Genomic DNA, 57,671 nt, shown 5'->3' on the forward strand with positions numbered 1-57,671 from the left:
ATTATGGCGGTTGTGGCGAAGTGGTTAACGCATCGGATTGTGGTTCCGACATTCGTGGGTTCGATTCCCATCAGTCGCCCCATTATATATAATTTTCTCCATTGGGCTATAGCCAAGCGGTAAGGCAACGGACTTTGACTCCGTCATGCGTTGGTTCGAATCCAGCTAGCCCAGTTATGGCAGCATAGCCAAGTGGTAAGGCAGAGGTCTGCAAAACCTTTATCCCCGGTTCAAATCCGGGTGCTGCCTCCAATTTTATATTCGCGGGTGTAGTTTAATGGTAAAACCTCAGCCTTCCAAGCTGATGTCGTGAGTTCGATTCTCATCACCCGCTCCAAATAAGGGCCTATAGCTCAGCTGGTTAGAGCGCACGCCTGATAAGCGTGAGGTCGATGGTTCGAGTCCATTTAGGCCCACCAGAATTTTTTGAGATAACAAAATAACTTTCCAATGTTCCGCAGTAGCTCAGTGGTAGAGCAATCGGCTGTTAACCGATCGGTCGTAGGTTCGAGTCCTACCTGCGGAGCCATTTTTATGTCTATGGGGAAGTACTCAAGAGGCTGAAGAGGCGCCCCTGCTAAGGGTGTAGGTCGGGTAACCGGCGCGAGGGTTCAAATCCCTCCTTCTCCGCCATATTGGCCCCTTGGTCAAGCGGTTAAGACACCGCCCTTTCACGGCGGTAACACGGGTTCGAATCCCGTAGGGGTCATAAAAACATTGAACATTTGTTCAATGTTTTTTTTATTTTCTTTTTATAGGATTCTCTAGCTACTCTATTACCTTTTCTATCAAATGTCATCAAACTTCTTTTAACACTTCCAATATTCGACAAATATATGAAAACCCTTTCAATTTTTATCATAAAAACTACCTCATCACACAAAGAAATCCTTTTGAATATATTATTCAAATCTCAATAATTTCACAATTCAAAATACATATTTTATTCATTTTCTCCAAATAATTAGCATATATCTCTATATCTGCATCATAAAATTTATTATCTATTAAAAAATAATTTCTATCATTTTTTGCAGTTTGCTGCGTTAAAGGGATGAATGCTGTCGAAATCATTTACCTATTAGATAATTTTGTCGAAATGGATAGTTAATTGTCAGAAAAATTAAAAAGGGATTTGAAAGAGTGGCGAGAATTATACAGTTAAAGCAATGCACAAAACTAATGAATAGGTAGGGAGTAGAATGATTTTGGATTTGATTCATCCAACTGAATACCAGCTGCATTTGTTTCATGAGGGGAATTTCTTTGAATGCCATCGTCTGTTTGGTGCTCATGTTCTTACAATTGATGAAAAGAAATGCACAAGATTTTGTGTGTGGGCACCCAACGCAAAACAAGTATCTCTAGTTAGTAATATAAACAATTGGAATGGAAGTGGTTATGAATTTAAAAAGATGAATGATGAAGGCGTATGGATGTTCATTGTTGAACAGGATTTAACTGGCTGCCTTTATAAATATGAAATTCATACATCTACTGGAGAAGTTTTATTGAAATCTGATCCATATGCCTTTTTCTCTGAAGAACGGCCAAAAACAGCTTCCATATGTTACTCCTTAGATGGTTACCAATGGAACGATCATAAATGGCTTCAGAAAAAAGAGAAAAACAAAGTGTATTCAAGTCCTACTGTTATTTATGAGATGCATGTTGGATCATGGAAAAAGAAAGAGGACGGTAGCTTTTTAACGTATCGTGAATTAGCAGATGAGGTTATTCCTTATGTACTTGAACATGGATTTACTCATATTGAGCTATTGCCACTAGTGGAACATCCTCTAGATATTTCTTGGGGCTACCAAGGAACAGGATATTTTTCGGTTACTAGTCGTTACGGAACACCTCACGATCTAATGTATTTTATTGACCAATGTCATCAAAATCATATTGGTGTAATTATGGATTGGGTTCCAGGTCATTTCTGTAAAGACGCCCATGGGTTACATCGATTTGATGGATCTTGGGTGTATGAATATGAAACAGAAGTTGATCGTGAAAATTTTACTTGGGGGACTGCTAATTTTGACTTAAGTAAAACAGAGGTACAGAGTTTCTTAATTTCTAATGCATTGTTTTGGATGGAATACTTTCATGTGGACGGATTTCGCGTAGATGCGGTTTCCAATATCATTTATTGGCCTAATTCAGATGGTCAACGAGTAAATGAGTTTGGTATTGCATTTTTAAAGAAGTTAAATCAAATTGTATATCAATATGATTCACAGCTTTTGATGATTGCTGAAGACTCTACTGATTGGCCACAGGTAACTTCCCCAACTCACTACGGTGGATTAGGTTTTAACTACAAATGGAATATGGGCTGGATGAACGACATGCTTTCCTATATGGAAAAAAGTTCAAATGAACGCTCACAATTTCACGATAAAGTCAGCTTCTCCCTTCTGTATGCATTTTCGGAGAATTATGTCCTTCCATTTTCGCATGACGAAGTCGTTCATGGAAAGAAATCGTTACTTGATAAAATGCCAGGAGATTATTGGCAGAAATTTGCACAATTAAGGCTTTTATTAGCATATATGTTTGGACACCCTGGAAAAAAACTTCTATTCATGGGATTTGAGCTAGGTCAGTTCTCTGAATGGAAAGATGAAGAAGAACTGGATTGGCATTTATTAGATTATGAGATGCATGGGAAAATGAATCAATTTGTAAAAGAATTGATCAAGGTGTATAAGCGCAATAAACCTTTATATGAACTTGATCATTTACATGAAGGATTTGAATGGATTGATGTAAATAACCGTGATCAATCGATTTTCTCTTTTGTTAGAAAAGGGGAAGAAGGAGAACCATTGGTCATCGTGTGTAATTTTACAGAAAAGACGTATGAAGATTATAAAGTAGGTGTTCCAAAAGAAGGAACGTATCGGGAAATATTAAATACAGATGCGGATGTCTTTGGAGGATCCGGTGTTATAAATAAAAAGCCATTAGAAACGATTGATGAAAATTTTCATGGAAGAGAGCATCACATCATGATGAGGATACCTCCATTTGGGGTTTCTATATTGCGTCCCGTTAAACATCGAAAGGAGAGAAAAGGAAATGGCAAAGAAGAAGTGCGTAGCTATGCTGTTAGCAGGAGGGCAAGGAAGTAGGTTACATTCCTTGACTTCAAATTTAGCAAAACCAGCTGTACCGTTTGGAGGGAAGTACCGAATCATTGACTTTACCTTGAGCAATTGTACGAACTCAGGAATTGATACGGTTGGTGTTCTTACTCAGTATCAACCACTAGTGTTAAACTCGTATATTGGAATTGGAAGTGCATGGGACTTGGATCGAAAAAATGGTGGTGTGACTGTTCTTCCACCTTATAGTGAGTCCAAGGAGATGAGATGGTATACAGGTACTGCTTGTGCCATCTATCAAAATTTAAACTATTTAGTTCAATATGATCCGGAATACGTACTTATTCTGTCTGGAGACCATATTTACAAAATGAACTATGAGTTAATGCTAGATTTCCATATTACTAGAGATGCTGATGCTACAATCTCAGTCATTGAAGTGCCTTGGAATGAAGCGAGTCGATTTGGGATTTTAAATACTGATAGCGATATGAAGGTTGTCGAATTTGATGAAAAACCTGCGAATCCGAAAAACAATCTAGCCTCTATGGGGATTTACATTTTTAAATGGTCTGTCCTAAAAGAATATTTGGAAAAGGATGCTGATCTTCCAGATTCAAGTCATGATTTCGGAAAGGATATTCTACCAACTTTACTATCAGACCAGAAGAAACTATTTGCGTATCCGTTTAGTGGTTATTGGAAGGATGTTGGAACTGTACGTAGTCTCTGGGAAGCAAATATGGATCTCCTAGATGAGAAGTGTGGATTAGATTTATTTGATTACACTTGGAGAATTTATTCAGTTAACCCAAATCAACCACCACAGTTTATTTCAAATGACGCACTCGTCATTGATTCGCTCATCAACGAGGGTTGTGTGATTGAAGGCGAGGTTGAGAAGTCGGTCCTTTTTCAAGGAGTAAAGGTTGAAAAAGGAGCTCTTATTAAAGAATCAGTTATCATGCCTGATGCAGTGATTGGAAAAAATGTGTTTATTGAAAAGGCAATTGTCCCGTCAGAAATGGTTATACCAGATGGAACAATTATTCGTGCTTTGCCAGATGCGGATGATGATATTGTGTTAGTAACAGAGGATATGCTTCAAACCCTTTAAAATACAGAGAACAAATAAATGAGGAGATGAGGGGTAAGGATGGATAGAAAGCTGCTTGGAGTAATTGATGCAACAACTTATCAAAAAGGATTAGAAGATCTAATCCAACATCGTTCATTAGCTGCAGTACCATTTGGAGGACGTTATCGATTAATAGATTTTATTCTTTCAAACATGGTCAATTCTGGAATAAAGAGTGTGGCAATTTTTCCGAAGAACCAATACCGTTCCTTAATGGATCATTTGGGGTCTGGGAAGGATTGGGACTTAAATCGTAAGCGTGATGGGTTATTCTTTTTTCCTGCCCCTGCAGAAGAAAAAGAAATAAATTCATTTAATCATTTTGCTGCAAATAAAGATTTCTTTGATCGTAGTAACCAACAGTACGCCCTCATCTCAAATTGCTTTACTGTCTGTAGTATGAATTTTGAACCTATCCTTGATTGGCATATCAAGAGCGGCTGCGATATTACAGAGGTAAGAAAAGACGGACGGTCTCTTCATATGTTTTTAATAAAAAAATCTCTTTTAGTAGAACTTTTCGAGACAAGAGAGGAAACAGGATACACTTGTATGAGAGATGTTGTGACAGATATTAACAGTCCATATCGTCAATGTCATTATGAATTTAAAGGATACGCAGTTATGATCGACTCGATTACTACGTATTTTAATGAAAGTATGAAGCTATTAAATCCATCCATTTGGAAGGAACTATTTTTAAAGAATCAACCAGTATATACAAAAGTAAAGGATGAGCCACCTACTAGGTATTTTACAGGAGCTACGGTGAAAAATTCAGTAATTGCCAATGGGTGCTTAATTGAAGGAACGGTTGAAAATAGCATTATTTCTCGTGCTGTAAAAATTGGCAAGGGATCTGTTGTAAAAAACAGCATTATCATGCAAAAATGTCAAATTGGTGAAAATTGCGTATTAGACTCTGTTGTTTTAGATAAAGATGTTAAGGTAAATAATGGAACGATGATGTATGGAACAAAGGAATTACCATATGTGGTTCGTAAAGGAACAGTACAAGGGGCGTTGATGAATTCGTGAAAGTGTTATTCGCAGTTTCGGAATGTGTACCTTTCGTTAAATCCGGAGGGTTAGCAGATGTAGCAGGATCTCTACCAAAAGAGTTGAAAAGACTTGGTACAGATGTAAGAGTAATGATGCCGAAGTACGGTACCATTCCTCAAGCAATACGTGAAAAGATGACAAAAAAACATGAGTTTATTGTGAATGTTGGTTGGAGAAATCAATTTTGTGGTATTGAAGAGTATATACATGATGGAATTACTTATTATTTTATAGATAATGAATACTATTTTAAGAGAGAATCTCTGTACGGTTATTTTGACGATGGTGAACGGTTTGCTTTTTTTAACCGAGCCGTACTTGAAGCGATTCGGATGTTAGATTACTATCCAGATGTGATTCATTGCCATGATTGGCATACAGGAATGATTCCTTTCTTGCTAAAAACGGAGTATCAAAAGAAAAACGGCTATGGTTTTATGCGAACGGTATTTACCATTCATAATCTTGGATTCCAAGGTATAATGCCCAAGGAAGCTTTAAAGGATTTATTTGATTTAGATGATTCATATTTTAATACCGATCAGCTTGAGTTTTATGGAAATATAAATTTTATGAAAGCAGCACTTATTGCGTCTGATCGAATTACTACCGTTAGTCCAACATATATGGACGAAATACAAACGGAGTACTATGGAGAAAAGCTGGATGGATTGTTAAGAAGTCGTATAAGTGATCTAGAAGGAATCCTAAATGGAATTGATGATGAATTTTATAATCCAGAGAAGGATTCGTTCCTTGTAAAAACGTACGATGCAAATCATCGTAATCATAAGCTAGTAAATAAAAAGGCCATTCAAGAACGATTTGGCTTGCCAGAGGCTTCACAAATTCCATTAATGGTTATGGTCACACGTTTAACAAAACAAAAAGGGTTAGATCTTGTTAAACATGTGTTTCATGAAATTATGGCGGAGCCGATTCAATTCCTCATTCTTGGAACGGGGGATGACGAGTTTGAAAATTTCTTTCGAGACATGGAGCGGGAGTATCCAGATCGATTTAAAGCATATATTGGTTTTGATGAAGGTCTAGCTCATCAAATTTATGCAGGTGCTGACCTTTTCCTCATGCCTTCAAAATTTGAACCATGTGGGTTAGGTCAAATGATTGCGATGAGTTATGGCACAATCCCTATCGTTCGAGAGACTGGGGGTCTAAATGACACGGTAACGGCATATGATGAATTCTCAGGAGAAGGGAATGGCTTCTCCTTCAAGAATTTTAATGCGCATGATATGTTGTATACCATTAAACGTGCCATCCATTTTTACGAAAATGATAGGGTTTGGAATAATCTTGTTAAGCATACAATGAGCATTGATAACAGCTGGGCACAGTCTGCGTTTAAGTACAATCAATTATATGCTCAACTTATATCCAGGAGTGAAACTCATGTTTTCTAATAAAGAAAAGTTCACGGAAACGTTTTTACAACGTCTCGAAATGACTTGTGGAAAAAGCTTTCAAGAAAGTACGAAGAGAGATCACTATCATACTTTAGGAATCATGATCCGTGAATATGTAAGCTCAAACTGGATCAAGACAAATGAAAGTTATCGAGCTGAGAAAGAAAAACAAATTTATTACTTATCGATTGAATTTCTACTTGGAAAGCTTTTAAGGCATAATCTCCTTAACCTAGGAATTGATCATGTAGTGGAAGAGGGACTTAAGGAGCTAGGAATTGATCTTAGTGACTTAGAGGAAATGGAAGCAGATGCAGCGCTTGGTAATGGCGGCTTAGGACGTCTTGCAGCCTGCTTCATGGATTCTCTTGCTACTTTAGATCTTCCAGGTCATGGATGTGGTATTCGCTATAAGCATGGCTTATTTGAGCAGAAAATTGTAGATGGATATCAAGTAGAATTACCTGAGCAATGGCTTCGTCATGGCCATGTATGGGAAGTAAGGAAAGCTGATTTAGCTGTAGATGTTCCTTTTTGGGGAAGAGTCGAAGCAATAAATAATAATGGAAAGCTAGAATTTCGTCATCTTGAAGCGGAAACGGTGATGGCCGTACCGTATGACCTTCCAGTGGTAGGTTATCAGACGGACACTGTTAACACGTTGCGCCTATGGAGTGCCGAAACGACGCCGTATCCAATGAACCGAGATATTATGAAATATAAGCGCGATACGGAGCTTATCTCAGAGTTTTTATATCCCGATGATACCCATGATGAAGGAAAGATTTTACGTTTAAAGCAGCAGTATTTCCTTGTCTCTGCAAGTATTCGTTCGATTGTGAGATCTTATCGCAAACAACATGCTAGTTTAATAGAATTCCATAAATATGTGGGTCTTCATATAAATGATACGCATCCCGTGTTAGCCATCCCCGAATTAATGAGGGTACTTATTGATGAGGAAGGGATGAGCTGGGAGGAAGCTTGGCATATTACTACGAACACCATTTCATATACGAATCATACAACCTTAGCAGAAGCTTTAGAAAAATGGCCGGTTCGTATTTTTCAACCGTTGCTCCCAAGAATCTTTATGATTGTAAATGAAATAAACGAGAGATTTTGCCAAGACCTGTGGAAGCAGTATCCAGGAGATTGGCGGAAAATCGAGGATATGGCAATCATTGCTCATGATCAAGTAAAGATGGCTCATTTGGCGATTGTCGGTTCATACAGTGTGAATGGAGTGGCAGCCATTCATACGGAAATTTTAAAACAAAGAGAAATGAACCAATTTTATCAAGTATTTCCTGAAAAGTTTAATAATAAAACAAATGGGATTACCCATAGACGTTGGCTGATTAAATCCAATCCGAAACTGACGAATTTGATCAATGAGGGGATTGGTACGAAGTGGATAAATCACCCAGAGCATTTAAAAGAGCTTCAGTTTTTCCAGCAAGATTCTGCATTTTTAGAGCAGTTGTATGAGATCAAGCAGAATAATAAGAAATCACTTGCAGAAAAAATTAAAGCAAAGACAGGTATTGTCGTTGATCCACAATCTATATTTGATGTTCAAGTAAAGAGATTGCATGCTTATAAACGACAACTCTTAAATGTTCTTCATATTATGTATTTGTATAATCGCTTAAAAGAGGATTCAAGCTTTCTTATGTATCCAAGAACATTTTTGTTTGGAGCGAAAGCATCACCAGGTTATTACTATGCAAAGAAGATTATTAAACTCATTAATACCATTGCAGAAAAAATAAATAATGATAAAACGGTTTCTGACCGATTGAAAGTAGTGTTTCTTGAAAACTACCGTGTGTCATTAGCTGAAGAAATCTTTCCTGCAGCAGATGTGAGTGAACAAATTTCGACGGCTAGTAAAGAAGCCTCGGGAACAGGTAATATGAAGTTCATGATGAATGGTGCGATTACCTTAGGTACGCTTGATGGAGCTAACATTGAAATCAAGGAACATGTTGGCGATGAAAATATATTTATTTTTGGATTAACAGCGGAAGAAGTAATGAATTATTACCAGTATGGTGGCTATACGTCAGTCGACTATTATCACCATGATAAACGTATTCGCCAGGTTGTTGATCAGTTAACGAACGGATATTTTGGTGATCTTGATAATGAGTTTGAGCCCATCCATGATTCGTTATTAATGGAAAATGACCAGTATTTTGTTTTGCGTGATTTCTCATCTTATGTGGAAGCCCAAAGAGAAGTAGGGAAGGCCTATACTGATCAAAATAAATGGTTAAAGATGAGTTTAGCAAATATAGCGAATTCAGGTTTTTTCTCAAGTGACCGAACCATACAGCAGTATGCGGATGACATTTGGAGTATTTCTCCTGTAAAAGGAAAAGTAAGGTAAATAATAAAGAGGAGACCATTTAAATAACAGACTCCGTTAACTGTCGCTAATATTAATAATGTAATACAAAATGACCTCCAAATTGTATGGTAATTTGGAGGTCTATTTTTTTGATATAAAGGGTTTTCGATAATTATTTGGGATAACTGAATGTTGATTTCACTGTGTATGAAAAATAAACGGAAAAATTCCGGCTAAATGGGGAAATACCCATATTTCCTTGAACATAAGGGGAGTTTTTCCGTTTATATTATCCAAATCGTTGGACTTTGTCTTATTTAGAGTAGTTAACCGGAATATCTCCGCTTATATCCGCTTCTGAAGCTTCCCCATATAGATTAGCAGGAAATTCTCCGCCTATGAATTCTCATGCCTACACGAAATCGATACGGAGAAGGCGGATATGGTTTGCAAACATCTATATGATAAAAATTCGTAATTCGTAATCCGAAGAATTAGCAATTAAAAGAAAAAAATAGCAAGGGTATAAACCCTTGCTATTTCTAATGTTTTTTAAATTTCTAGCCTTACAATTTAAATGGAAATGGATCTTCTTTTGTCGTCTAACTGTTTAAGAAATGTCCTAAAAATAGTCCAATTGATAACAAAAATCCAAATATCGTATTTGTTTGTGCTGTCGCTATCATGGCTGGCACCATTTGAACGGGTTTTGTTTTTCCGATGAATCCTTTAATCGCTTTTATTGCCTTTGGTGAGCTTAGCAGCACAATCGCTAACCAAGCAGAAGTATAGTCCAAACCAATAAGAGTAAACACCCATGCATAAGAGACAATGAACATTCCTGCTAAAAGAATGATCGCTCTCTTTTGACCTAGTAGGATCGCTAATGTTCTTCTTCCATTTTCTTTGTCACCATCATGGTCACGTATATTATTGGCAAGTAGAATGGCACCTACTGTTATGACAATAGGTACAGATATTAATACACTAATCATAGTAATAAAACCTGTTTGAATATAAAAGGCAATCAGTATTATGAGCATTCCCATAAAGAACCCTGCAAAAATTTCTCCAAAAGGTGTGTACGCAATCGGAATAGGTCCTCCCGTGTATAAATAACCAACTGTCATTGAAACAAGACCAATGGCAGCTAGCCACCAGCTAGAATTCATACAAATATATACTCCTAGCAGCATGGAAATACCATAAAGGCTAAGGGCTATTTTCATGACAGTCGCTGGTTGAATTCCTTCACGAACAATGGCGCCACCTATACCGACAGAGTGCTCGTTATCAAGACCACGTTTGAAATCATAATACTCATTAAACATATTTGTTGCTGCCTGTATAAGTAAGCAAGCGATAAGCATGGCGGTAAATAAACCAAGATCAATAGATGTTAATGGTAAGGCTAATGCGGTTCCTAATAATACTGGTACAAAGGCAGCTGTTAACGTATGTGGTCGTGTAAGTTGCCACCAGACTCTCCAATTTTTCCCCTTAAAAGTAGGCGAAGGACCCGTTTGCATTTGTGGTTGCATCGTACCTCTCCCCATTTCTATATTTATTTGTCAAAACTATATAAGTTTAAAATAATTCATATCCAAATTCAAGTGTAGGAAAAACGAAGGAGTGTGTCAATTAAATTTTCCTCCCTAATGCAGGAGACCATTGCCAAATTTTCTACGATAATTTTTTATGCAGGAAAGACATTTAAGGGCATAATATCTCAAAATAGATAGGAATAGCTTATAATAAGGAAAGATATAGGTTTTTCAAGGTTCCATTTGTTGACATGGTCTTGGATTGAGGTGTATCTTAAAATAAGTTTATAACGTTATTTAACAGGAGTTGTACGAATTTGGTTACCATTCAGAATACGGAGCTTAAAGAAGGGATCATTGAAGCAATCGAGAGAGCACGGAAGCTTTCAATGCCCGTATTAGTTAGCGAAGTCCAAAGGATTCATCCGGTTCAGCCTCTGTCCGTGTTTGCAGCTGGAAGAGACCAATTTGTTGGCGAACGCTTTTTTTGGAAAGATCCCTCTGATGAAGTAGTTATGATTGGCATTGGAATATGTAAAGAAATACAATCGGATCAGGCTTCTGGCCGCTTTTTTCATGTGGAGAAGCAATGGCAAGAACTTATGAATAATAGCATCATGCTAATGGAAGAGAAACAAACAGCTACAGGACCAATAATGTTCGGAGGATTTTCCTTTGATCCATTAAAAGAGAAAACGGATCGTTGGGCACAGTTTCCACATTCTCTTTTCCACATACCCAAATACCTAGTAAGTGTAATAAAAGGAGAATACTTTTTAACCACTAACCTTCTTTGTTCGGCGGAAGATGATGATACATTGTATGAGGTAGCTGAACAAGAAAGAAAAGCGTTATTCAGTGGAATTGAAAAGGAATCACTGCCACTTTTATCCAACCTATCACATGTACATGAAGTCCATTCTGAAAATTGGAAGAAACGTGTGAGCGAGGTAGTAGAATTATTAAAGACAGGGACCATGAAAAAGGTCGTGCTTGCTAGAGAGCTCAGACTTCAGTTTGAGGAGCAAATCCCAGTAGAGCCCGTGATTATGAATCTTTTAGAGGAACAGAGAGACAGTTTTGTTTTTGCCTTTGAATCTAAAGGTGACTGTTTTATTGGAGCATCACCAGAAAGATTAGTAAAGAAGGTAAAAAACACTGTGTACTCGACCTGTTTGGCCGGTTCAATAGCCAGAGGGAAGACTTTAAAAGAAGACGAGCTGCTAGGGAATGAGCTTCTATATGATGAAAAAAATTTAAATGAACATCAATTTGTTGTTGATATGATCAAAGAAGCAATGGAAAAGGTATGCCATGAAGTACAAATTCCGTCTCACCCACAGTTGTTGAAAAATAAGCATATCCAGCACTTATACACACCAGTGGTTGGAATTGCTGATGAGGAAAGTTCGTTACTTCAGCTTGTGAACCTGCTTCATCCAACACCTGCTTTAGGTGGGTTGCCAAGAAAAGAAGCAGTAGAGAGCATCCGGACAATGGAAGACTTAGATAGAGGAATGTATGCCGCACCGATCGGTTGGATTGATTTTGAAGGCAATGGGGAATTTGCGGTTGCGATACGTTCAGGCTTGTTACAAGGAAACGAGGCTTCTTTATTCGCCGGTTGTGGAATCGTTAAGGATTCAAACGTAGACAGTGAGTATCAGGAGACGAATATCAAGTTTCGTCCTATGCTTTCTGCCTTAAGGGGGAAATAGTAATGAACCACCAGCAAGCATTAACGAAATACATTGCTTCTTTTGTAGCAGAACTAATACATGCAGGAGTAAAGGATGTTGTTGTTAGCCCAGGGTCAAGGTCCACTCCTATTGCAATGATTATGGCTGAACATCCTGATCTTCGTCTTCATATTCATGTAGATGAAAGATCAGCAGCCTTTTTTGCGTTGGGGATGGCTAAGGCTTCCCGAAATCCAACAGTCTTGTTATGTACTTCCGGAACAGCAGCAGCGAACTATTTCCCTGCTATAGCTGAAGCGAATTTATCAAGGGTACCTCTTATAGTCATCACAGCGGATCGACCACATGAGCTTCGTGATGTTGGTGCACCACAAGCAATGGATCAGGTGAATTTATACGGGAAGCATGTAAAATGGTTTATCGAGATGTCTCATCCGGAAGGCTCCAAAGAGATGCTTCGATATGCGCGCACCGTTGCTGGGCGTGCTGTTGCAACCGCTTTATCTTCGCCAGCTGGTCCCGTTCATTTGAATTTTCCACTTCGTGAACCTCTTGTTCCTGATTTAACAAGCGATAATATATTTGTCATGTCAGAGAGAGAAAATGGTTATGTTCACATTGAACAAGGTCATTTATCACTGAATGAGGATCAACTAAAATCCATTGCGAACGTGTTGAATGAATATACAAATGGCTTAATTGTTTGTGGCGAAATCGATAAACCCACCTTTGCTAAAGCCATCACTATGCTAGCTGCAAAGCTACAGTATCCAATTATTGCGGATCCTTTATCGCAGCTGCGAAGTGGAAAACACGAGTTTGTACATATTATAGATAGCTATGATACATTTTTAAGAAATGAGGATGCCGTAAGTCATTTAGCACCAGATGTAATTATTCGCTTTGGTGCGATGCCTATCTCAAAAGCATTTTCATTATTTATGAAAAAGAATGAACAAGTCCCTCAATTTGTGGTTGATGGCGGGGAAGGATGGAGAGACCCATCCTTATTAACGACAAACATGGTTTATTGTGATGAAGTAGAATTTTGTGAATCTCTTCTCCCTCATTTAAATGAAAACCAGGATACAATGTTTGTTGAAAAGTGGCAACAAATGAATGAGATAACAAAAGCAGCTTTGTTCCGTGTAAAGGAAAATGATTCCCTCAGTGAGGGTCGTTTATTTTTTGAATTAGTAGAATTGCTGCCAGATGGAGCTACCTTGTTTGTTGGTAATTCCATGCCGATACGTGATGTGGATACTTTTTTCTATAATAATCAAAAGTCCATTAGAATCATGGCAAATCGCGGTGCAAACGGTATTGATGGAGTCATTTCATCTGCTCTAGGTGCTGGCACCGTTCACAAGCCTATGTATTTAGTACTTGGAGATTTGACTTTTTTCCATGATTTAAACGGACTAATTGCTTCTAAGTTATATCATATTGATCTTCGTGTCATTGTGATTAATAACAATGGTGGTGGGATTTTTAGCTTCCTTCCTCAAGCTAGTCATCCGAAGCATTTTGAACGACTATTTGGTACTCCTTTAGACCTTGATTTTGAACCAGTTGTTTCTATGTACGGTGGGACATTTAGCCGAGTTTCTTCGTGGATGGAGCTTAATTCCTCCTTTGAGCAAACTTTGGCGAAAGATGGATTATCGGTTATTGAAGTTCCGACAAAAAGAGATGAAAACCTACAAGAGCATCGATATTTGTGGGATTATGTTTCCCGGGAAATTAGTCGGAATTTGCGTGGCGAAAGCTGATGAATATTGAGATTAATGGGGTAGACTACCATGTCGAAGTTTCAGGAGAAGGTTTTCCAGTTGTTTTACTTCATGGATTTACCGGTGACATCTCTACTTGGGCGGAATGTGAAGAGGAGTTAAAGAAAAACTCGAGAATCATCAAAATAGATCTTGTTGGACATGGAAGATCGTCATCCCTGGATTCAATTGAACGTTATGAAATGAAGTCAGTGGTAGCGGATTTACGTTATATTTTACAATATTTAAATATAGATCAAGCAGATGTGGTTGGATACTCGATGGGAGGTCGAGTGGCACTTGCATTTGCGTTGATGAATCCAACTTTTGTACGTAGGCTCGTACTCGAAAGTGCTTCTCCAGGACTCGTAACGAAGGAAGATAGAAGTAGTCGAAGAGAACAGGATCAACAGTTGGCCAATAAAATCAAACAAAATGGAATAGACTGGTTTGTCGAATATTGGGGCAATATCCCATTATTCGAAAGTCAAAAAAAATTACCATCACGAATTAGACAACGAATAAAAGAGCAAAGAAAGCAAAACTCTATTAAAGGATTGGCAAATAGCTTAATTGGAATGGGAACAGGGTCACAACCCAGCTATTGGGAAAAACTAAATGAGTACTCAGGTGAAGTATTATTGCTTACGGGATCCATGGACAAGAAATTTGTCATCATTGCTGAAAAGATGCTGAAATATCTAAAAAACAGTCAGTGGGTAAATATTGATGGGTGTGGTCATGCAATACATGTGGAACAACCTGAAAAATTTGGTACAATAGTAAGTGGGTTTTTGTCGAATAAATCCGATTCTTAATTAAAGGAGGAAAACACATTGACAGTTGAGTGGGTATCTCAAAGAAATTACGAAGATATTCTGTATGAAACATATAATGGAATCGCAAAGATTACCATCAATCGTCCAGAAGTGCGAAATGCATTTCGTCCTAAGACGGTAATGGAATTAATTGATGCGTTTGCTTATGCACGTGACGACCGCAATGTAGGGGTAATCGTCTTAACAGGAGCTGGAGACCAAGCGTTCTGTTCAGGAGGAGATCAAAAAGTACGCGGACATGGTGGATACGTTGGAGAAGACGAAATCCCTCGTTTAAACGTTCTTGATCTTCAACGCTTGATTCGTGTTATTCCTAAGCCAGTTGTTGCGATGGTAAAGGGATATGCAATTGGTGGAGGACATGTTTTACATATCGTTTGTGATTTAACTATAGCTGCTGATAATGCTATCTTCGGACAAACAGGTCCTAAAGTGGGTAGCTTTGATGCTGGATATGGCTCAGGATATTTAGCAAGAATTGTTGGACATAAAAAAGCACGAGAAATTTGGTATTTATGCCGCCAATACAATGCTCAAGAAGCACTTGATATGGGGCTAGTAAATACAGTTGTTCCTCTTGAGCAAGTAGAGGAAGAAACGATTAAATGGTGTGAGGAAATGCTTGATAAGAGCCCAACTGCTCTTCGTTTCTTGAAAGCAGCATTTAATGCAGATACAGATGGATTAGCTGGAATTCAACAGTTTGCTGGAGATGCAACTCTCCTATATTACACAACGGATGAAGCAAAGGAAGGGCGCGATGCGTTTAAAGAAAAACGCAAGCCAGACTTCGGTCAATTCCCTCGTTTTCCTTAATAGGTTAGAAAGAAGATGCTTGGCTTATACACAGCCAGGCTCTTTTTTTTGAAAAATATCTTGTAAAACAACTTATAATTATTGTATATTCAAATAATCAGATATACAAATAAAAGGATAAGAAGGGTGAACATGTTAAGTGATAAAAGATTTTCTAATTATTCGTTAAGTAGTATTCCAAAGGATGTACTGTCTGGCCTTATTGTTGGTGTCATCGCTATTCCACTTGGAATGGCCTTTGCCATTGCCTCAGGAGTAAAACCGGAATATGGTATAGTTTCAACCATTGTAGGTGGAATCCTTATCTCCTTGTTAGGAGGATCTAAATTTCAAATAGGGGGTCCAACTGGGGCTTTTATTCCCATCCTATTTGGAATCGTTATGACTTACGGATATGAAAATCTATTAATTGCAGGTTTTTTAGCTGGTATTATGCTCCTTCTTATGGGGATCTTTAAAATCGGTTCACTTATCAAATACATTCCTAGACCCGTGACTATTGGTTTTACATCGGGAATCGCTGTTACTATTTTTTCAGGACAAATGGCAAGTTTTCTCGGACTTGTAGGAATTCAAAAGCATGAAGAATTAATTAGTAATTTACTAGATATTGTTACACATTTTCATTCAACGAATCTTTATAGTGTATTAACTGCGGTTGTATGCTTACTAATCATCGTACTTTCACCGAGGTTAGCCCCTAAGATTCCAGGTCCAATACTGGGCTTGATCGTATCAACCTTGGTAGCAACGTGGTTTTATCCTGGGCAGGTTGAAACGATTGGTTCTGCATACGGTGCTATCCCGAACTCATTACCAAGCATACATTTGCCAAACGTAAGTATCGAAATGATCCTTACTCTATTAAAACCTGCCTTTGTTATTGCCATGCTCGGAGGAATAGAATCGTTGCTCTCGGCAGTTGTGGCAGATGGCATGACAAACACCCGACACAACAGCAATAAAGAATTAATCGGACAAGGAATTGCAAATATGGTTACTCCACTATTCGGAGGCATTCCGGTAACAGGGGCTATTGCAAGAACAGCTACCAATATTAAAAATGGAGCAGTTTCTCCTTTATCTGGAATCATACATGGGGTTGTCGTTTTACTAGTTTTGTTGTTTTTTTCACCATATGCTTCCTATATTCCACTCGCTAGTATGGCACCGATATTAATGGTGGTTGCATGGAATATGAGTGAAAGGAAGGTATTTGCTCATATTCTAAAAACAAGATCTACTGACTCCATCGTTCTGGTAGTTACCTTTTTACTAACTGTTTTTGTTAATTTAACGACGGCTGTTGAAATCGGATTAATATTGGCCGCTATCTTATTTACAAAAAGAATGAGTGATCTAGTCACGACTGCGAAAGCATTGCCTAATTTAAATCATAAGCATGCAAAAGTAGAAAATCATGTTGTGACGGATACACATGATTGCCCGCAAATTAGCATCTATAATGTAGGAGGTCCCCTCTTTTTTGGGGCAGCTCAAACCTTTGAATTTTCAATCATGGATACGATTCACTTTCGACCTAGTATATTATTGTTACGAATGAGTAGGGTGCCTCTTATGGATACAACGGGGGAAGCAAATTTAGCTAGTATTGTGTCTCATTTTTCAAAAAATGGTATAGTTATCATATCAGGAATAAACGAGCAGCCAAAAAATGTATTAATGCGAACGGGTCTATATGACAAAATTGGTCACGAACACTTTTTTGAGCACACTGGGGAAGCGATTGAATTTGCGTTAAAACAGGTGGACAAAAATAAGTGTTTAGGGTGTAGACACTTTGCTTTCAGAGAGTGTACCAAACTATCAAAAGCCGAATCTACTGAAGGGAAAGTACTACAGCCTACTGCCTTCTAGTAATGAAACAAGGAAGTGAAATGATTGAATTTAGAAATGCAACAGTTTAAAGCAGAGTTTTTTAAGGCTTTGGCTCATCCATTAAGAATACGCATTCTAGAACTGTTAGCCGAAGGGGATAAGAATGTAAATGAAATTCAAACCCTCATCGGCAGCGAGGGATCATCTGTTTCGCAGCAATTAACGATTTTACGAGCCAAAAATATTGTGTCAGGAACAAAGGAAGGCAATAAAGTCATTTACACGTTAAAGGATCCGATGATCATCGAATTATTAGCGGTTGCGCGCCAAATATTTAACAATCATCTTGTCGATACAATAACCATTTTAGACCGTTTCACTGACAAGGAAGAAGAAGGGAACATCGTGCCGAAGAATTAAGTTCTTCGGCTTTATTTATGTTGTACTTCAGCATGTACATTGAAAAAAATAAAACAATTTGATAACGTGAGTAGGAAGAGGGTGAAAAAATTGTCATTAGAAGTCATGCCGAATTTTCTTAAAAAGAGAGCATTTTTGACACCTAGTCGAACGGCGTTGGTATTTGAAGATAAACGCTACACATTTCAACAGCTATATGCCGAATGTGTCGATGTAGCAGGTCGAATGCATGCATATGGAATGAAACAGGGGCAATACGTTGCACTGTTATTATCGAATCATTCCGAAAGTGTCGTTATATTGTTATCATTACAGCTACTTGGTATAAAAGCGGTCTTGCTTAACACAAGATTAACTCCAGAAGAACTGAATTATCAGCTGATGGATTCAAACTCAGCATGTTTAATTACGGAATCAATGTTCGAAGAAAAAGCAAAACAATTAGATGTACGTGTCGTCTACAAAAATGAGTTGTTTCAAACACCATTTATTCAGCCACTTCTTGTTAATGAAGTAGCTTTAGGTGAGGTTTGCTCACTTATGTACACTTCCGGAACGACTGGTTCTCCTAAAGGGGTAATGCAAACGTATGGAAACCATTGGTGGAGTGCAGTCGGTTCAAGCTTAAATCTTGGATTGCAAGATAGCGATGGGTGGCTATGTGCAGTTCCCCTTTTTCATATCAGTGGCTATTCCATTTTAATGAGAAGTGTAATTTATGGAATAAAGATGGTGTTGCACGAGAGCTTTGACGTGGAAAAAACGTTACAAGATATAAATTCTGAGAAAGTAACAACGATGTCTGTTGTAAGTACGATGCTTTCACGAATACTAGATCACTTGGATAGCCAGTTACCAAGTCATTTTCGCTGTATGCTTTTAGGAGGAGGACCGGCTTCTCTTTCTCTATTAGAAAGATGTGTGCAGCTAGAAGTTCCTGTTTATCAAACGTACGGTATGACCGAAACGTCCTCTCAATTTGTAACTTTATCTCCTGAATATAGCTTGAGCAAATTAGGTTCGGCAGGAAAGGCACTTTTTCCATCGCAATTAAAAATTGTTGATTCTGATGGTTTGGAACTGCAGCATTTGCAATCTGGAGAGATCTTTGTAAAAGGTCCGAATGTCACGAAAGGGTATTTGAATAAAAAGGGTTCGCACCTAAAGGATGGATGGTTTGCAACTGGGGATATAGGATTTGTCGATGAAGAAGGTTTCTTATACGTCCAAGATCGCCGTTCAGACTTGATTATCTCAGGTGGAGAAAATATTTATCCTGCGGAAATCGAAGGTGTTTTACAAGGACATCCTGCTATTCAAGAGGCGGGGGTTATCGGTGTAGAAGATCAGGAATGGGGACAAGTACCGGTAGCCTTTGTTGTTGTTAGGAATACATCTATAACAGAAGAAGAAATCATACAATATTGTTCTTCCAAGTTAGCGAAATACAAGGTTCCTAAAAGGGTTATGATCGTTGACCTGCTACCAAGAAATGCGTCTAATAAGCTTCTAAGAAGAAGTTTGAAAGAATGGGTAAAAGGCGGAGGCGCGAATGAGAATTGAGAGAATTAAGCTATCTGTTATCTCAATGAAACTAAAGACTCCGTTTACCACTCATTTAGGTACGGTGCATGAACGGGAAGGGATTGTAATAGAGGCAATCGATCGGGAGGGAGTGTCTGGGTTTGGGGAGGTAGTTGCCTTTTCTTCTCCATGGTATACGGAAGAGACCGTCCAAACCTCCTTACATATGCTAAAAGAATTTTTTATCCCGTTGCTCTTCAATAGTCGCATTGAGCATCCGAGTGAGGTCACTCCGGTTTTTAACAAACTCCGGAGAAACTTTATGGCCAAAGCAGGTCTTGAGATGGCTATTTGGGATCTATTTGCAAAGGAAGGAGATCAGTCATTGTCAAGCCTGCTTGGAGGAACTCAAGATAGAATTCCATCAGGAGTGGTGGTTGGGGCTAAGTCGATGAAAGAGACGCTTTTGCAAATTGAAAGAAATCTTGAGAACGGCTACAAGCGTGTGAAGGTAAAAATTTCTCCACAAAATGATTACGATTATATCCACTCAATCAGAACTCATTTTCCCCATGTTCAATTAATGGCCGATGCAAATTCTGCCTACACATTAAAGGATATCAATCGATTAAAAGCACTTGATGAGTTTGGATTGCTGATGATCGAACAACCATTAGGGTACGATGATATTGTCGAGCATGCAAAGCTACAATCCGTGCTCGAAACACCGATTTGCTTAGATGAGAGTATTGTAACTTTTGACGATGCCAAGAAAGCAATTGAGCTTGGTAGCTGCCAGGTAATAAATATAAAAGCTGGTAGAGTAGGCGGTATTCAAACGGTAAAGGACATTCATGATTATTGCTTGGAAAATGGAGTACCCGTCTGGTGTGGGGGAATGCTGGAATTTGGTATCTCTAGAGCACATAACATCTCTATTGCTTCTCTCCCTAATTTCACGATTGCCGGAGATATTTCGGCAAGCAGCCGATACTGGGATGAGGACATCACCTCTCCTGAAGTGATTGTCCGTAATGGAATGATTGATGTTCCTAGGAGTCCTGGAATTGGGTTTGAGATGAATCGTAAAAGGTTGAAAGATGTAACGATATTTGAGGAAAGTTTTACGAAATAATGATTAGAAAAAATCGTGCCCTCATTTGGTCTCACACCAAATATCGGGAACGATTTTTTTTTAAAAGATAAGAAAGATATGTTTGTACTTTGAATTATGACTTCGTTTCTTCTGGTGGTTTTTGCTGTAGATATCTTTTGTCATTCATAAATAATGTCCAGAAATAAAAGAAACCTGGGAATAGAATGGCAAAACCTGCTATATAGGTTGCGAAAATAGCACGGAATGAATTCGGATCTGTAAAGGCGTTCTGAATGGTCACCTCTGGGTAAACAATGTAAGGCAAGTGTGCTTGTCCATAAACGAGACTGGCGAGTAAGTATTGAATAGTAATCGCAATTACAGTGAGACGAGGCATTCCCTTTGGTCCCCCTGTGACAGAAGGTAAAAACAAACCAAGTCCACCAATGACAAAAAATACAACCGATGTTATTAAAAACGCCAGATTATCCATCATTTTTTCGTAAAGCCAAGGTGCTTCTGTTCGGAGCGTGAACATAATGAGAACGGCCATTGCTAGAGAGATAGGCCCTAGAATAATCGCATCTCTTCGATATACAGCATAGGCCTCATATTCTTCTGCTGTTTTTGAATAGTCCGCAAGCAATAAGGATGATAAAAATAAAGTGGAACTTATTGCGAATCCAATAAACGCGTATTCATTTGCACTGGTAAAAAGCTTTATAAGATCAAGTGTTTGACGGCCATCTGAAAAATCAATATAGTTTCCATGGGTAATCGGGAGTACGCTGATGAGTAATCCAGGAATGAGTATCCCGGTAATTCCAGAGATATATGTTAGTGGTTTTCGATATTCAGATGCAATATTTGAGAAAACGAGAAACGCACTTCGTAAGGCGAGCAAAAGCAAGATCATACTGCCTGGAATAAGTAATACGGTCCCGAGCGTATACGCTGCGGATGGAAATAAACTGTACACAGCAACAACAAGAGCAACAATAAATGTGTTGGTAACTTCCCATGTGGGGGACAGATATCGGTTAGCGATGTTAGTAGCCTTAGTCTGCGTTCTATTGAAGTAAAGCATAGACCAAAATCCGGCACCAAAGTCCATGGTTGCCATAACAGCATAGATGAATACGAAACCCCATAACACAGTAATGGCTAGTAATGCATCAGTCATCTATTTTCACTCCTCCATTAAAATGGTGCGTCGTTACGTATTGGATCCATATAGTGGTACACCTTTTTGTTCGGCTCGATGTAAATCATCAGCAACGGTGTTCTTTCTAAAATAATATAAAAGGACAAATACAACAGAAACTCCTAGAATGATGTATACAGCTGCAAATGCTAGAAACAATACGCCTAAGTTTGTCGCTGTTGTAGCCGAATCTGCCGTTGACAGCACGCGATAAATCGTCCAAGGTTGTCTTCCAGTACAAGCAAAAATCCATCCAAATTCAATCGCAAGCACTGCTAAAGGGCCAGAGGCAATAAAGGTCGAAAGAATCCAACGAGGATATCTGTCTTTTTTCAAAAATTTCATCCAAAGTAAAGCGAGTAGAGGTAATAAGATTAATAAAGATCCAATGCCTACCATTCCATTGAAAAGGGTGTGAACAAAAAGCGGTGGCCATTCTTCTTCTGGCCATTCTTTAAGTCCCTTAACGACAGTATCAAAGCTATTTCCCGCTAAAAAGCTAAGTGCCCAAGGAATATGAATAGCGTACTTAACCTCTTCGGTTTCACGGTCAGTAAATCCTCCGATGACGAGAGGGGCATAAGATTGAGTTTCAAATAATCCTTCTGCTGCAGCAAGCTTTTCAGGTTGATATTCATGCAAATATTGAGCGGATTCATGTCCGTTTATGGCGGTTAATAGAGAAAATATTCCTCCAACAATGAGACTAAGTGTTAATGCTTTTTTGTGAAAATGGTAGATGCGTGTATTAAATTCAGTTCGCCATAGTTTATACGCTGATACGGACGCAATCACAAATGCACCCGTTGTATAAGCAGATAAAGCGACATGTCCAGCTGTGACAATAAAGCTTGGGTTAAAAAATGCTGCCCATGGATCAACATCGGTTATGACACCGTTTTCGATTCGAAATCCAGTGGGTGTCCCTTCCCAAGCGTGTACATTTGTTATGAGAACGGCAGAAGCTAAAGCACCAATCGCAACAAGTACCAGGCTTGTGATTCGAGCCCAAGGAGGAATACGCTCAGCAGCATATACATAAATGGACATAAATAGAGCTTCAATAAAAAAAGCATAGATTTCGATTTGGAAGGGAAGGGCCATGACGACACCGATGACTTCCATAAAGCCTGGCCATAGTAGAGATAGCTGAACTCCAGCGATTGTACCTGTTGGAATCCCAACACCTAGAAGTACGGCAAAAGCTTTTGTCCAGCGCTTAGCCATAACTACGTACTCTTGGTCTTTTGTTTTTTGGTACATGAGCTCAGCCGTAAGCATCATAAAAGGCAAGCCTACCCCGATTGTTGCAAAAATAATATGAAAACCCATAGTAGTTCCAAATAACGAGCGTGCAATTAGTAAATCATCCATAAAATTCTCCCTTTCAATATACTCACCAAGTTATTCTTTTCTAATTAAAAATAAATATGTAATCTTTTCCTATTTTTACAAGAAATAAGGCGATTTAGTGGCAGATATTGAATGGGGGAAATCTAAAGGTGGGCGAATCGAATTCTAAGATGGAATCGCAAATATAATTTGAGAATCGCAAATAAAATTTGGAAATCGGGAATCGCAAATAAACTTTGGGAATCGCAAATAAAATCTTGGAATCGCAAATAAATTTTGGGGATCGCAAATAAAATCTTGGAATCGCAAATAAATTTAGGGAATCGCAAATAAAATCTTGGAATCGCAAATAAATTTTGGGAATCGCAAATAAAATCTGAGAATCGCAAATAAATTTTGAGAATCGCAAAAAAGTCTAGCAAATCTACTGAGAAGAACCATATGAGAAACCAAAATACAATAGAATTAAGACATTCCAAAGCTGTTTTAAAGAAAAGTGCCATCAAATTCATTTAAATAGATTAAAAATGGATCTAAAAACAACAAAAAGCCCCTCGAAAAACGAGGGGGCTGACTTACACTATTCGTTTAAAGCTGTTTGCAATGCTTTGATATTATCTTTCATGATGGTAAAATACGTGCGTTCTTCTTTTACATCTTCATCCGTTAAGGTTGATAGATTATGAAGGATTAGTGGTTCTGCACCGATTTCCTTTTGAACAATTTCAGTTAGCTTTGAGCTTACATTTTGTTCGAAGAAAATATAATGTAGATCATGTTCCTCGGCTTCAGCGATAATATTTTCAAGCTCCTTTTGAGTAGGCTCATTTGTGGAGGCTAAACCTGATACGCTGATTTGCTCAAGTCCGTAACGTTCAGACCAATAACCGAATGCAGCGTGGGACACTAAAAATTCCTTGTGTTTTGCCGTGCTAGTTACATCAGTAAATTCGTCATTTAATTGCTGCAATTCTTTTTCTAGTGCTGTGAAGTTCTCTTCGATTTGCTCTTTATGATCTGGTAATTTTTCAAGAAGTTGTTCTTTAATTTCTTCTGCTAAGCTAATGGCATAAACTGGGTCAAGCCATACGTGAGGATCTACATCACCGTGGTTATGTTCATCCTCTTCTTCATGAGCATGTTCTTCTTCGGTTTCTTCTGCATGCTCTTCTGCCGTTTCTTCATGAGCATGTTCTTCTTCGGTTTCTTCTGCATGCTCTTCTGCCGTTTCTTCATGAGCATGTTCTTCTTCAGTTTCTTCTGCATGCTCCTCAAATGTGAGATGTTCAGCAGTTGCTACTAACGTGACGTTTTCATTTTTTAATGCTTCTTCTGCCTTTGAAACGAAACCTTCTAAACCTAGGCCAATGTAAAAGAAAAGGTCAGATTCTGCAAGATCGATCATATCCTTTTGAGATGGCTCATAAGAGTGTTCATCTGCACCATTAGGATAAATGGATTTGACATTTACTAAATCTCCACCAATACGTTCTGTGAAGTACTGTAATGGATAAACGGTTGTATAGATTGATAGTTTATCGTTTTCTTGACTGGTATCCGATGATTCTCCCTGGCAACCTGCAAGAAATGTGGCAATGAGTATCATAAAAATAAATGCTGTATATTTACGAAACATACTTACTCTCCTCTCGATTATGGATAAAACGTAATTATTTCGATTTAAAGTGTATAAGAATTGATGTAATTTTGTATTTTAATAGATAATCCGAAACGGTTACGATTTACATTAGTTATATTACCTAATAGTAGAGAATTATGCAACCATAAAAATTGTCTAGTTTTGCAATTATCTTGTATTATAGTCATAAGTACAAAAAAGGGGGTACCAGGATGAGATTGTTAGATGAAATTTTAGAGTATAATCAACAGTTTGTTGAAGAAAAACGGTATGAGGAATTTACAACAACAAAATTCCCGAACAAACGACTAGTTATTTTAACTTGTATGGACACAAGATTACTAGAGCTTTTACCAAAAGCGATGAACGTGTCAAATGGGGATGTAAAACTCATAAAAAATGCTGGTGCACTAGTTACGCATCCGTTTGGAAGTATTATGAGAAGTTTACTTGTAGCTGTGTATCAGTTGCAGGCAGATGAGGTTTTGGTCATTGGTCATTATGATTGTGGAATGAGTGGAATGAAGGCTGATGTAGTCATCGAAAGCATGAAAGAGCGGGGAATTACACAAGAGACGCTTGATATGCTAAACTACTCTGGCATTAACGTCTCTGAATGGATGCATGGATTTGACAATGTTTCTGATAGCGTGAAGCACAGTGTGGACATGATCAAGAAGCACCCTCTGCTTCCAAAAGGAGTTCCTGTACATGGACTTGTCATTGACCCTGAAACAGGTAGACTAGACGCTGTTGAAAATGGGTATGAGAGCATCTAGTTCTTTCTTTCCTTTTTTTCGGGAACATAATCAAACCCACCTGGATGAAAAGGATGACATTTTAATATTCGCTTCATTGTTAAGTAGCCACCTTTTATCGGTCCAAATCTTTCGATGGCCTCTAATCCATAGTGTGAGCAAGTTGGATAGAAGCGACAGCTTGGTGGCTTGAGCGGAGATAGGGCAATTTGATAGAAACGGATAAAGGCAATCAACGCCTTTTTTAACATGTAAATCTCTCACTTTCCTCTTCCTATTTACGAACAACATAACATAGATAGGGAAATTAGTCTAAAAAATGGCATCCGGTTAAGTAGAGATAATGCGTAATAATTGTTGTATACTGATAAAAGAAATTGAATGAATAGGAGTGGAACATATGCCTTCTGTAGAAAGCTTTGAACTAGATCATAATGCAGTGAAAGCCCCATATGTAAGACATTGTGGAGTACATAAAGTGGGGAGTGATGGAGTTGTTAATAAATTTGATATTCGATTCTGTCAGCCGAATAAGCAAGCAATGAAGCCAGATGTTATTCATACATTGGAACACTTATTAGCATTTAACCTGCGTGAGCATGCTGAAAAATACAGCCATTTTGATATTATTGATATTTCTCCAATGGGATGTCAAACAGGTTATTATCTAGTGGTGAGTGGGGAGCCTTCGGTAGAAGAAATTATTGATCTATTAGAGGATACGATGAAATCAGCGGTGGAAATCGTTGAGATTCCTGCAGCTAATGAAACACAATGTGGTCAAGCGAAGCTTCATGACCTTGAGGGAGCTAAACGTTTAATGCGTTTTTGGCTTGAACAATCAAAAGAAGATTTGAAACAGGTATTTGCTTAAAAGTTTAGCCGAGCATTTTTGCTCGGCTATTTTTTATAGAATGGGAGACAAAAGCCTTGATACAGATTCCTTTAGACGGATCTTCACAGGTCTTTTCAAATAATTTTCAAGAGTTAGCTCCGTTGAGGACTTCATATCCTCAGAAAATTGATCCATTAGTATGTTGGAAAATTCTCTGTTATAGATAAATGCATTCACTTCAAAATTCAGTCGGAAGCTTCGTACATCAATATTTGCTGTCCCAACAGAAGCAATTTCATTATCCACGACAATGGATTTCGAATGGATAAATCCTTTTTCATAAATATAAATTTTTGCCCCAGCTTTCAGCATTTCTCCAACATAAAAATAGGTAGCCCAATAGACAAACATATGATCTGGCTTATTTGGGATCATAATTTTTACATCGACTCCACATAAAGAAGCGATTCTTAATGCATCTAAAAGACTCGTGTCAGGAATAAAGTATGGTGTTTGAATAAAAATGGTTTCTTTTGCTAAAGAAATCATTTTTATATACCCGTTTTTTATTTGTTCCCACTCTGAGTCAGGTCCGCTTGTGACAATTTGTAGGCCCACATCCCCGCTACTTCTTGGTTGTTGGAAGTATCGAGGGGAATAATTAATATCGTGCCGGTAGGAAGCTTGGTTCCAATCGAGAATAAACCTAGTTTGTATAGGGTGTACTGCTTCACCGACAATCCGAACATGTGTATCACGCCAGTATCCGAACCTTTTATTTAATCCTAGATACTCATCTCCCACATTAAATCCGCCAACATAACCGATTTTTCCATCAATGATAGCAAGCTTACGATGATTACGATAATTTAATCGCAAATTTATTAAAGGTAGTTTTGAAGGGAAGAAGGCTTCTACCTCTCCTCCAGCTTGGCGCAACTCCTTGAAAAATGACTTTCTTAATGATCGAGAGCCTAGCTCATCGTATAGAACCCGAACCTTTACTCCAGTACGTGCCTTTTGTGATAATACCTTCATTAACCTTCTGCCGAGTTCGTCGTTTTTGATGATATAGTACTGCAAATGGATATGATCTTGAGCGTGCTCTATATCATGGAAGAGAGAGTGAAATTTTTCTTTGCCATCAGTAAAAATTTGAATGTCGTTATGACGAGAAAACATGGCAGCATTATTAATTAAGTGCATATGAATGAGGTCACGACTTTTTTCCTCGGTTGAATTTTGGAAAGGAAAGCTTCTTTGATTCAATTGTGTAATTTGCTCTTCGATTAAAGGCTCTATTCCTACTTTGTCACGATCTTCCCAATAAAACATTTTCTTTCTGCTCAAATTCTGTCCGAAAAGTAAATACATGATAAAGCCGAGTACAGGAATGAAAAATAGTACTAAAATCCAAGCCCAGGTGGCACTAGGATCTCTTCTTTCTAAAAAAATGACAATGATAGCAAGTAAAATGTTAAGGAAGAAAATAATTCCAACAAAAATAGAAAGTATATTCACCAAGATACCCTCACTCTTCTTTTTTTTGATCGCTTTCTTTATGTATATTTGGGTTATCCTCAAGTGAATCAACGGTATGTTTATATGAATAGGCCTTTGAAGTTGTGACAACCGATAAAAGTAAGACAATACCTACAATTATGAGACAAATAATTAGAACAGTTATCATATTATTCCTCCTTTCTCCCATTCTATTTTAGCATGTGTGATTAAGAACTTTAATTATTTGTCACTTGGCCAAACGTTTTAACTTGTCCATTCTGGGTAATATAACAATGGGAGTAACGGCATGGATAAGAAATTATAGGAGGAGATCATATGGATAATAAACTACATGATGTGTTGAACAGCCAAATCTCTAACTGGAGCGTGTTATTTGTTAAGCTACATAATTTTCATTGGTATATTAAAGGGAAAGACTTTTTTACACTGCATACAAAATTTGAAGAGTTTTATAACGAAGCAGCTATTCATATTGACGAATTAGCCGAAAGACTCCTATCAATTGGTGGAGAGCCCATTGCTACTATGAAGGAGTACTTAGAGAAATCGAGCATCAAAGAGTCTACAGGAAGTGAAACAGCAATTGAAATGGTTCAAAGTATATCAAATGATTTCTCAATGTTAATTGAAGAACTAAAAAGCGGAATGTCACTAGCTGAAGAGATGGACGACGAGGCAACAGGTGACATGTTCCTAGCAATTCATTCAACACTAGAAAAACATGTATGGATGTTAAAAGCCTACCTCGGTGAATCAGTATAATCAATCATAAAAGAACAACTCTTGAATAGGGTTGTTTTTTTATTTGTACAAAAAATTCACAATTTATTTAAAAATCGCATTCTCTAAAACGGCAATATTTTCAAAATTGTGATATTATTTATCATATCATGTCACAAAACATAACATTATGGTTCGGTTTGAGAGGAGAATGAATGAATATGGTCAGTACTCAAGAGAAAAATTTAAATGTATCCGTGCTGATGAATGAGTTAAAGCAGGAAAATAGTAAGATGGAAGGTGTCATGCAAAATATTAAAGACATTTCCATGAAATCCAATATATTAGCATTAAATTCAGGAATTGAGGCAGCAAGAGCAGGGGAGGCAGGACGAGCATTTTCAGTCGTTGCGAAGGAGATTAAAAAGTTTGCTCAAGACTGCTTAGATTCTAGCAAAGCAAGTGAGAGTATTATCAAAAGTATTCAAACGAAGGCAAATAATATTATTGCGTTAAGAACGGTGGATATTGCCTTTGATACGATTGATAAAATTGATCGGAATTTATTTGAAAGAAATTGTGACGTTCAGGCATGGGCAACCTTCGATGCCATTAAAGAATGTTTAACTCAGCCTACCTCTGATTCGAAAAAGACAGCGGAAGCATTCATGAAAAATATATATAACATTTATGAAGTGTATTTCGATTTGTTCGTTATTGATTTATCGGGAGAAATTCTTGTTGCTGCGCAAAATCAAAGCCAAGTAGGGCGAAATATGAGTGACCGGGAGTGGTTTCAAGAAACGGTAAAAACAAACGATGTGTACGTCACAGATATGTACTATTCTTCCGTTGTTGAGGGGTATACAATGGGGTATTCTAGTCCTGTTCGAAATGATGTGGGAGAAGTCATAGGCGTATTTACCACCCGATTTAACTGGGAGTACATTTATGACATTATTGACCGGGTTCAAACAGATGAAAAAAGCAAGATCTATGCGATCAATTCAGAAGGTTATGTTATCGCTTCTAAGGACCGTACAGAAATTTTAAAAACAAAGCTCACTCATTTAAAAGCTGTCCAGAATATTTTATCAGGAAGAGAAACTCGAGGGTATACGATTGAGGATAATCAAATTTTCGCATACTCGTTAACTGAAGGATATAATGCCTATAAAGGTAAAGGTTGGTCAGTTATTGTTGCAGAATCTATATAGAGTAAAATAAAGGAAGCTGACTAGTTATAGTCAGCTTCTGTATATGTGCTTTCGTTTTCTTCTATGTACCGTTAGTGAAAGTTCCGTTGTTGGAAGTTAGGGATTTTCCGTTGGCCGTATTCTTCTTGAGCAAATTTCCCTTTCAATCCTTCAATTAGATAGACACCAACTAAATCGTACAACTCCTGCTTATCGAGATCTTTAATGATATTAAGCAAATCCTCTTGAGTTAACTCCTCTAAAAAGGCAAAAGCAAGCATATCAATATCTTCTTCATCACCTGTTAACTTGTGCCGATAAAACTCATATATTTCATCTACAAGCTTCACGTTCTTCACCTCCCTTATTTTTATTATAAAGGTATTGTTATCATTATACTTCAGCAATACCCGTAAATATGTAAACTATTCTTTAATTTTCTTCAATAAGGTGTTGGGAAAAAGGGAATAAATCATTTCCTTGTGCAAATTATAATAAAAAAGGGAGTGTGAGCCATGAATAATGATAAAAAGACATACTATATTACGGTTAGTACAGGAGAAATCTCACAAAGCGGAACGAGCTCTCCTTGGAATTTTAAAATTGAAGCTACAGATGAAGAGATCATTCAGCTTCGTGAATATTTTGATCAAAATCATGCAAATGACTGGGAAAACTTTTTCCGTGCACACGTTCCATATGTTCAATATCATCATGACAGAGAAAATGATGCCTATGATTCGGTTACAGTTCAAGTGTATAACATGATCTATAATCTCGGGGACGAAGAAGCTAAAAAGCATATTGAGTCTATGGGCATATTAAACAACAAACCGCTTACGTAATACGAAAGCGGTTTGTCTATTTTACATCTCCATTTCAGTAGCAGTATCTAAAACTTCTTTTGGAATGGTAATCGTATTTACTTCATTAAATTTGTTGTATGTTCCTTTTATGTCTTGAATCATGTGTACAGTTTCACCTTCTGCTGAGATTTCCATATCCATATATACATCGGTCTTTACAGGATAAAACGTTTCTTTATCAATATGGTACACAAATTTGGCATCATTAATTTTCATCGCATCAAAAATTGCAGGGTCGGCAGTCAGCTCAGCTGGCATTCCTTCCATGGCCGCCTCTTTAATAAATTCACTAAGATCTTCCCCAGAAGCCTGTAAAGTTAAGATGTAATTCTTATTATCTTGTTCAAAAGAAAAATCACTTACAAAATCCTTTAGTTTTTTTAGTTCTTCCGCAGGATTTGTTTGTTGGTCGGATAGTTGTAGTAATTGATCAGACATCTCGCTTGGGAACTTCATCCAAGTATTGGTGGATGGATCTGACATAAACATTCCGTCCTTTGAAAAGTATGCTTCTGTTGCAAAGCTTTCAGAAGTACCTCCCATTGTCATGTTCATTTTTTGGTAAAACGCCATTGGTTCTGTAACAACATCCATCGTAATGGAAGATTGAATCTTCATCGCTTCTTCTTGTGCTGCGGTTATCTCCTGGCTCAAGTCCATGTCAACGGAGAAACTTTGTAGTTCCTCCGAGGCTTTCAACGACTTCTCAAACACTTGCTCAAGAGTTAATTCTGAATTTGTTTCTTTGCTACTACTCTCCTTTTCATTGTTTCCTGTTGGTGTGGCTGTTTGAGAACACGCTGCAAGTAATAATACTAGTAATAAGGTAACGAATGGTTTCATGAACTTTTTCATTTTATCCCTCCTAAATCTCTTCGACATATATACGATTGGAAAAACAATTGGTTTCAGCTATTATGTAAATAAATAGAAAATTAAGGGTGAAGGGTTCATGGAGATGTTTAGGGACCATTTGGGAGCACAGGTGTTGCTTTCATTTGGAGAAAATAAGTTTGGCACTGTTGTAAAACATGTTCTTATTCTAAGTAAATATAAAAATGGGTGGGTACTAACTAAGCATAAAGAAAGAGGTCTGGAATTTCCTGGTGGGAAAGTGGAACATGGGGAAACGTTAGAGGATGCTGCTACCCGGGAAGTATTCGAAGAGACTGGTGGGTTATTAAATAAGTTAATGAAAATTGGTCATTATGAAGTTCGTAACGATGATGAGAGATTTGTAAAAGCCATCTTCTACGGAGAGATAAAGGAACTGATAAGGAAAGATGACTTTCTAGAAACGGACGGGCCGGTGTTCATTGATGATCCTCACCTTAGTGATCGATTGAGTGATGAATATAGTTTTATTATGAAGGATTCTGTGGTTGAAAAGAGTTTGCATTACATACAAACGCATTTGCTGTAAAAAAGAGGCAAGGATGATCCTTCGCCTCTTTTAATTACTTTTAATCAATTTTCTTTCTAACAGTTCAACCAACTGGTACATGATTGTCGCGAATACGGCTATGACAAGTAAGGAGAGCAGTACAAGGGTGAAATTAAATACTTGAAAACCATAAATAATCATGTAACCCAATCCTCTAGACGAAACGAGGAATTCTCCAACGATGACCCCAACCCATGAAAGTCCAACATTCACCTTAAGTGTTGAAATGATCGTAGGGAAACAAGCTGGAAGTATGGCCTCTTTAAAGCATTGGGATCTGGTAGCACCAAATGTTTGTAGTACCTTAATATAATTGGGATCCACTTCTTTAAAGGCGGTATAAACGACAATGGTCGTGATGATGACAGAGATGATCGCACCCATCGCAATAATAGAAGTCATACTCGGACCGAGTGCAACGATTAAAATTGGACCTAAGGCAACCTTTGGCATGGCATTTAAAATCACTAAATAGGGGTCAAGTACCTTTGACAGGAATGGTGACCACCAAAGAATGGCAGCAAGAATGGTTCCAAGAAGTGTTCCTAAAATAAAACCAAGAACGGTTTCTGATAAGGTGTAGCCTAGGTCTACCATAAGTGTACCATCTTGGATTTTTTTAATGAGTAAATTCCATACTTTTGAAGGTGCACTAAAGATTAATGGGTCAATCCATTGTTTCTTGCTCGCAATCTCCCAGCCTAGGAAAAATACAAAGAAGATGACAAATTGGTAAAAACGAACCCATCTCTTCTCATAGGTGAGCTTTTTAATATAATTGTTATGAAGGAGTTCCACTGGTTGCTTATTATTCAAGGGATTCCAACTCCTTCCATATTTCTTGGAATAGCTGATTATAATTTTCGTGATTTCTAGCTTGAAAAGGAGAGAGTTCTCTTAACTCCTTTGGTACCTCAAACGACTTGTGAATTTGCCCAGGACGAGCAGAAAATAAATAAATTCGATCACTCATGGCGATTGCTTCACCAATATCATGTGTGACAAGGATAGCTGTTTTTCCGAATGATTTTAATGTCTCAGACACAAGATCCTCTAGTCGCAGCTTTGTTTGATAATCTAATGCAGAAAATGGTTCATCTAGCATAAGCAGCTTCGGTTCCGTTACTAAAGTTCTAACTAATGCAACCCTTTGTCTCATTCCACCAGAGAGTTGCTTCGGATATTGTTTTTCATAGCCCTTTAATCCCATTTCTTCAAGAAGAGAAAAGGCATATTCCTTCTTAGCACTGTCTTCAATTCCAAAAATTTTTAAACCAAGCAATATATTTTCCTCGATGGTTTTCCAAGGAAATAAATAATCTTGCTGTAGCATATAACCGATCTTTTTCTTAGATTTGTTAACAGAACGATTCTCAAGCAGGATGGTACCCTCCGTTGGTTGAAATAATCCTGCTATGATTGAAAGTAGGGTTGTTTTTCCGCATCCGCTCGGACCAAGGAAGGAAATGAATTCTCCTTCCTCGACTTCGAGTGATATGTCGGAGAGGGCCGTTGTAGCAGAGGTCTTAGTAAAATACGTGTGATGAATATGTTCTAGCTTCAAAAAGCTCATAGTCGGCCACCTCGAAATTTAATGATTTTATTTCATTACCTCTTCAGCAATTAGGGTATTTACAAGGACACTGTGATCCACTCTTTTCGGTAACTCTCCTGCTTCATCCATAATATTTTGAAGGTTTTCCCACTCTGCTTCGTCAAGCACTGGATTTGTTGCGTAAGAGCCCTGGCTCTTGTATCGGTCAACCACCGTCTCAATTAAAGTTAAGTCGGTATCCTCGAAGTAAGGAGAAATAGCTTCAGCGATATCCTTTGGAGAATTTTCTGCTACCCATTTTTGAGCTTTATAAATAGCTCTTGCGAATTTTTCAACGGTTTCTTTGTTTTCCGTCATATAGCTTTCTTTTGACATAAATGTTGTATATGGTACCATACCTGACTCTGTTCCGAATGAAGCGACAATATGACCTCTTCCTTCCTGCTCAAACACACTCGCAGTTGGCTCGAAAAGCTGGACAAAGTCGCCAGTTCCAGAAGCAAAGGCACTTGAAATATTGGCAAAATCAATATTTTGGATCAGGTTCAGGTCGTTATGTGGATCAATACCGTGCTGTTTTAGAACGAATTCCCCAACCATTTGAGGCATACCGCCTTTTCTTTGACCTAAAAAGGTGGATCCCTTCAGCATATCCCACGAAAAATCATCAATTTTTTCACGAGATACAAGGAAAGTTCCATCTGTTTGTGTTAGTTGGGCAAAGTTGATGACTGGGTCATTTGCTTCTTGAGCATAAACGTAAATAGATGTTTCAGAACCAACAAGAGCAACATCAATACTATTGGATAACAGGGCAGTCATTGTCTTGTCTCCACCTGATGTAGTTGTTAGCTCAACATCTAATCCTTCTTCTTCAAAAAAACCTTTTTCTATGGCAACATATTCAGGTGCATAGAAAATGGAACGGGTTACTTCACCAATGCGTACTTTTTGGACTTCTTCCTTGCTGCAGGCAGCAATCGGTATAATGAGAATGACGACTAGGAACATGGAAAAGAAAATCTTAAATGACTTTTTCATTTTATGGATAACCTCCTTAATAGATAAACTTTTTTATGTGAACGGTTTGGGAGCCTAACATATCGTATGAAGTCGAAAAAAATGTGTGAATGCCTAGATGAAAAACATGTGTAAGGGAGTGTGATAGAAGGTATGTATACTCTAGAAATTGTTGATATGGAGAGGTTTCCTTCGCCTCATCCACATGTGGAGTTATCGATAGTAACGTATTATTCGGATGGATTTAAGGTGAAAGGAATGTTAGCAGAACCTAAAGGAGAGAAAGCGTTAGATGGTTTCTTATATTTAAGGGGTGGAATAAAAAGTGTAGGAAAGGTAAGGCCATCTAGGTTGGTGCAATTTGCTAGTGAAGGCTTTATTGTATTTGCCCCCTACTACCGAGGAAATCAAGGAGGAGAAGGAAATGAAGATTTTGCTGGAGATGATCGAGAAGATGCATTTGCAGGGTATCGTATCTTACAGCAGCATTCAAGAGTGAAAAGGGTACATGTATTTGGATTCTCTCGTGGTGGGGTGATGGCATTATTAACTGCCATTAAGTTTCCTGATACAGCCTCTCTCGTCACCTGGGGTGGAGTAAGTGATATGAATCTTACATATATGGAAAGAGAAGATTTGAGAAGGATGATGAAGAGAGTCATTGGTGGTACACCGACGAAATATCCAGAGAGATATAAATTTCGGACTCCATTGTATGATATTGAACAATTACGGTGTCCAACTTTAATCATTCATGGATCGAAGGATCAAAATGTAAGTGTGGACCATGCGCGAAAATTGGAAGAGAGGTTAAAAGATATGCGTCATCCAGTCGAGAGCTGGTATTTTGAGGAGTTGACACATTATTTTCCTCCAAGTATTAACCGAAAAGTCGTTACAGAATTAACACAATGGATGAAAAAACAGTCATAATAATGATAAAATATAAGAAAAGGAGTGGAGAATTATGGGTATGCCATTAGAGCTTAATACAATGATTGTTACTAAGGGTAGAGAAAAGCGACTAGAGGAAAACCTATTTACACTAACCAAAGAAGGATATCGCTTATATCCAATAGACATTCCTCTTGAGGTAAGAAGAACGATTGATGGGGAAGTTAGTGGCATAGCAAAAATTAAAAAAGTAATTTTAGAAGGTGAAAAAACGACGATTGAGTATCAATTGATCTCCTTACATTCATCCAATTAAAAGAGCGTAATCGACTGATTACGCTCTTTTTTAAAAATTAAACTAAAGGACCGCCTTTTTCGATAATCTGTGTTGAAACATTTGCAAATTTATTGAAGTTATCTTTGAATTTAGTGGCTAATTCGTTCGCTTTAATCTGGTACGCCTCTTGGTCAGCCCATGTTCGGTTTGGCTGAAGAACATCATCCGGAACACCTGGAACATGAAGGGGGATCTCCAATCCGAAAATAGGGTCTTTACATGTTTCTACATGGTTTAGTTCCCCTTCGAGAGCTGCCTGTACCATGGAGCGGGTGTATGATAGCTTCATTCTACTTCCGACTCCATACTCGCCACCAGTCCAGCCTGTATTCACTAGATAAACCTTCGCATTATGCTCGTCAATCTTGGATCCTAGCATTTCAGCATAGCGAGTTGCTTCTAATGGTAGGAAAGGAGAGCCGAAGCAAGTTGAAAATGTTGCTTGTGGTGAAGTGATTCCTTGTTCCGTACCAGCAAGTTTTGAAGTGTATCCGCTTAAGAAATGGTACATCGCTTGTTCCTTAGATAGCTTTGCAATTGGAGGTAGTACCCCAAAAGCATCTGCTGTTAGGAATATTATTGTATTAGGGTGACCAGCGACACTTGGATCCACGATATTACTAATAGATTGGATAGGATAAGCAGCACGCGTATTCTCAGTTAATGTTCCATCATCATAGTCAGCGACTCGTGATTCCTTATTCAGCACGACATTCTCTAACACAGATCCAAAATGAATCGCGTCGAAGATTTGAGGCTCCTTTTCTCTTGAAAGGTTAATGCACTTAGCATAGCAGCCTCCTTCAATATTAAAAACACCGTTAGCTGACCAGCCGTGTTCATCATCTCCGATTAAGCGTCGATTCGCATCAGCAGATAAAGTCGTTTTACCTGTTCCTGATAAGCCGAAGAATAAAGCTACATCACCTTCAACGCCGACATTTGCTGAGCAGTGCATAGAGAGAATATTATTTTCAGGCAGTAAGTAATTCATGATCGAGAAAATGGACTTCTTCATCTCTCCTGCATATTCTGTACCACCGATTAATACGGTCTTTCTTTCAAAGGAGACAATGATAAAAGTCTCAGATTTAGTACCATCAATAATAGGGTCTGCTTTAAAGTTTGGAGCCGATATGACTGTGAATTGTTCCTCATGAGTCAAAAGCTCTTCTGCTGTTGGTCTTATGAATAACTGGTGGGCAAATAAATTATGCCAAGCAAACTCATTTATCACTTGAATGGGCAGGCGATGCTTCTTATCTGCGCCAGCGAACCCTTTGAAAACAAACAACTCATCTCTATCTTTCAAGTAACTTAGTACTTTATTATATAAACGATCGAACACTTCTGGAGAGATTGGTTGGTTAACAGCTCCCCAGTCAATCTTGTCCTTTGTAGAAACTTCTTCAACAATGTATTTGTCTTTTGGAGACCGACCAGTATATTTTCCTGTTGTTGCTCGAACAGCTCCTGTCGAAGTCAAGACTCCTTCGTTTCTAGTAAGAACCTTTTCGACTAATTGTGGTACAGATAGTTGCACATGCACATGACCAGAGGCTACCAATTCACTTAATTGATTAGAAATACGGACAGAGTTCATCTGATGACTACCTACCTTTATTTGTTATTTTTTAATTAGTATAACACATTAACTTAATTAGTCTATACTATTTATAAAAATATTAGAGGGTGCAAGAAAAAACATCTTATTCGACCTATTTTTTAAGCTTTTCATTTCATAAAAACAAGAATCCGAGTTAATAGTCTATACTATTAAAAGAAGGGACGAATTTAATTGGAAATGATCGCATTATATGATGCTCAGTGTTCATTATGTCAAAACACCAAAAGGCTCTTTCAAAAGCTTGATATTAGAAAAAAGGTGACGTGGATGTCTCTTCAGGAATATGAGAGAAAAGGTTTTAGCCCTCAGTTCAAGGCAGTGGATCTTAGAAGGGAAATTCATATTATTAATCCAGATGGTAAGGTACTTGTGGGATATTGGGCTGTAAGAAGGCTATTGCTTCTTTCTCCTATTACATGTTTGTTCGGGTTAGTGCTTCACCTCCCCTTCGTACATTTAATTGGAATCCGGGTTTACCGACTAATAGCAAAAAATCGATACAAACTCAATAAAAGGAAATGCGCAGATAACAGTTGCTCATTATTTGAAGAATGAATTAACTATTTTTCATAAAGATGTTGACAGTATTTGACGTGATACGGTATTATTCTACATTGAACGGATACTCTCTTATCCCGAGCTGGTGGAGGGACAGGCCCTATGAAACCCAGCAACCTGCTTTAATAATTAATTACAATAACTGTAATTAATATAAAAGAGAAGGTGCTAACCTGAGGCAAGGATTTTAGTCCTTGAACGATAAGAGCGAAAGGCGCAAATTACTTTGCTATCACCCTTTCCTCAAGCAGGGAAGGTTTTTTATTTTGCATAAAGTTTTTATTTGGGTGGGTAATTTTTCAAACCTCCATAATAAAAATGGCATGTTTATTTCATACTACTTAGGGAATGAGTTCCGTATCAAATGGAAGGTTTTGTTTATATAATAAGCATACCTTTTTCTCAAGTATAAATAAATAGGAGGTCAGGAGATGTCAAAAAAACGTCGTTTATTTACATCCGAGTCAGTTACTGAAGGTCATCCAGATAAAATCAGTGACCAAATTTCAGACTCAATTTTAGATGCTATCTTAGCAAAAGACGCAAATGCTCGTGTTGCTGCAGAAACGTCAGTAACAACAGGTTTAGTATTAGTTGCTGGGGAAATTACAACCTCTACATACGTAGATATTCCAAAGATTGTTCGTGAAACAATTAAGGAAATTGGGTACACTCGTGCAAAATATGGTTTCGATTCTGAAACATGTGCGGTTTTAACTTCAATTGATGAGCAATCAGCTGATATTGCAATGGGAGTTGACCAAGCACTAGAAGCACGTGAAGGGTCTATGTCTGATGAAGAAATCGATGCAATTGGAGCAGGTGACCAAGGGTTAATGTTTGGTTTTGCATGTAACGAGACAAAGGAGCTTATGCCTCTTCCGATTTCTTTAGCGCATAAACTAGCTCGCAGACTAACTGAAGTTCGTAAGGATGATATTCTTCCTTATCTTCGTCCTGATGGTAAAACTCAGGTTACAGTTGAATACGATGAAAATAATAAGCCAGTTCGTATTGATACAATTGTTATTTCAACACAGCACCATCCTGAAGTAACTTTGGAGCAAATTCAACGTAATCTTAAAGAGTATGTTATTAACCCTGTTGTACCAGAAGAGTTAATTGATGAAGATACAAAGTATTTCATTAACCCAACTGGTCGTTTCGTTATCGGTGGACCACAAGGTGACGCTGGATTAACAGGACGTAAGATTATTGTAGATACGTACGGTGGTTATGCTCGTCACGGTGGCGGTGCATTCTCTGGTAAGGATCCTACAAAGGTTGACCGTTCAGCTGCCTACGCTGCTCGTTATGTAGCAAAGAATCTTGTTGCTGCAGGTCTAGCAGATAAAGTAGAAGTACAACTTGCATACGCAATCGGTGTTGCACATCCAGTTTCTATTTCTATTGATACTTTTGGAACTAGCGAAGTAAGTGAAGATGTTCTTATTGAAGTTGTACGTAATAACTTCGATCTTCGTCCAGCTGGAATCATTAAAATGCTTGATTTAAGACGTCCTATCTATAAGCAAACTGCTGCTTATGGTCACTTTGGCCGTACAGATGTAGATCTTCCATGGGAGCGTACAGATAAAGCTGACACGCTTCGTAAGGAAGCTCTTGAAAGATAATTATAATAGTAAGTAATCAGCCGGGAGTTACAGAAAATTTGTAACTCCCGGTTTTTCTTTACGTCTATAAGGGTATGGTGGTTTAGAAGCAAAAAGGGATGTAAACAATGGGTAGTAAGCTTGAATTTTTAGGAAATGCTCAATTAGACAGTGCGATTCGATAATTTTAGTGGTAGTATTAATAGGTATTCTTTCTGAATGGAAGATTAAACTCGTAAGAACGGAGTAGGTGAGTTACATACATGTGTGGTTTTATTGGATGTGTTCATGACAAATCGCAAGTGTTTAGTGATGGACAAAAACAACAATTTGAAAATATGAATAATGTGATTACGCATCGAGGACCTGATGATGATGGATATTTCTATGATTCTCATGTTCAATTTGGGTTTCGTCGGTTAAGTATCATTGATATAGAAAGTGGGCATCAACCTCTTCATTTTGAAAACGAAAGATACTGGATTATCTTTAACGGGGAAATTTATAACTATGTTGAGCTAAGAGAAGAACTAATGGCAGAAGGGATAACCTTTGCAACAAGTTCCGATACAGAAGTAATTATTGCCCTGTATAGCCATCTGAAGGAAAAAGCTGTGGAGAAGCTTCGTGGAATGTTTGCCTTTGTTATTTGGGATAAGGTTGAGAAGACGCTTTATGGTGCACGTGATCCATTCGGCATCAAGCCTTTCTTCTATTTTGATGACGGGGAAAAGACATTCTTTGCATCTGAGAAAAAGAGTATTTTACTTGCACTGCAAAATGATGTATTAAACTATGATTCTTTACAGTATTACTTAACATATCAGTTTGTTCCTGAGCCTTATACGATGTCAGAAGGAATTTCAAAATTAGAACCAGGACACTACTTTACAAAGAAAATCGGATCTGAAATGGAAATTAAGCGTTATTGGAAGGCGCATTTCCACCCAGTAAGAAAATCAGAGAGTGATTTTGTAAAGGAAATTAGAGATGTTCTTTTTGATTCTGTCAAAATTCATATGAGAAGTGATGTACCTGTTGGTTCGTTCCTTTCTGGTGGAATTGACTCTTCGATCATTGCTTCCATTGCAAAAGAATTTCATCCAGCAATTAAGACATTTTCTGTAGGTTTTGATCATAATGGGTTTAGTGAGATTGATGTCGCTAAGGAAACGGCTGATAAGCTTGGAGTAGAAAATATTAGCTATATCATTACTCCAGAAGAGTATATGAATGAAGTGCCAAAGATTATGTGGCATATGGACGATCCGCTTGCAGACCCTGCATGTGTACCTTTATATTTTGTGGCACGTGAGGCACGTAAGCACGTTACGGTGGTTCTATCTGGAGAAGGTGCAGATGAGCTATTTGGTGGCTACAATATTTATAGAGAGCCTCAGAGTTTAGAGGTGTTTAATAAAATTCCACAGGTTGGAAAAGCATTTTTACGTTTACTAGCGAAAATGATGCCAGAAGGTATGCGTGGGAAGAGCTTTATTGAACGTGGTTTGACTCCTTTAGAAGAACGCTATATCGGAAACGCAAAAATGTTTAGTGAGCTTGAAAAGAGTGATCTTCTAAATACGTATAACAAAGGTTTAGATTTCACGAATATCACAAAGCCTCTATATAAAGAAAGTGAAGGCTACGATCCAGTTGACCGTATGCAGTATATTGATATTCATACATGGATGCGTGGAGATATTTTATTAAAGGCTGACAAAATGACCATGGCTCATTCGTTAGAGCTTCGTGTTCCATTTTTAGATAAAGCAGTTTTTGATGTTGCTTCTAAAATTCCAACAAGTTTAAAAACAGCCAATGGAACAACGAAGTACGTTCTTAGAAAAGCAGCAGAAGGAATTGTACCAGAGCATGTTCTTAATCGTAAAAAGCTAGGCTTCCCTGTTCCAATTCGTCACTGGTTAAAGGCTGAGATGAATGAGTGGGCGAAGACAATTATTAGAGAAAGTGATACAGATTATTTATTAAATAAGACGTATGTGCTTCAATTGCTTGAGGATCACTGCCAAGGAAAAGCCGATAATAGCAGAAAGATTTGGACGGTTCTTATGTTTATGGTATGGCATCAGGTGTATGTAGAAAAAAAGTATTCCTTCGAGAAGGAATACTTAGCGGAAAAAGTGTTACAAAGCTAATTAGCGAGGGAGGTAGGTAATTGCCTGACTTCCCATTTGCACCCAGGATTCTTCAAAATCCATTATGGGTGCTTTTTTATTTTTTTCACCTGTTAATGGATCGTTAAAGTATACATAATCCTTATCAAAGCCTGTTAATAAAACAGAGTGTTCTTTGTAGGTAATATCAATCACACCACTTGGAGTATGCCAGGTCACAAATTGATTGGATGACAGCTTTTTAAAAGAAGTGTTGGTGATCACCCAGACAGGACGCTTGTCAGAAAGGTGTATTTTTAGATCATTAAAAGGTGAACCGGTTAAATCTTCAATTTGTCCAGGTAAATATTTTTCAGCTAGTTCTTTAATGGGTTTATGGTACACGCCTAAACCAGGTAGTTCTTTTGTATACATGCTCCCTACAAATCCGTCATTAGGATGACCGTAGTAAACTTTTCCACCGGAGACCTTGTAGGTTGTAGTGTCTTTTTTGATTTCTTTAGCAAGAGTCATCTTATCTACTGAAATATTTGCGTATTGTAATAGCATGGCTAAACTCGTAACTTCACAGCCACGTGGAAGTTCAGGGAGTTGGTTGATGACCGGTGCATCTAAGAGAACGGTTTGTTCTAACGGAATAATCGTAAGGTCAGTCCTATCATCGATAAAAGTGTTCGTCGAACGTAAAGGGGCTTGTACCCAGGTCTTCATTCGACCTACCGCTTCCGCAATATGTGGTGTTTGTGCAATAAATAAGATGAAGAACCCTAGTAAAACCATTCCAATAATTGAAAAAGAAGTTTTAAGAGAAGGACTTTTCTTTATAAGACGTGTAAAAATAAATAGTAGGATGATTAAAATCCCTATTAAAATGATTAGTGTAGTCATGGGCACCACCGATAAACAATTAGTTAAGCATTCTATTATTAGTTATATCGGCATATTTCCTCTAGCTTCAAGATACTTTTTCTAATAATTCTTATTTTTGTATCGATTTGTAGTATTGTCCTTTTTCTACGTACTGGTTCATGATTCTGTCACGATCCTTAATATCTTCCTCAGTTAACTCACGAATCACCTTGGCAGGGCGACCAAACGCGAGTGTGTTCGGTGGGATTTTCTTTCCTTGAGGAACTAAACTTCCGGCTCCAATGAATGCACCTTCGCCAATTTCTGCCTGATCTAGTATAATAGAACCCATTCCAACTAAAGCTTTCTTTCGGATGACGCAGCTATGCAAAATAACTTGGTGACCGATGGTGACTTCGTCTTCAATTATAAGCGGATTATTTGGACTTTGGTGTAAAATAGAGTTATCCTGAATATTCACGCGGTCCCCTATGATTGTTGGGGCAACATCTCCGCGGATAACAGTACCGAACCATATGCTTGTTTGTTCACCAATGACAACATCTCCAGTTACCGTTGTATATTCGGCAAGGTACGCAGTTTCGGCGATTCTCGGGGTTTTATCATGATAGGGATAAATCATAAACATCCTCCTTAATGTAATCATATATATTTACTATAACGAATTTACATAATATTTTCTTATACTTTTTTAGAAGGGGCAATACATATGTGGAAATGGGAAGCAGAAGGGAATGCTAGAGCAGTTATTGTTATCGTTCATGGGGCGATGGAGCATCATAGAAGATACGGTTGGCTTATTGAGCAGTGGAGAAATTCGGGCTTTCATGTCGTCATGGGTGATTTGCCTGGTCATGGATTAACGACAAGATCAAGAAGAGGGCATATTGATTCATTCGAAGAATATGTGGATGAAGTAAAAAAGTGGATTGATGCATCCTATCAATTTGATTTGCCAGTATTCTTAATTGGTCACAGCATGGGAGGACTGATTACACTAAGGCTTCTACAAAAAGAGCGATTAAATGTAGCTGGTGTCATCCTTTCGTCTCCTTGCTTAGGTTTAGTGAACAAGCCTTCTCCAATCTTACACGCGGCAACCTTTATTTTAAATAAAGTGTTCCCAGCCTTACGAGTGTCCTCAGGAATCTCTTTGGACATGGTGACGAGAAATGAAGATGTAAGAGAGTTGGACCTTAAAGACACTTTATATGTAAAAAAGATATCTGTACGCTGGTATCGTGAGCTAGAAGAAGCGATGAAGAATGCATTCGCAATGATTAAAAGAACTCAGGATACACCTTTATTGGTCGTTCAAGGTGGGGATGACAGGGTCGTAGATAAAGAGAAAGTAAGAAATTGGTTCAACTCTGTCCCTTTATCAGAAAAACGTTTCAAGGAATGGCCAAAATGCTATCATGAAGTGTTTAATGAACCAGAACGGGAAGAAGTATTTTTATATGTTAAAGATTTCGTGGAAGGTCAATTAAAAGGACTAGGATATATCGTGTGAGTGAGGTGAACTGAATGAGTGTTCCAACAATGCCCATCAGCTTAATGACGGAAGTATATAGGAAGGTTTTACCTGCTGTTCATAGAGAACTGAGGGGTTGGAAGGCACGAGCGGAAGAAATACCGAATCTAGAGCTTCGGAAGCAAGCACTAGCTAGCATTGAACACAAAACGTTTCATTGTGAAGGCGGTGGAATTCTTTCTTTAATGGGAATGGACCGCTATGAAGAAGCGATTCGATTTATTGTTGCTTATCAGACGATTAGTGATTATCTAGACAATTTATGTGATCGGAGTACTTCGCTTGATCCGAATGATTTTGCGACGTTGCATGAATCAATGGAACATGCTCTTACCGTTGGGAAAGAGCAAAAGAATTATTATGAGCACCGTGAAGACCAAGATGATGGAGGGTATTTACATGACCTAGTGGCAACCTGTCAGGAGGTCCTTGCAGGGATAGATAAGTACGAAATGATTCGAGAACACTTGCTTGAGTTATGCCGCTATTATTGCGATTTACAAATACATAAGCATGTTCAACTTGAAGAACGAATTCCTCGACTCAAAAATTGGTTTGGTAAGCATAGAAGCAAAATACCTGAAATGGAATGGTATGAATTTTCTGCTTGCTCCGGTTCTACTTTAGGAATTTTTTGCCTTGTCTCATTTGCCATGAGCGAAGGATTTACTCATCACCATGCGGATTCCATTCGTGAAGGATATTTCCCTTATGTGCAAGGATTACATATTCTTCTGGATTACTTTATCGATCAGGAAGAAGATCTAGATGGTGGAGATCTAAATTTTTGCTTTTACTATAAAGATGAAAAAGCGCTGTTTGAACGACTCAATCATTTTGTAAATGAAGCGGATCGCCACATTGAAAATCTGCCGTATAAAAGATTTCATCAGTTGATTAATCGAGGTTTATTAGGTATTTATTTATCAGATGATAAAGTACGTAATCAAAGAGGAGTAAGAAAGCTTTCACGAACAATGATATGGAATTCAGGTCCCGTAGGTTTATTTTTCTATATCAATGGGCGTCTGTATCGCTCCGTGCAAAAATGGAATATATTTCGAGCTCGTACACAGTAAAACAGTCTGAAATCAAATTTCAGACTGTTTTTTTATGATCGTTTTTCAATAGCGATGATAAATGGGGCATTATTTCTTTGATTTTCAAACTGATAACGAAGGACATGTGCTTTTTGTTGGTCTAATCCTTTCACATATTGCAAAAGTTCATCCCGTTCAATCGCTCCTTCGTCGTGGCCATGGTAAATGACCACGACTATGATCCCCTCGACAGCTAAAAGGTCCAATAGCTGCTCAATGGCGGAAATAGTAGTTTCAGGTTTTGTAACAATGCTCTTGTCTCCACCAGGAAGATATCCTAGGTTGAATATAGCTGCTGTTACCTTTCCTTTTGCTGATTCAGGAATGAAGTCTTTCATCTCTTCATGTCCACGATGGATAAGGGTGACGCGATCTGAAAGGTTTTCCTCCGCTAGACGCTCTTTTGTCGCTTGAATGGCTTGTTCTTGAATATCAAAACCATACACATGTCCCATGCCGCTTGCGAGCTTTGCTAAAAAGTAAGTATCATGCCCATTTCCTAGAGTGGCATCTACTGCAACGGTATCTGGGAGAAATGCCTTTTCAAGCAAGCTTCTAGCAAAGGGCAAAATTCTTTCTAGCTTCATAAGCTGGTGGCCCCCACATGATAGAACTTTCCTTGCCAGCTGTCTCTTCTTTTGAGTTCAGCGTCAATTGCATTTAATACTTCCCACTTATTCACGCTCCACATTGGTCCGATCATTAAATCAATTGGTCCATCCCCCGTAATTCGATGGACAATCATTTCAGGTGGTAAAATTTCTAATTGGTCACATACTAAGCTTACGTAGTTTTCAAAAGAAAGAAACTCAAGCATTCCCTTCTCAAATTGCTTCACCATAGGTGTTCCCTTTAAAAGGTGTAATAAATGAATCTTAATTCCTTGAACGTCCAGTTTTGCCACTTCTTTTGCCGTTGTCATCATCATGTCATATGACTCAAGTGGCAACCCATTAATAATATGTGAGCAAATTCGAATATTATGCTTGCGGAGCTTGTTTACTCCTTCAACATAACATTGGTAATCATGAGCTCTGTTTATCAATAGTGCTGTTCGCTCATGGACTGTTTGAAGACCTAGCTCCACCCATAAATAGGTTCTCTTATTGAGTTCGGCTAAATAGTCAACCACATCGTCAGGTAGACAATCAGGTCTTGTAGCTATAGATATACCTACAACGCCTTCCTGTGAAAGGACGCTTTCGAATTTTTCTTTTAATTCCTCAATTGGCCCATGCGTATTCGTATAGGCTTGAAAATAAGCCATATACTTTCCATCTTTCCATTTTGAGTGCATTTTTTCTTTTATTTCTTCGAACTGTGTCGTTAAATCATCTACTCTATTTCCTGCGAAGTCTCCCGAGCCTGCTGCGCTACAAAAGGTACAGCCACCATATGCAACAGTACCGTCTCGGTTCGGACAATCAAAGCCGCCATCAAGTGCTACTTTAAAAACTTTATGCCCAAAGGTTTGTCTTAAGTGGTAATTCCATGTATGATATCGCTTATTATCTGATGCATATAAAAAAGGATGTAACTTACTCACCTACGTAATCTCCTTACAATCAAAGTATTCTCATTTTATCAGAAAAAGGGTGGACAACCAACTGAATAAATGATTGGTGAGTTCTGCCACTAGAGAGAAGTTGTAAGAAAAGGGGTACTTGCACAAACTACATATGAAGCATATTGCTTCTTTGTCAGAAGAAAAGGGGGGCTTTTAGAATGGCAACTCATCAATCCATGATTAACCTCTTTGAGAGATGTAATGCGGTATTACGAAATGCCGAGACACAGTTTAACATAAGCAGTAGGCAGGATCATTTTAACGATGAGAACTTAGATATTGCTATGAGAGAGCTTGAGGATGCATACAATGATGTCGCAAAAATGGCATTAAGTGCAAATGAGGTACAACGAGAAGATTTACACCGTATGAGGCTGCAAATTCAGCAGCTCCAAAACCAAATGACGCTACTTGATCGATAGGGGGAGAAGGATGAAAAAGCGTTCAAAACAAAACAACCCTGAGCAAAAAACAAGAAACGGAATAAACAATCAAGACGTAGAGCTTGGATCTGATTTCGATCAGGTCAAAGCATCAAAAAAGAAGTATGAAAACAAAGGCGGCCAGCCTGTAAAATCAAAGTTTCATCCAGAACCGGAGCAAAGCTCTTAATAAGATAAGAGTCCCACAGTCGTTGGGACTCTTATCTTTTATTTTGCTCAGATGTTTCTACGCCTTAAGTCCGAGGAGAAGTTAAAGCTCGCGCCTCGCTACATTTTTTCAATGTCCTTCTATAATCAAGGTATAGAATTCAAGGAGGAAGAAAAATGAAAAAATTAATATATGGAGTTGTAGTAGCTACCGGAGCCCTTATGCTTGCAGGGTGTAATATTTTGGCAGTTGGGAAAGATGCATATGAAAAAAGTCTATTGGTTGAAAGTGATAAAGCTGAAGAGCTAGAGCTTGAGGTAAATATGGGAGCGGGAGAATTAACATTGGCTCAAGGATCAAAGGAGTGGGTAACTGGAGAGGTGAAGTACAACAATAAAGATTTAGAGCCTGAGGTTTCCTATAAATTAACCGGAGATACAGGGAAAATAGCTATTGATCAGTCGAAGAGCGAGGATATCAATGTAAATAAAGGCGGCCTAAAAAATGAATGGAATCTGCAGGTAACAAATAAAGTTCCTTTGGAATTAATTGTGAACTCTGGTGCTTCCGCTAGTACATTGAACTTATCAGGATTAAAGCTTCAAGACCTTCAAATTAACGTCGGTGTTGGGGATCTTACTGTTGATTTAAGTGGAGATTGGAAGAAAAGTTTTGATGTAAATATGGATATGGGGGTAGGAGTAACAACATTGATTTTACCTAAAGATGTTGGGGTAAAGGTTATTTCGGAAAAAGGTTTAGGAGTAAGATCCGTGGAAGGATTATCGTCAGAGGGAGATGGAGTCTACGTAAATGACAAGTTTGGCAAAAGTGATGTCACAATAACGGTGAATGCGGACCTAGGAATTGGGGAGTTTGAGATTAAAGAGGAATAGTCACTCTGTTATTCCCGCGTGACTTTGAATTGACATCCTGAAGTCAGCGTTGCACGAAGGTAATGCCTATGCATTTTCGAGGAGTCGTATCCCTCCGATCAAATTAGCGAAGCAAAAATTAAAACGCCCTTCATCGGGTGCTGAAGGACAAAAAGGTGCTTCGATTTTAACGGATATGAACCTCATCGGGGTTATGAACATCAAAAGATGCGCCTCTATCAACGGAAATGAACTTCATCGGGGTTATGAACATCAAAAGATGCTCTCCTTTCAACGGAAACGAACTTCATTGGGGTTATGAACATCAAAAGATGCTCTCTTATCAACGGAAATGAACTTCATCGGGGTTATGAACATCAAAAGATGCTCTCCTTTCAACGGAAATGAACTTCATCAGGCAAGAGCATCAAAATAAAAGGAATCGAGAGTGGTCTCGATAATTTTTGTCGGAAATCGGAACTGATTGAGATAATCGATCAGTTTTTTTTCTGCTTTACATCATTATCTGAAAAATATGATAATGGAATAAAAAGCAAAGGAGCCATCTAATGATTCATGCCTTGTCAAAGCTTTCGGTGGATACGATTGAAACAATTGTTGAAAATGCATTTGAGTGGCTAGTAGTTGTTGATAAGGAAGGCTTAATCACTTATATAAATAAAAATTATTGTGAGTTTCTTGACGTGAACAGAGATGAAGTAATCGGGGTTCATGTTTCAAAGGTAATAGAGAATTCGAGAATGCATATTGTAGCGAGCACAGGAAAGGAAGAAATTGCAGATCTCCAGTATATTAAAGGCAATTATATGATTGCGAATCGTATTCCTATTTTTTCAAAAGGAGAAGTGATTGGGGCATTTGGAACCGTTTTTTTTCGAGATACACAAGAATGGATGAAGATGAACTCACATGTAAAGAGCTTGCTGTCAAAGATGCAAAGTTACATACAAGATCTTGATCGAAGTGTGAAATACTCATTAGAGGATATTCTAGGGACTTCAAAGCAAATTGTCAGCTTAAAAGAAAAGGTCAAGATGATTGCAGCGAGTGATATATCGATACTAATTCGGGGAGAAAGCGGTACGGGAAAAGAGCTTTTTGCGCACAGCATTCATCAGCTAAGCAATCGAAGTCATCAGCCATTCGTTAAGATCAATTGTGCAGCCATCCCAGAGCATCTATTAGAATCTGAACTTTTTGGATATGAAGAAGGTGCGTTTACTGGGGCAAAAAAAGGTGGGAAAAAAGGAAAGTTTCATCTAGCGGATGGAGGTACTCTCTTCTTAGACGAAGTGGGCGATATGCCATTAAATATGCAGGTGAAGTTGCTGCGTGCACTTCAGGAAGGAGAAATTGAAAGTGTTGGGGCACTAAAGCCAATGAATGTAGATGTTCGGATTATTGCTGCGACTAATCGTCCTTTAGAAAAAATGATGGAGGAAAAACGATTTCGGGAAGATCTTTTTTATCGGATTAATGTCGTTCCCTTTCAAGTCCCCTCATTACGCGAAAGGATGGAAGATATCCCTATTTTAATAGAATACTTTATTAATAAGATTACAAGAAAAAGTGGGAAGAGAATACACGGAGTGAGTGAAGACGTTTCTGAATTGCTTCAAACGTATAGCTGGCCAGGAAATATCCGGGAGCTAGAAAATGTGATGGAGGCGGCCATTCACTTATCAAATGGAGAAATCATTACAGTGGAGTCCTTACCAGATTATATTCATGACTCGTCTGTTTACCCACTTGGAAAAAGGAAGCTAAAGGAAATATTGGACGAAACCGAGCGAAGAGTTCTTCAGCAAAGCTTAGTAAAGTATAATCATGATAAGCTTTTGGCAGCTAAAGCACTAGGAATTAGTAAATCAACTATGTATGATAAATTAAAAAAATATGGGCTTGAGTAGTCCAGATATCCGGAATTTGTTCCAGATTTCTGGACTTCTTTTTGTCTATGATTTTATTAAACTCATTCAGGTAAAGGACATGTTTTTTTGGAAATCTATTCTATGATTTTTGAGATCTAATAGACTGTTCAGTCCGGAAATCCGGAATGAATGTTCAACAAATAGTCATAAAAATCACATCACAATAAGGATTAACAGTTTGGCACGATCCTTGCATAAATAAAAGGGAAGGGAGGATGTAAAAGAAAAAATGTAACCGCTTGCAAATTAGTTCGACAACAAAGGGGGAAATAAGATGCTAAGTATGATTGGTTTAATTGGGGGGTTGGCCTTATTAATTTTCTTAACGATGCGAGGAATGAATTTACTTGTCGCAGGTCCATTATCAGCATTGTTTGTTGCTGTTCTGAATGGAATGCCATTGTTTCCACAACTTGTCGCAGAAGGGGAAGCGAACCTTGTTGGAAACTATATGTCTGGTTTTTCTAGCTTTGTTACGGCATGGTATTTAATGTTCCTTTTAGGGGCTATCTTTGGAAAAGTTATGGAAGATAGCGGTGCAGCTGATTCAGTTTCTAGGTTGATTGTTGAGAAGCTTGGAATGAAGTATGCCATTCTTGCCATTGTTGCTGCCTGTGCGGTGTTAACGTATGGAGGAGTGAGTTTGTTCGTTGTGGCCTTTTCTGTCTATCCGATGGCACTTAGTTTGTTTAAACAAGCGAACTTACCACGACGTTTTATACCTGCAGCATTAGCCTTCGGATCGGTTACCTTTACGATGACCTCTGCTGGCTCACCTGAAATTCAAAACTGGATTCCAATCGATTATTTGAATACTTCTCCTTATGCTGGATGGGAAGTTAGCTTAATTGTTGCAGTATTTATGATGATATTTGGTTATTGGTGGCTAAATCGCATGATTACAAAAGCGGTGGAAAAAGGGGAGGGCTTTGTTGAACGGGATGGTGATCCGGTCAATGAAGAAAGAGAGCTACCAAATCCATTAATGGGTATTTTGCCGTTAGTCGTGGTTCTTGCGATTTCATTTATTTTTCATGATTCTTTAAAGCAATCGGCACTTATCATTGCTCTTTTGGGCGGTGTTATCGCGACGTATACACTTAACCGTAAATATTTTAAAAACTTTTGGAGTGCTGTTTCAGAAGGGACTCTTGGAGCATTAATTGCCATAGGAAATACAGCTGCTGTTGTTGGATTTGGTGGTGTAGCGAAGGCAGTTCCTGCATTTGGAGTGGCTGTTGACTTTATGACGAGCATTCCAGGAAGCCCTCTTATTGGAGGTGCGATAGCAGTTAGTGTCATTGCTGGTATGACAGGTTCAGCCTCTGGTGGTCAAGCGATTGCATTGCCATTACTTGCGCCTCATTACATGGATATGGGAGTCAATGCGGAAGCGCTCCATCGTGTCGTAGCTATTTCATCTGGAGCATTGGACTCTCTCCCTCATAACGGATATGTGGTCACAACTGTTCGGGCAATTTGTGGGGAAAGTCATAAGGATGCATACAATCCAGTTGGTGCAATAACCGTCATAGTACCTACACTAGGTGTTATTCTGGCGATTATTTTGTTCTCTTTAGGAGTAGGAATCTAGAAAGGAGTCTCTTATGAAGGACCAATCAATTGTTTTTGTGACGGGAGCAGCCCAGGGAATAGGGTATGAGATTAGTAAAAAGTTTGCTGAGCATGGTGCAAAGATTGTTTTAACAGATGTCAATGAAGAGGTGGTTGTTGCTTCAGCAAACGAGCTTCGAGGGTTAGGTTTTGAGGCAATAGGAATCAAATGCGATGTAACAAAGGAAGAAGAAATTATTGCAGCGATTGACCATGTGATTTCTCATTTAGGATCAATTGATGTGTTAATCAATAATGCAGGGCTTCAACATGTATCATATATTGAGGATTTTCCTACAGAAAGGTTTGAGCTGTTAATAAAAGTCATGTTAACGGCACCGTTCATGTTAACAAAGCATGTGTTGCCTCATATGAAAAAACAAGGCTTCGGACGAATCATTAATATGGCATCTATCAATGGGTTAGTTGGGTTCGCTGGTAAAGCCGCTTACAATAGTGCGAAGCATGGAGTCATTGGGCTAACGAAAGTAACAGCCCTCGAAGCAGCAACCTATGGGATTACGGTGAACGCTCTTTGCCCAGGTTATGTAGACACTCCACTGGTACGTAACCAGCTAGCAGATCTAGCCAAGACAAGAGGGGTGGAGCTAGAAAGAGTTCTCGAGGACGTTCTCTACCCACTCGTCCCACAAAAACGCTTGTTAACTGTTGACGAGATTGCGAGTTACGCTATTTTTCTAGCAAGTGAAGCGGCGAAAGGGATTACTGGTCAAGCGGTTGTTATTGACGCAGGTTATACGGTTCAATAAAAAAATACACACACTCTACTCCTTATCTTCATATGCTACAAAACACAACTTGCATCGAGCTAAAAAATACACTACAATAGCATCATACTTAAATATGTGGTGACCATGATAAGGAGTAGTAGTGAGAAATACCTGAAAGTAGAGAGTTGACGGATGGTGAAAGTCAACCAGGTGTCCATGAACTCGCCTTTGAGTCGCAAGTGTGAATGGAAGTAATGCTTGCCGTATTCCGCGTTAAGGATAATGAAGCGAGTGACTTGTGCACTAATGTGGGTGGTACCGCGGGAGATTCTACATAATCCTCTCGTCCCTTTTTATAGGGACGGGATTTTTTGCGTTTAAACAAGTATTTTTAGGAGGAATTAAAAGTGAGCTTTAATCATCAAGAAATTGAAAAAAAGTGGCAGAGCTTTTGGGATGCTAATAAGACGTTTCAAACAAGTGAAGAAAAAGGAAAGCGCAAATTTTATGCGTTAGATATGTTTCCGTATCCATCTGGAGCAGGACTGCATGTAGGACATCCAGAAGGGTACACAGCAACAGATATTTTATCACGTATGAAGCGTGCGCAAGGTTATAATGTGTTACACCCAATGGGATGGGATGCGTTTGGTCTTCCAGCTGAGCAATATGCATTAGACACAGGGAATGATCCTGCTGAATTTACAGCATTAAATATTGCAACATTTAAGCGCCAAATCAAGGCTTTAGGTTTCTCATACGATTGGGATCGCGAAGTGAACACTACAGATCCTGAATATTATAAATGGACACAATGGATTTTCTTAAAATTGTTTGAAAAAGGCCTAGCCTATATTGATGAGGTAGCCGTAAACTGGTGTCCAGCTCTTGGAACAGTATTATCAAATGAAGAAGTAATTGATGGGAAAAGTGAGCGTGGTGGTCATCCCGTTGAACGCCGTCCAATGAAGCAGTGGGTATTAAAAATAACTGCGTATGCGGATCGTTTATTAGAGGACTTAGAAGAACTTGACTGGCCAGAGAGCTTAAAGGATATGCAACGCAACTGGATCGGTCGTTCTGAAGGAGCAGAGATTACTTTTAACATTGAGGGTAATGACGGTCAGTTCACAGTTTTTACAACAAGACCTGATACATTATTCGGTGCCACCTATGCGGTATTAGCACCAGAGCATGCATTGGTTGAAAGTATTACGACAGCAGAGCAGCGTGACGCGGTTCAAGCATATATTGAACAGATCAAGAGTAAGAGTGATTTGGAGCGTACGGATTTAGCTAAAGACAAAACGGGTGTATTTACGGGTGCTTATGCAATTAATCCGGTTAATGGAGCGAAAATGCCAATCTGGATCGCTGATTATGTACTTGTTAGCTATGGAACAGGAGCTATTATGGCGGTACCAGGGCACGATGAGCGAGACTACGAATTTGCTAAGAAATTCGAATTGCCAATTGTGGAAGTAGTTGCAGGTGGAGATGTTTCTAAGGAAGCTTACACAGGTGATGGTGAGCATGTAAACTCTGACTTCTTAAATGGAATGAACAAAGAAGAAGCCATTTCTCGAATGATTGCTTGGTTAGAGGAAAAAGAAATCGGAACGAAGAAGGTCACGTACCGTCTACGCGATTGGTTATTTAGCCGTCAACGCTATTGGGGAGAGCCAATTCCAGTCATTCACTGGGAGGATGGGACAATGACAGCTGTTCCTGATTCAGAGCTTCCATTGATGTTGCCAAAAACGACAGAAATTCGTCCGTCTGGAACAGGCGAATCGCCACTTGCGAATATCGAAGACTGGGTAAACGTAGTTGACCCTGTAACAGGGAAAAAAGGACGTCGTGAAACAAATACGATGCCGCAATGGGCAGGAAGCTGCTGGTACTACTTACGTTATATTGATCCGAAGAATGATCAAGCGTTAGCAGATCCAGAAAAACTAAAAGAGTGGCTTCCAGTTGATATTTATATCGGTGGGGCAGAGCATGCGGTTCTTCACTTGCTTTATGCTCGATTCTGGCATAAGTTTTTGTATGATATCGGCGTAGTAAGCACAAAAGAACCATTCCAAAAATTGTTTAACCAAGGGATGATTCTTGGGGAAAACAATGAAAAAATGAGTAAATCAAAAGGGAATGTCGTAAACCCTGACGAAATCGTTGGAACCCATGGTGCTGATACTCTACGTTTATACGAAATGTTCATGGGTCCACTTGAGGCTTCTATTGCATGGTCAACACAAGGCTTAGACGGTTCACGCCGCTTCTTAGACCGTATTTGGCGTTTGTTAGTGGATGAAAATGGTGAAATCGCAGAGAAGGTTCAATCGGTTGATTCTTCTAGTCTTGAAAAGGTGTATCACCAAACCGTTAAAAAGGTGACAGAGGACTTTGAAGGATTACGCTTTAATACGGCTATTTCTCAGTTAATGGTGTTTATTAATGAAGCTTATAAAACTCCAGTGCTTCCAAAAGACTATGTGGAGGGCTTTGTGAAATTGCTTGCTCCGATTTGTCCACATATCGCTGAAGAGCTTTGGTCAAAGTTAGGTCATAGCGAAAGCATCTCCTATGAAGCTTGGCCAGCATTTGATGAAGCGAAGCTAGTTGATGATGAAGTAGAAATCGTTGTTCAAATTAACGGCAAGGTGAAGGCGAAGCTTATGGTGCCATCTGATGCAAATAAAGAAGCACTTGAGCAAATAGCTATGGATGATACAACGGTAAAAGAGCAAATTGATGGAAAAACTGTCCGCAAAGTGATTGCTGTTCCAGGAAAATTAGTTAATATTGTAGCAAATTAGTTTATGATAGGAGCTCCCCAATCACTAGGGGGCTCTTTTTCTAAAATAGAAAGATTGAAATGTACCGAGCAAGTCGTGTACGATAGAAGAAAATTAAAAGGGGTAATGTTGGATGGTAAAAGAAATTACAACTGCAGAGTTACAAGAAAAGCTAGAAAAAGGGGAAAAGCTAGAACTGATCGACGTGCGTGAGGATGAAGAGGTAGCTGCTGGAATGATTCCTGGTGCAAAGCATATTAAAATGGGCGAAATCCCTATGCATTTAGACGAATTAGATCAAGATACGGAGTACATATTCATTTGCCGCTCAGGGGCAAGAAGTGAAAATGTATGTTATTTCTTGCATGATCATGGCTATAATGTAGTAAATATGGTCGGTGGCATGATGAAATGGACTGGAAAAGTAGAATAGTGTAGTGTGGGCCTAGGAAACTAGGCTTTTTTTTATGCTTTTAAAATATCTGAATTTTGTTAATACTCCATAAAAAGGAGTGAGATCAATGATTCAAGTAAAACTGTTTGATGAAGAGCATGAAAAAGACCTTGAAAAGAAAATGAATCGTTTTCTCGAAAAGGTGGATGAACAAAAACTGGTTGATATTAAATATAATATTGCTGCCTTACCAGAGGACGTGGATGAGCAAATTTATTGTTTTACAGCCATGATTATATATAAAGCCTGAGGAAGAAAAAATCCTCAGGCTTGACTCAAGGCATATTCAGCACTATTAGCTCCAGCTAATCGCCCTGTCACAAGGGCAGAAGTAATATTATACCCGCCAGTATATCCATGGATATCCAGTATCTCCCCACAAAAATACAATCCATCAACAAGCTTGGATGCCATTGTTTGCGGTTCAACCTCTTTCACAGACACTCCACCACCTGTAACAAAGGCTTTTTCTAGGGAAAGAGTTCCATTCACCTTAAACTGAAACTGTTTGCAAGCTTTTACAAAGCTTCGAAGCTTATCATGGGAAATGACTCCACCCTGTTCGTTTGCATCGATGTCAGCCACCTGTAATAAAAACAATAAATAGCGCTCGGGTAAATAGCCCTTAAGTATATTTTTTACACTTTTCTTTGGATCGGCCTTCACCATCGCAATGATTTCTTGGAATAGTGGCTCCTCTTTTTTTCCTGGAAGGGCATCAATACTCATCACCACTTCCTTTAGGTTCCACTTTTTCATCGCTTTCACCACATACTGGCTGCAACGAAGAACTGCCGGGCCACTAATCCCAAAGTGAGTGAAAATCATATCCATCTCATGGGTGATGAGAGGCTTGCCCTTTGGATTCAACACACTAAGGCCCACTCCACGCAATGACAATCCTTGTAGCTCCTTTGATTGAATGAAAGGTTCATTTGAAGTAATAGGAACTTCGGTTGGAAATAGCTCTGTGATGGTATGTCCGGCCTTTTCCGCCCAAGCATATCCATCTCCTGTAGATCCGGTATGAGGGACCGATTTGCCTCCAACTGCCAAAATAATTGATGAGGCAGAGTATCTCTCCTTGTTTTTTAATCGTACAGCGGATGCTTTTCCATCTTCATATTCCACTGTTTCGACTGGAGAGTTTGTGAGCATATCCACCTTAAGCTCTTTCATCCTTCTGATCATTGCATCAACAACAGATTGTGCTTTATCTGAAACAGGAAACATCCGTCCGTGGTCTTCCTCTTTCAATTGAATGCCAAGCTTTTCAAAAAAAGAAATAATGTCTTCGTTATTGAATATGGAAAACGCACTATATAAAAAGCGACCGTTACCTGGGATATGCTTGATAATTTCATCCACTGGAAGCCGATTCGTTACATTACAACGACCACCACCAGATATGGCAAGCTTTCGACCTAGCTTGTCTCCTTTATCAATTAAAAGTACTTTAGCTCCCTTTTCACCTGCAGCAATGGAGGCCATCAGCCCAGAAGGCCCTCCACCAATGACGATTACATCATAGTTCATATCTTTCACCAACTTTCATTCACCATTATAAGTCAGCTTGTTAAGAAAGAAAACTTTTCCACAAAAAGTAGCATCAAAGCACGGAGTTGTGTACACTCAGATTAGGTTCACACAAAAAT

The 57,671-nt window shown here is 38.5% G+C and carries 53 protein-coding genes, 8 tRNA genes, 1 riboswitch and 1 other annotated feature; of the genes, 43 read left to right on the forward strand and 18 right to left on the reverse strand.

Going from position 1 to position 57,671, the window contains the following annotated elements; translation table 11 throughout:
- Positions 1–6: 6 nt before the first annotated feature.
- The 13 genes from ACRX5O_RS00005 to ACRX5O_RS00065 all read left to right on the forward strand — a co-directional run bounded on the left by ACRX5O_RS00005 (position 7) and on the right by ACRX5O_RS00065 (position 9,135).
- Positions 7–82, forward strand: a tRNA-His gene (locus ACRX5O_RS00005).
- A gap of 20 nt (positions 83–102) precedes the next feature.
- A tRNA-Gln gene (locus tag ACRX5O_RS00010) sits at positions 103–174 on the forward strand.
- Between the two features lie 4 nt (positions 175–178).
- Positions 179–252 (forward strand) — tRNA-Cys (locus ACRX5O_RS00015).
- Positions 253–263: 11 nt separating this feature from the next.
- Positions 264–337, forward strand: a tRNA-Gly gene (locus ACRX5O_RS00020).
- 5 nt (positions 338–342) lie between these two features.
- Positions 343–419, forward strand: a tRNA-Ile gene (locus ACRX5O_RS00025).
- Positions 420–454: 35 nt separating this feature from the next.
- A tRNA-Asn gene (locus ACRX5O_RS00030) sits at positions 455–529 on the forward strand.
- Between the two features lie 13 nt (positions 530–542).
- A tRNA-Ser gene (locus ACRX5O_RS00035) sits at positions 543–633 on the forward strand.
- 4 nt (positions 634–637) lie between these two features.
- Positions 638–709, forward strand: a tRNA-Glu gene (locus tag ACRX5O_RS00040).
- Between the two features lie 493 nt (positions 710–1,202).
- On the forward strand, positions 1,203–3,140 hold the full coding sequence (gene glgB, locus ACRX5O_RS00045; RefSeq protein ID WP_433904091.1) for a 1,4-alpha-glucan branching protein GlgB: 1,938 nt from the start codon (positions 1,203–1,205) through the stop codon (positions 3,138–3,140).
- Positions 3,088–4,230 carry a glucose-1-phosphate adenylyltransferase gene (locus ACRX5O_RS00050; protein WP_433904092.1) on the forward strand — a complete coding sequence of 381 codons (1,143 nt, stop codon included), beginning with the start codon at positions 3,088–3,090 and terminating at the stop codon, positions 4,228–4,230. Before glgB ends, ACRX5O_RS00050 begins: the two co-directional genes overlap by 53 nt.
- A 39-nt stretch (positions 4,231–4,269) precedes the next feature.
- Positions 4,270–5,289 (forward strand): GlgC family sugar phosphate nucleotidyltransferase, encoded by a 1,020-nt coding sequence (locus tag ACRX5O_RS00055; protein ID WP_433904093.1) that lies wholly within the window; start codon positions 4,270–4,272, stop codon positions 5,287–5,289.
- Positions 5,286–6,737, forward strand: coding sequence for a glycogen synthase GlgA (gene glgA / locus ACRX5O_RS00060; RefSeq protein WP_433904094.1), 1,452 nt, complete (start codon positions 5,286–5,288; stop codon positions 6,735–6,737). Before ACRX5O_RS00055 ends, glgA begins: the two co-directional genes overlap by 4 nt.
- Positions 6,727–9,135 carry a glycogen/starch/alpha-glucan phosphorylase gene (locus ACRX5O_RS00065; protein ID WP_433904095.1) on the forward strand — a complete coding sequence of 803 codons (2,409 nt, stop codon included), beginning with the start codon at positions 6,727–6,729 and terminating at the stop codon, positions 9,133–9,135. Before glgA ends, ACRX5O_RS00065 begins: the two co-directional genes overlap by 11 nt.
- Before the next feature lie 563 nt (positions 9,136–9,698).
- Here the strand turns inward: ACRX5O_RS00065 and ACRX5O_RS00070 are convergent.
- A complete protein-coding gene (locus tag ACRX5O_RS00070) occupies positions 9,699–10,637 on the reverse strand; it encodes a 1,4-dihydroxy-2-naphthoate polyprenyltransferase (RefSeq protein WP_433904096.1) in 939 nt (312 codons plus the stop codon).
- A 320-nt stretch (positions 10,638–10,957) separates the two neighbouring features.
- Here ACRX5O_RS00070 and ACRX5O_RS00075 point away from each other — a divergent pair, with 320 nt between their 5' ends.
- The 8 genes from ACRX5O_RS00075 to menC all read left to right on the forward strand — a co-directional run bounded on the left by ACRX5O_RS00075 (position 10,958) and on the right by menC (position 20,685).
- Positions 10,958–12,358 (forward strand): isochorismate synthase, encoded by a 1,401-nt coding sequence (locus tag ACRX5O_RS00075; RefSeq protein ID WP_433904097.1) that lies wholly within the window; start codon positions 10,958–10,960, stop codon positions 12,356–12,358.
- A 2-nt stretch (positions 12,359–12,360) separates the two neighbouring features.
- Complete coding sequence (menD, locus tag ACRX5O_RS00080; RefSeq protein ID WP_433904098.1) at positions 12,361–14,112, forward strand: 2-succinyl-5-enolpyruvyl-6-hydroxy-3-cyclohexene-1-carboxylic-acid synthase; 1,752 nt, start codon at positions 12,361–12,363, stop codon at positions 14,110–14,112.
- A complete protein-coding gene (menH, locus tag ACRX5O_RS00085; protein WP_433904099.1) occupies positions 14,112–14,930 on the forward strand; it encodes a 2-succinyl-6-hydroxy-2,4-cyclohexadiene-1-carboxylate synthase in 819 nt (272 codons plus the stop codon). Before menD ends, menH begins: the two co-directional genes overlap by 1 nt.
- Positions 14,931–14,948: 18 nt before the next feature.
- Positions 14,949–15,767: a 1,4-dihydroxy-2-naphthoyl-CoA synthase gene (menB, locus tag ACRX5O_RS00090; protein ID WP_119709565.1), complete on the forward strand. Its 819-nt coding sequence runs from the start codon at positions 14,949–14,951 to the stop codon at positions 15,765–15,767.
- Positions 15,768–15,899: 132 nt separating this feature from the next.
- Positions 15,900–17,645, forward strand: a complete 1,746-nt coding sequence (locus tag ACRX5O_RS00095; protein WP_433904100.1) for a SulP family inorganic anion transporter — start codon at positions 15,900–15,902, stop codon at positions 17,643–17,645.
- 24 nt (positions 17,646–17,669) lie between these two features.
- Positions 17,670–18,026: an ArsR/SmtB family transcription factor gene (locus ACRX5O_RS00100; RefSeq protein WP_119709563.1), complete on the forward strand. Its 357-nt coding sequence runs from the start codon at positions 17,670–17,672 to the stop codon at positions 18,024–18,026.
- 90 nt (positions 18,027–18,116) lie between these two features.
- Positions 18,117–19,589, forward strand: a complete 1,473-nt coding sequence (locus tag ACRX5O_RS00105) for an o-succinylbenzoate--CoA ligase (RefSeq protein WP_433904101.1) — start codon at positions 18,117–18,119, stop codon at positions 19,587–19,589.
- Positions 19,579–20,685 (forward strand): o-succinylbenzoate synthase, encoded by a 1,107-nt coding sequence (gene menC, locus ACRX5O_RS00110; RefSeq protein WP_433904102.1) that lies wholly within the window; start codon positions 19,579–19,581, stop codon positions 20,683–20,685. The genes ACRX5O_RS00105 and menC overlap by 11 nt, the downstream gene beginning before the upstream one ends.
- Before the next feature lie 94 nt (positions 20,686–20,779).
- On the opposite strand, the gene ACRX5O_RS00115 is transcribed toward menC, so the two are convergent.
- From ACRX5O_RS00115 to ACRX5O_RS00125, 3 genes are all read right to left on the reverse strand, one after another.
- On the reverse strand, positions 20,780–21,829 hold the full coding sequence (locus ACRX5O_RS00115; protein ID WP_433904103.1) for a cytochrome d ubiquinol oxidase subunit II: 1,050 nt from the start codon (positions 21,827–21,829) through the stop codon (positions 20,780–20,782).
- A gap of 33 nt (positions 21,830–21,862) precedes the next feature.
- The gene (locus tag ACRX5O_RS00120; protein ID WP_433904104.1) at positions 21,863–23,224 is read right to left on the reverse strand and encodes a cytochrome ubiquinol oxidase subunit I; all 1,362 of its coding nucleotides are present in this window, start codon (positions 23,222–23,224) and stop codon (positions 21,863–21,865) included.
- 559 nt (positions 23,225–23,783) lie between these two features.
- Entirely contained in the window at positions 23,784–24,839 is a 1,056-nt protein-coding gene (locus ACRX5O_RS00125) for a metal ABC transporter solute-binding protein, Zn/Mn family (protein ID WP_433904105.1), read from the reverse strand.
- 215 nt (positions 24,840–25,054) lie between these two features.
- Here ACRX5O_RS00125 and ACRX5O_RS00130 point away from each other — a divergent pair, with 215 nt between their 5' ends.
- Complete coding sequence (locus ACRX5O_RS00130; protein WP_433904106.1) at positions 25,055–25,621, forward strand: beta-class carbonic anhydrase; 567 nt, start codon at positions 25,055–25,057, stop codon at positions 25,619–25,621.
- On the opposite strand, the gene yidD is transcribed toward ACRX5O_RS00130, so the two are convergent.
- Complete coding sequence (gene yidD / locus ACRX5O_RS00135; protein WP_433904107.1) at positions 25,618–25,851, reverse strand: membrane protein insertion efficiency factor YidD; 234 nt, start codon at positions 25,849–25,851, stop codon at positions 25,618–25,620. The two genes, ACRX5O_RS00130 and yidD, sit on opposite strands and share 4 nt — an antisense overlap.
- A gap of 149 nt (positions 25,852–26,000) precedes the next feature.
- Here yidD and ACRX5O_RS00140 point away from each other — a divergent pair, with 149 nt between their 5' ends.
- Positions 26,001–26,474 carry an S-ribosylhomocysteine lyase gene (locus tag ACRX5O_RS00140; protein ID WP_066057584.1) on the forward strand — a complete coding sequence of 158 codons (474 nt, stop codon included), beginning with the start codon at positions 26,001–26,003 and terminating at the stop codon, positions 26,472–26,474.
- A 33-nt stretch (positions 26,475–26,507) separates the two neighbouring features.
- Here the strand turns inward: ACRX5O_RS00140 and cls are convergent, their stop codons facing one another.
- Positions 26,508–27,956, reverse strand: a complete 1,449-nt coding sequence (cls, locus tag ACRX5O_RS00145) for a cardiolipin synthase (RefSeq protein ID WP_433904730.1) — start codon at positions 27,954–27,956, stop codon at positions 26,508–26,510.
- Between the two features lie 10 nt (positions 27,957–27,966).
- Positions 27,967–28,125, reverse strand: a complete 159-nt coding sequence (ytzI, locus tag ACRX5O_RS00150) for a YtzI protein (RefSeq protein WP_119709555.1) — start codon at positions 28,123–28,125, stop codon at positions 27,967–27,969.
- A 149-nt stretch (positions 28,126–28,274) separates the two neighbouring features.
- On the opposite strand from ytzI, the gene ACRX5O_RS00155 reads away from it, so the two are divergent.
- Together ACRX5O_RS00155 and ACRX5O_RS00160 are read left to right on the forward strand one after the other, a co-directional pair.
- On the forward strand, positions 28,275–28,721 hold the full coding sequence (locus tag ACRX5O_RS00155) for a Dps family protein (protein WP_433904108.1): 447 nt from the start codon (positions 28,275–28,277) through the stop codon (positions 28,719–28,721).
- A gap of 173 nt (positions 28,722–28,894) precedes the next feature.
- Positions 28,895–29,896 carry a methyl-accepting chemotaxis protein gene (locus ACRX5O_RS00160; protein WP_433904109.1) on the forward strand — a complete coding sequence of 334 codons (1,002 nt, stop codon included), beginning with the start codon at positions 28,895–28,897 and terminating at the stop codon, positions 29,894–29,896.
- 71 nt (positions 29,897–29,967) lie between these two features.
- On the opposite strand, the gene ACRX5O_RS00165 is transcribed toward ACRX5O_RS00160, so the two are convergent.
- Positions 29,968–30,225: a DUF6154 family protein gene (locus tag ACRX5O_RS00165; protein ID WP_119709552.1), complete on the reverse strand. Its 258-nt coding sequence runs from the start codon at positions 30,223–30,225 to the stop codon at positions 29,968–29,970.
- A gap of 165 nt (positions 30,226–30,390) precedes the next feature.
- On the opposite strand from ACRX5O_RS00165, the gene ACRX5O_RS00170 reads away from it, so the two are divergent.
- On the forward strand, positions 30,391–30,720 hold the full coding sequence (locus ACRX5O_RS00170; protein ID WP_433904110.1) for a hydrolase: 330 nt from the start codon (positions 30,391–30,393) through the stop codon (positions 30,718–30,720).
- A 21-nt stretch (positions 30,721–30,741) separates the two neighbouring features.
- Here the strand turns inward: ACRX5O_RS00170 and ACRX5O_RS00175 are convergent, their stop codons facing one another.
- Complete coding sequence (locus ACRX5O_RS00175; protein ID WP_433904111.1) at positions 30,742–31,596, reverse strand: DUF6612 family protein; 855 nt, start codon at positions 31,594–31,596, stop codon at positions 30,742–30,744.
- Positions 31,597–31,693: 97 nt separating this feature from the next.
- Between ACRX5O_RS00175 and ytkD the strand changes: the two genes are divergently transcribed.
- Positions 31,694–32,164: an RNA deprotection pyrophosphohydrolase gene (gene ytkD / locus ACRX5O_RS00180; RefSeq protein WP_433904112.1), complete on the forward strand. Its 471-nt coding sequence runs from the start codon at positions 31,694–31,696 to the stop codon at positions 32,162–32,164.
- A 30-nt stretch (positions 32,165–32,194) separates the two neighbouring features.
- Here the strand turns inward: ytkD and ACRX5O_RS00185 are convergent, their stop codons facing one another.
- Genes ACRX5O_RS00185 through ACRX5O_RS00195 form a run of 3 tightly spaced genes read right to left on the reverse strand, consistent with a single transcriptional unit; the run spans position 32,195 to position 34,781 of the window.
- Positions 32,195–33,001: an ABC transporter permease gene (locus tag ACRX5O_RS00185; protein WP_433904113.1), complete on the reverse strand. Its 807-nt coding sequence runs from the start codon at positions 32,999–33,001 to the stop codon at positions 32,195–32,197.
- Positions 32,994–33,758 carry an ABC transporter ATP-binding protein gene (locus tag ACRX5O_RS00190; protein ID WP_433904114.1) on the reverse strand — a complete coding sequence of 255 codons (765 nt, stop codon included), beginning with the start codon at positions 33,756–33,758 and terminating at the stop codon, positions 32,994–32,996. Before ACRX5O_RS00190 ends, ACRX5O_RS00185 begins: the two co-directional genes overlap by 8 nt.
- Before the next feature lie 27 nt (positions 33,759–33,785).
- The gene (locus tag ACRX5O_RS00195) at positions 33,786–34,781 is read right to left on the reverse strand and encodes an ABC transporter substrate-binding protein (protein ID WP_433904115.1); all 996 of its coding nucleotides are present in this window, start codon (positions 34,779–34,781) and stop codon (positions 33,786–33,788) included.
- A gap of 132 nt (positions 34,782–34,913) precedes the next feature.
- Between ACRX5O_RS00195 and ACRX5O_RS00200 the strand changes: the two genes are divergently transcribed.
- Both ACRX5O_RS00200 and ACRX5O_RS00205 read left to right on the forward strand, forming a co-directional pair.
- Complete coding sequence (locus tag ACRX5O_RS00200; protein ID WP_433904116.1) at positions 34,914–35,693, forward strand: alpha/beta hydrolase family protein; 780 nt, start codon at positions 34,914–34,916, stop codon at positions 35,691–35,693.
- Positions 35,694–35,727: 34 nt separating this feature from the next.
- Positions 35,728–35,970, forward strand: a complete 243-nt coding sequence (locus ACRX5O_RS00205) for a DUF2584 domain-containing protein (RefSeq protein WP_433904117.1) — start codon at positions 35,728–35,730, stop codon at positions 35,968–35,970.
- A 37-nt stretch (positions 35,971–36,007) separates the two neighbouring features.
- Here the strand turns inward: ACRX5O_RS00205 and pckA are convergent, their stop codons facing one another.
- Complete coding sequence (gene pckA, locus ACRX5O_RS00210; protein WP_433904118.1) at positions 36,008–37,594, reverse strand: phosphoenolpyruvate carboxykinase (ATP); 1,587 nt, start codon at positions 37,592–37,594, stop codon at positions 36,008–36,010.
- A 201-nt stretch (positions 37,595–37,795) separates the two neighbouring features.
- On the opposite strand from pckA, the gene ACRX5O_RS00215 reads away from it, so the two are divergent.
- From ACRX5O_RS00215 to asnB, 3 genes are all read left to right on the forward strand, one after another.
- Positions 37,796–38,173 (forward strand): thiol-disulfide oxidoreductase DCC family protein, encoded by a 378-nt coding sequence (locus ACRX5O_RS00215; protein ID WP_433904731.1) that lies wholly within the window; start codon positions 37,796–37,798, stop codon positions 38,171–38,173.
- Positions 38,174–38,245: 72 nt separating this feature from the next.
- Positions 38,246–38,384: riboswitch (SAM riboswitch) on the forward strand.
- Between the two features lie 223 nt (positions 38,385–38,607).
- A complete protein-coding gene (gene metK / locus ACRX5O_RS00220; protein WP_433904119.1) occupies positions 38,608–39,810 on the forward strand; it encodes a methionine adenosyltransferase in 1,203 nt (400 codons plus the stop codon).
- A 242-nt stretch (positions 39,811–40,052) separates the two neighbouring features.
- Positions 40,053–41,948, forward strand: a complete 1,896-nt coding sequence (asnB, locus tag ACRX5O_RS00225; RefSeq protein ID WP_433904120.1) for an asparagine synthase (glutamine-hydrolyzing) — start codon at positions 40,053–40,055, stop codon at positions 41,946–41,948.
- On the opposite strand, the gene ACRX5O_RS00230 is transcribed toward asnB, so the two are convergent.
- Positions 41,949–42,815 carry a C39 family peptidase gene (locus ACRX5O_RS00230; RefSeq protein ID WP_433904121.1) on the reverse strand — a complete coding sequence of 289 codons (867 nt, stop codon included), beginning with the start codon at positions 42,813–42,815 and terminating at the stop codon, positions 41,949–41,951.
- Between the two features lie 91 nt (positions 42,816–42,906).
- On the reverse strand, positions 42,907–43,419 hold the full coding sequence (locus ACRX5O_RS00235; RefSeq protein ID WP_391558747.1) for a gamma carbonic anhydrase: 513 nt from the start codon (positions 43,417–43,419) through the stop codon (positions 42,907–42,909).
- An 87-nt stretch (positions 43,420–43,506) separates the two neighbouring features.
- On the opposite strand from ACRX5O_RS00235, the gene ACRX5O_RS00240 reads away from it, so the two are divergent.
- Together ACRX5O_RS00240 and ACRX5O_RS00245 are read left to right on the forward strand one after the other, a co-directional pair.
- Positions 43,507–44,310, forward strand: a complete 804-nt coding sequence (locus ACRX5O_RS00240; protein WP_433904122.1) for an alpha/beta hydrolase — start codon at positions 43,507–43,509, stop codon at positions 44,308–44,310.
- Between the two features lie 14 nt (positions 44,311–44,324).
- Positions 44,325–45,410, forward strand: coding sequence for a tetraprenyl-beta-curcumene synthase family protein (locus tag ACRX5O_RS00245; RefSeq protein ID WP_433904123.1), 1,086 nt, complete (start codon positions 44,325–44,327; stop codon positions 45,408–45,410).
- Positions 45,411–45,442: 32 nt separating this feature from the next.
- On the opposite strand, the gene mnmM is transcribed toward ACRX5O_RS00245, so the two are convergent.
- Both mnmM and mnmL read right to left on the reverse strand, forming a co-directional pair.
- Entirely contained in the window at positions 45,443–46,018 is a 576-nt protein-coding gene (gene mnmM / locus ACRX5O_RS00250) for a tRNA 5-(aminomethyl)-2-thiouridylate-methyltransferase MnmM (protein ID WP_433904124.1), read from the reverse strand.
- A complete protein-coding gene (mnmL, locus tag ACRX5O_RS00255; protein WP_433904125.1) occupies positions 46,015–46,977 on the reverse strand; it encodes a tRNA modification radical SAM protein MnmL/YtqA in 963 nt (320 codons plus the stop codon). The genes mnmM and mnmL overlap by 4 nt, the downstream gene beginning before the upstream one ends.
- 179 nt (positions 46,978–47,156) lie before the next feature.
- Between mnmL and ACRX5O_RS00260 the strand changes: the two genes are divergently transcribed.
- From ACRX5O_RS00260 to ACRX5O_RS00300, 9 genes are all read left to right on the forward strand, one after another.
- Positions 47,157–47,420, forward strand: a complete 264-nt coding sequence (locus ACRX5O_RS00260; protein ID WP_066057527.1) for a YtzC family protein — start codon at positions 47,157–47,159, stop codon at positions 47,418–47,420.
- A 10-nt stretch (positions 47,421–47,430) separates the two neighbouring features.
- Positions 47,431–47,610 (forward strand): glycogen biosynthesis protein GlgD, encoded by a 180-nt coding sequence (locus tag ACRX5O_RS00265; RefSeq protein ID WP_160546911.1) that lies wholly within the window; start codon positions 47,431–47,433, stop codon positions 47,608–47,610.
- A 155-nt stretch (positions 47,611–47,765) separates the two neighbouring features.
- Positions 47,766–48,485 carry a toast rack family protein gene (locus ACRX5O_RS00270; protein WP_433904126.1) on the forward strand — a complete coding sequence of 240 codons (720 nt, stop codon included), beginning with the start codon at positions 47,766–47,768 and terminating at the stop codon, positions 48,483–48,485.
- Positions 48,486–49,033: 548 nt separating this feature from the next.
- Positions 49,034–50,395, forward strand: coding sequence for a sigma-54 interaction domain-containing protein (locus ACRX5O_RS00275; protein ID WP_433904127.1), 1,362 nt, complete (start codon positions 49,034–49,036; stop codon positions 50,393–50,395).
- Positions 50,396–50,690: 295 nt separating this feature from the next.
- Positions 50,691–52,010, forward strand: coding sequence for a GntP family permease (locus ACRX5O_RS00280; protein ID WP_433904128.1), 1,320 nt, complete (start codon positions 50,691–50,693; stop codon positions 52,008–52,010).
- A gap of 13 nt (positions 52,011–52,023) precedes the next feature.
- Positions 52,024–52,800, forward strand: a complete 777-nt coding sequence (locus tag ACRX5O_RS00285) for a 3-hydroxybutyrate dehydrogenase (protein ID WP_433904129.1) — start codon at positions 52,024–52,026, stop codon at positions 52,798–52,800.
- Positions 52,801–52,896: 96 nt separating this feature from the next.
- Positions 52,897–53,115, forward strand: a binding site (T-box leader).
- A gap of 53 nt (positions 53,116–53,168) precedes the next feature.
- Complete coding sequence (gene leuS, locus ACRX5O_RS00290) at positions 53,169–55,583, forward strand: leucine--tRNA ligase (RefSeq protein WP_433904130.1); 2,415 nt, start codon at positions 53,169–53,171, stop codon at positions 55,581–55,583.
- Positions 55,584–55,695: 112 nt separating this feature from the next.
- Positions 55,696–55,995, forward strand: a complete 300-nt coding sequence (locus tag ACRX5O_RS00295; RefSeq protein ID WP_433904131.1) for a rhodanese-like domain-containing protein — start codon at positions 55,696–55,698, stop codon at positions 55,993–55,995.
- An 88-nt stretch (positions 55,996–56,083) separates the two neighbouring features.
- Positions 56,084–56,266 (forward strand): sporulation protein Cse60, encoded by a 183-nt coding sequence (locus ACRX5O_RS00300; RefSeq protein ID WP_066057499.1) that lies wholly within the window; start codon positions 56,084–56,086, stop codon positions 56,264–56,266.
- A 14-nt stretch (positions 56,267–56,280) separates the two neighbouring features.
- On the opposite strand, the gene ACRX5O_RS00305 is transcribed toward ACRX5O_RS00300, so the two are convergent.
- Complete coding sequence (locus ACRX5O_RS00305) at positions 56,281–57,552, reverse strand: BaiN/RdsA family NAD(P)/FAD-dependent oxidoreductase (RefSeq protein WP_433904732.1); 1,272 nt, start codon at positions 57,550–57,552, stop codon at positions 56,281–56,283.
- Positions 57,553–57,671: the final 119 nt, after the last annotated feature.

Origin of the sequence: Robertmurraya mesotrionivorans, from assembly GCF_050971805.1 — a bacterium.
In the GTDB taxonomy this organism is placed as follows: Bacteria; Bacillota; Bacilli; order Bacillales; family Cytobacillaceae; genus Robertmurraya_A.

Coding starts and splice junctions, on each gene's coding strand:
- glgB (WP_433904091.1), top strand. CDS start 1,203: ATGATTTTGGATTTGATTCATCCAACTGAATACCAGCTGCATTTGTTT.
- ACRX5O_RS00050 (WP_433904092.1), top strand. CDS start 3,088: ATGGCAAAGAAGAAGTGCGTAGCTATGCTGTTAGCAGGAGGGCAAGGA.
- ACRX5O_RS00055 (WP_433904093.1), top strand. CDS start 4,270: ATGGATAGAAAGCTGCTTGGAGTAATTGATGCAACAACTTATCAAAAA.
- ACRX5O_RS00065 (WP_433904095.1), top strand. CDS start 6,727: ATGTTTTCTAATAAAGAAAAGTTCACGGAAACGTTTTTACAACGTCTC.
- ACRX5O_RS00070 (WP_433904096.1), bottom strand. CDS start 10,637: ATGCAACCACAAATGCAAACGGGTCCTTCGCCTACTTTTAAGGGGAAA.
- menD (WP_433904098.1), top strand. CDS start 12,361: ATGAACCACCAGCAAGCATTAACGAAATACATTGCTTCTTTTGTAGCA.
- menH (WP_433904099.1), top strand. CDS start 14,112: ATGAATATTGAGATTAATGGGGTAGACTACCATGTCGAAGTTTCAGGA.
- ACRX5O_RS00095 (WP_433904100.1), top strand. CDS start 15,900: ATGTTAAGTGATAAAAGATTTTCTAATTATTCGTTAAGTAGTATTCCA.
- menC (WP_433904102.1), top strand. CDS start 19,579: ATGAGAATTGAGAGAATTAAGCTATCTGTTATCTCAATGAAACTAAAG.
- ACRX5O_RS00115 (WP_433904103.1), bottom strand. CDS start 21,829: ATGACTGATGCATTACTAGCCATTACTGTGTTATGGGGTTTCGTATTC.
- ACRX5O_RS00120 (WP_433904104.1), bottom strand. CDS start 23,224: ATGGATGATTTACTAATTGCACGCTCGTTATTTGGAACTACTATGGGT.
- ACRX5O_RS00125 (WP_433904105.1), bottom strand. CDS start 24,839: ATGTTTCGTAAATATACAGCATTTATTTTTATGATACTCATTGCCACA.
- ACRX5O_RS00130 (WP_433904106.1), top strand. CDS start 25,055: ATGAGATTGTTAGATGAAATTTTAGAGTATAATCAACAGTTTGTTGAA.
- yidD (WP_433904107.1), bottom strand. CDS start 25,851: ATGTTAAAAAAGGCGTTGATTGCCTTTATCCGTTTCTATCAAATTGCC.
- ACRX5O_RS00140 (WP_066057584.1), top strand. CDS start 26,001: ATGCCTTCTGTAGAAAGCTTTGAACTAGATCATAATGCAGTGAAAGCC.
- ytzI (WP_119709555.1), bottom strand. CDS start 28,125: ATGATAACTGTTCTAATTATTTGTCTCATAATTGTAGGTATTGTCTTA.
- ACRX5O_RS00155 (WP_433904108.1), top strand. CDS start 28,275: ATGGATAATAAACTACATGATGTGTTGAACAGCCAAATCTCTAACTGG.
- ACRX5O_RS00160 (WP_433904109.1), top strand. CDS start 28,895: ATGAATATGGTCAGTACTCAAGAGAAAAATTTAAATGTATCCGTGCTG.
- ACRX5O_RS00170 (WP_433904110.1), top strand. CDS start 30,391: ATGAATAATGATAAAAAGACATACTATATTACGGTTAGTACAGGAGAA.
- ACRX5O_RS00175 (WP_433904111.1), bottom strand. CDS start 31,596: ATGAAAAAGTTCATGAAACCATTCGTTACCTTATTACTAGTATTATTA.
- ytkD (WP_433904112.1), top strand. CDS start 31,694: ATGGAGATGTTTAGGGACCATTTGGGAGCACAGGTGTTGCTTTCATTT.
- ACRX5O_RS00190 (WP_433904114.1), bottom strand. CDS start 33,758: ATGAGCTTTTTGAAGCTAGAACATATTCATCACACGTATTTTACTAAG.
- ACRX5O_RS00195 (WP_433904115.1), bottom strand. CDS start 34,781: ATGAAAAAGTCATTTAAGATTTTCTTTTCCATGTTCCTAGTCGTCATT.
- ACRX5O_RS00200 (WP_433904116.1), top strand. CDS start 34,914: ATGTATACTCTAGAAATTGTTGATATGGAGAGGTTTCCTTCGCCTCAT.
- ACRX5O_RS00205 (WP_433904117.1), top strand. CDS start 35,728: ATGGGTATGCCATTAGAGCTTAATACAATGATTGTTACTAAGGGTAGA.
- pckA (WP_433904118.1), bottom strand. CDS start 37,594: ATGAACTCTGTCCGTATTTCTAATCAATTAAGTGAATTGGTAGCCTCT.
- ACRX5O_RS00215 (WP_433904731.1), top strand. CDS start 37,796: ATGATCGCATTATATGATGCTCAGTGTTCATTATGTCAAAACACCAAA.
- metK (WP_433904119.1), top strand. CDS start 38,608: ATGTCAAAAAAACGTCGTTTATTTACATCCGAGTCAGTTACTGAAGGT.
- asnB (WP_433904120.1), top strand. CDS start 40,053: ATGTGTGGTTTTATTGGATGTGTTCATGACAAATCGCAAGTGTTTAGT.
- ACRX5O_RS00230 (WP_433904121.1), bottom strand. CDS start 42,815: ATGACTACACTAATCATTTTAATAGGGATTTTAATCATCCTACTATTT.
- ACRX5O_RS00235 (WP_391558747.1), bottom strand. CDS start 43,419: ATGATTTATCCCTATCATGATAAAACCCCGAGAATCGCCGAAACTGCG.
- ACRX5O_RS00240 (WP_433904122.1), top strand. CDS start 43,507: ATGTGGAAATGGGAAGCAGAAGGGAATGCTAGAGCAGTTATTGTTATC.
- ACRX5O_RS00245 (WP_433904123.1), top strand. CDS start 44,325: ATGAGTGTTCCAACAATGCCCATCAGCTTAATGACGGAAGTATATAGG.
- mnmM (WP_433904124.1), bottom strand. CDS start 46,018: ATGAAGCTAGAAAGAATTTTGCCCTTTGCTAGAAGCTTGCTTGAAAAG.
- ACRX5O_RS00260 (WP_066057527.1), top strand. CDS start 47,157: ATGGCAACTCATCAATCCATGATTAACCTCTTTGAGAGATGTAATGCG.
- ACRX5O_RS00265 (WP_160546911.1), top strand. CDS start 47,431: ATGAAAAAGCGTTCAAAACAAAACAACCCTGAGCAAAAAACAAGAAAC.
- ACRX5O_RS00270 (WP_433904126.1), top strand. CDS start 47,766: ATGAAAAAATTAATATATGGAGTTGTAGTAGCTACCGGAGCCCTTATG.
- ACRX5O_RS00275 (WP_433904127.1), top strand. CDS start 49,034: ATGATTCATGCCTTGTCAAAGCTTTCGGTGGATACGATTGAAACAATT.
- ACRX5O_RS00280 (WP_433904128.1), top strand. CDS start 50,691: ATGCTAAGTATGATTGGTTTAATTGGGGGGTTGGCCTTATTAATTTTC.
- ACRX5O_RS00285 (WP_433904129.1), top strand. CDS start 52,024: ATGAAGGACCAATCAATTGTTTTTGTGACGGGAGCAGCCCAGGGAATA.
- ACRX5O_RS00295 (WP_433904131.1), top strand. CDS start 55,696: ATGGTAAAAGAAATTACAACTGCAGAGTTACAAGAAAAGCTAGAAAAA.
- ACRX5O_RS00300 (WP_066057499.1), top strand. CDS start 56,084: ATGATTCAAGTAAAACTGTTTGATGAAGAGCATGAAAAAGACCTTGAA.
- ACRX5O_RS00305 (WP_433904732.1), bottom strand. CDS start 57,552: ATGAACTATGATGTAATCGTCATTGGTGGAGGGCCTTCTGGGCTGATG.